The following is a 57,671-nucleotide window of genomic DNA, read 5'->3' on the forward strand; positions in this document are numbered from 1 at the left end:
CGGAGGATACTTGGCCCGAGCCAACGATCCGCCTCCAGGAAACACCGTGATCTGGCGCGGACTATCGCGGCTGAACGACATCGAACTTGGAGCCGCAATCGAGGCAACAATTATGGGTAATTGAAAGATCCGATAAGGGCTTACAAAGGCCGAACCTTTCGTCGCACACGACGGAAATCGTCGCGCTATTATCGCTTGCCCGGCCTGACGTCCTCGCCGATTTTCGCGAGGGCAAGGCAAAGAGCGTCTAGGCGCTTTTCGTGTGATGAAGTGTCGATTGCTGCGTTCCGGCCTCTGCCAGCAAGCTGCGTCATTTGATTGGGCGGAGTGGCCGGCTACGTAATGCCTTCGTCGGGCTTGCGATCTCCCCTTGCATTTCGCCAACTGCGTACTCGGTCGTGTCGTCAATCGAGCGTAACGAGCCGAACGGCCTTTCCAGCATGCGACGGACCCGTACCGGCGCGGGGCCGATGTGGAAGCGAATTGCCTGCTGCTCCAGTGTACGTTCCGACCGCGTCGAGCGGTTCCGCCAACGCAAATAGTCGAGCCAGGTAGGACAGTGATAACGCTCGGTCCACAATTCCGGATCGGCGATGTCTCGCGCGATCGACCAGCCGTAGGCGCCGTTGCGTTGCCGAGACAATTGCACGTCTTGCATCACATTGTGGAACGCCCTGGCATTCTCCTGTGCAACCCGGTATTCGATCTCGACGACGAGCGGGCCACTGCGTCCGGTCAAGGCGAGCCGTACCTCGGGATCGGCGAGCGGCTCAGGGTCATCACCCCGCGCGCCGATGCGGGGCATAGGCAGCCAACGGCCGATGAGGGGGGAGGCGAGCATCAGGGCGGCCGACACCAGTAGCGCGGTTTCGACCCCCACCGCGTCGGTCAGACGGCCCCACCCCCAACTGCCGACGGCAATCCCACCAGAGCTCGCCGCCTGATAGGCTGCAAGCGAGCGTCCGGCCACCCAGCGCGGCGCTGACAGCTGCACCCCAATATTGAATACCGCCCACATCATCATCCACGCAGCACCAGCCAGGACGAGTGCCGATGCGGTCAATACCGGTTCGCGGCTGAGCGCAGCCGCGGCCATCGTCGCGCCCATGGACAGCGCACAAGCGCGGATCGCGGCCTCGCCGCTCAACCGCTTGCGCAGTTCGGTGATATTCAGTGCGCCGACCACCGCACCAAAACCAAAAGCGCCGAGCATGATACCGTAGGTCTGCGCGTCGCCATGCAGGAGATCGCGCGCCACCAGCGGCATCAGAGCGGTGATCGCACCGCCAGTGATGCCGGTCACGAGGCTGCGGGCCAGCACAATCTTGATCGAGGGCGAATTGCTGATATAGCGTATGCCAGACAACATCGCGCGGCTCAATCCTTCAGGCGGCAGGCGTGAGGGCGCGCTGATGCGTTTCCAAAGAAACAACGCGATAATCAGCGGCAGATACAGCAACGTGTTGAGCGCGAATGCGGCCACTGCTCCCGCGGTTGCTACCACGACTCCGCCGATTGCCGGACCTACGCTCCGCGCAATGTTGTAGCTGATGCCGTTCAGCGCGATCGCAGCAGGCAGCTGTGCTTCCAGCGGAACCTGTTCATTAACCGACGATTGCCAAGCCGGTCCCATTAGTGCCATGCCACTGCCGACAACGAGGCATAGCATGAGCAAGAGGTTGGGCGTGGCCAACCCAAGCCAGGCGACTACCGTCAACCCGGTTGCTCCGGCGAGCGCCAATCCAAGCGAAGCCAGCGCCACGATGCGGCGGTCATACATATCCGCGATCGCCCCGGCCGGCATCGAAATCAGCATCACTGGCAGTAAGAGCGCGGTCTGCACCAGCGCGACCTTGTCAGCCGACGATGTCATCTGGGTCATGGCCCAGGCCGCACCAACGCCTTGAATCAAGATACCGACGTTGGACAGGAGGCTCGCAAGCCAGATGCGCCTGAAGGTCGCGTGCCGCAGCGGCGCCGTGATGCCGTCGGCACTACGCGTCCGCACTTTTTGTGAATCGGTCATATCGGTTCGTGGTGATCTACCATGATTTGATCTTGGCAAGGATCACAAGGATGTTCCTGGCGCGATATCGCGTTCAGTGCCTGGCCGTAAAATGAAATGCTTCGATCGTGATCGCGGCCCGGCATGACTTGCGGCCTGCCTCACACCTGTTCGCTCCAGCGCGCTACTTGCATGGTCCTGTTGATAGATTGTGTTCGCTGGCAGATGTAAACTTTGTACGAAGCGGACAAATGCGCGCGGAATCTCCAGGCGCAACAGTTTGCGTCGCCAGAAGCATACCTGGCTCTCACTGCGAGGGAGCCCGCGACTCCATCTCGCAGGACTCCTCGATGCCTCAGATAGCTCCGAGCGGTGATTGACGGAGATGGTTGTCGCTTGCCAGGTCGTTTCGTGTCAGTATGGAGCATTGGACGTCATCGGAGACAGTGTCAGGTTCTGGATCGAGCGTTTGAGCGCGCATTTTTCGCGCAGCACGCGCGACAAGGTTTCCAGCCGCAATGCCGCTATGGCCGCCGGCGTGGAAGCGGTGACGCGCTGCAAGGCAGATCGTAGGCACACCCCATACGGTTTTAAGATGCGACGAATTTTGCTCCGACCGCACGCATGGAAACTCTTCTGAGGCCTCTGCATCGTACGAAACGATCAAATCTGGGACCAGGACGACACGCGCTGTCGAAAAGCTGGGTTGTTCGTACCTCACGTACGGTCTTTGTCGGGGCGTCCTTTACTGCGCAGGTTCTAAAGAAAACACGACCGAACCGTGACAACAAGTTCTATATGAAACATTGGCGATGACGGACGAGCGCTGCCCGCTGGGACGTTGCAGGCGAGAGAATGGGTGCCTCAAAGAGCTGATTGTGCGGCTATCTGATATTGTCTTGCGCGACGTCGTATAGCGCGTGGAAGACCTGAACTCCCGTGAGTTTGTGGCACAGCGTGGTTTGGCGCTTCAAAGCAAGTGGGCAGGCTCCGCCCAGTGTCCGTGGGGGCGGGTCCACTTGCTGGGCATGGCACAAGAAAAGCACCCAGGAGACCATAACCGACCACGCACCCGCTGTCGTCCACGACCAGACTGCTCCAGAAGTGTGGCTCGCAAGCGGGCGGTCAACACGCGGTTGATGTTTTAACCTCTTTTGGTGCGTCCCAAGGAGCGAGCCTTGGTCAAAAATGCGATTCTGGTGCGGCTGCCCTTGCGAGACCTTGCGGCAATAGGGGAGCTCCTTGAGCCGATCACCCTGCAAAAAGGCATGACTCTGCATGAGCCGAATATGCATGTCGAGCACGTCTACTTCATGGAGTCGGGTCTGGCTTCACTGAGAATTGTCACGGCAGGAAGCATGCTGGAAACGGCACTCGTAGGATATCGGGGGGTGGTCGGCGCTTCGTTCTTATGGGGAGGGCACCTTGCGACGCATCAATCGGTCGTACTCTTTGCCGGAAGCGCACGGCGGATCCGTGTCGGGGATTTGCGTCGAATAATAAAGCTGCGTCCAGAGATCCGAGTGCATCTCTTTAAGTACATCCAGGCGCTGACGTTTCAGTGCGTTCAGACGGGATTGTGTGGAGTTCGACACGATCGCGAACAGCGGCTTTCCTCCTGGCTTTGTTTGGCGAGTGATGCTGTTGACGCCCGTATGCTGCCGGTCACCTATGACTATCTTTCTAATGCCTTCGGATTGCGCGGTGCCGGGGGCGCAGAGACACTGGTCCGATTCGAAGAACACGGTCTGATTCGCAAGATGCGCGGCGCTTTGCACATTGATGATCGCAAGTCCCTCGAGCAAAAGGCTTGCTGCTGCTATAAGCTTGTGTCGGCCGCTTATGCCTCTTCAACTCATTGTATTGAAACGAGTGGAGTCTTTGGGGCAGTCTCGCAGTCAGTCTCCAAGAGAGGCCCGTCGCGATGATTAGCGCCAAGACGCTGAGTCTATTGTAAGGCAAGCTGCACCCGATTTCGCGACGTCTTATGGCTGGGTTGTTGCCCGGGTTTACGACGACCGCATTTGGACTGGCGCAGGATCTTGCGCCTGGTCATAACTCAAGACCTGATCGGGGTGGTCAATCCTCGGGTGAGGGCGCGAATGCGACGCTCGGGTAGGAAACCAGGCTGTTTGTCCTTTGCGTGCAGAGTTCGGCCGAGCGCAGCCGAAGGGAGCAAGGTATTTATTGCCAGCATGTCGGACGGACATGGCAGGCTGCTGTTGATCAGCGGAGACGACAGGTGAACAGTGGAGGAACGGTGCTGCAAGCACGAGATTGTGCGCCTCAAAACACGTTTCGTGAAGGGATCTGAGATAACCAACGTGACAAGGCGACAGGGACTGAAAGTGAAAGGAATTGCAGCGCCAGAATACCAAGCCGGGGGGGGGGGGCGGCCAGAAATGACATTTGTCATGAGATCATCTGCTTTTCTGCGGTTTTGGCCAAACAAGACTGGGGCGACCTCCATCGAGTACGGTCTGATCGCGGTGGCGGTTTCCGTTCCGCTTATCCTTGCACTCAACGGTGTTCGTACAAATCATAACGCTGATTGCAGTGCTGCGCCTGCGCGCAGCTTTTCGACTGGCCAGTTCAACAAGATGGATCTCGCACGCGAACCCGACACAGGTAAGCAACAGAACTTCGAGAAGGCCTCCGCTGGATCCTTGGGCCGATGATATGAAGTCGATGGAACAGGAGACGCGATCGTCGTGTGAGCTCGATAAAAATCTCGTCCCATGTCATTGGAAGAGGCCCCTTCGCTGCCGACTCTCCAGCTCGTCCTCGTAAGTGGCTGGTTCATAGCCTGCGCGGCATTTTGGAAGCTGGAGCAGTGATGTCCCGATTCGAAAGGCTCGCCATCTTTATCGACGGTCCCAACCTCCATGCTACCTCCAAGGCGCTTGGTTTCGAGATCGACTACAAGCGTCTGCTTGAGGAGTATCGGAGGGAGGGCCGGTTGCTGCGGGCATTCTACTACACGGCGATTGCGGAGGATCAGGAGTATTCGTCGATCCGGCCGCTCATCGACTGGTTGGACTATAATGGCTATACCGTCGTCACCAAGGCAACCAAGGAATTCCTTGACGCCAGCGGTCGGCGTAAGGTGAAGGGAAACATGAACATTGCGCTTGCGGTCGATGCCATGGAGCTCGCGGAGCATATCGACCAGATGATCCTATTCTCTGGTGACGGCGACTTGCGTTCATTGGTGGAGGCCGTGCAGCGGCGCGGCGTCACTGTCACCGTCATCTCGACCGATGCGATCCAGCCGCCGATGATCGCAGACGAGCTTCGGCGGCAGGCAGACGACTTTATTGAACTAGCACAGCTGAAGCCGAAATTGGGCCGCCATCCGACCGAACGGCTCGGGCCTGCGACGGGTGCTGGCAAGCGAGAGTCAGCCAGCGCGGAATAGCGAATAAGGTGATGCGAGGACAACAAGTGCCCATGATGCCCGGCAGCCCGTCGGCGCCATCCGACAGCACGACCATCACATGATGACTTGCCCCCGTCAGTGCGTCTCGTACCTGTCATGCTGTTGTAGACGCTGATGCCATCCTCTCTCGCAACAGTCGGCTCCAACAGCGCTTGTTGCTGCTTGTAACACGTGTGCTCTCGGCAGCGCGACGTCCGGCGTCCTCAGCTGGGTCTGACAATGGCTTCGGCCGCATCCCGCACCGGCTGACACGGTGCGCTGGACCGGTGGTTGGATTGTCGCAGTTCGCTCCCAAGCCGCATCAGGCTGCATTGCAGCCACAGCCCTTCCTGCTTCTCGTGCATGCTACGCCGAAACAATGTTTCGGCATAAGCCCGCATCCGGAATCGGTAAAGCAGTCGGTAGAAATGACTGGCCATGTCCTGCTCCCGGTCCATTTCGCCAACGCGAGACTTTCCATGCCATCATTGTCTTCACTTAGCGCGATGTATGAATGCAATTTTGGCCCGGGTCACGCCTGAAATCGGCCTTGGAACGCCTGTTTTGATGAATTTTCATCTTCTGGATCGTGGTTCACGAGATAAAGCCGCGGTGAGCAAACTTGATCTCCGCCATGGTGAGTCAAACTCGAACTAGAGTGAGAAGCTGATGGCAGATGCGGGGTTTTGACGACGAAGATCAAGTCGATCTCGTGCCGCACTTAGCGTCATTCTACGATCAAATCGCCGTCTTAGATGCCGCGAGAACTCGTGCAAGGCGCCGTAAAAGCATCTAGCGGGCTTTGAAGACTTTCAACGTCTACTAACAACCTATCCGAGTCTTCGCGTTCTGTTGTGCCGAGCGCATAGGATGCGCATAGTCGCCTGACGTTGACCCTTTCACGGCCGTTTGCGGCTCGCTTTCGGAAGACTCAAGCTGCGTGAGATCATGACGGAGCTCGTCCAACTCGCCGAGCAGCAACTTCGTGACCGTTTGTCGCTCATGGCTGATGAGATCCGCGCTGTAGAGCACGCTGAGATAGCGATCGATGTTGGCACGCGCGACGTACCCGTACATGTCGCCGGTCCCCTGTGTCCGGGACGGTCCCTAGGTGAGAGGACCGGAAGGAACATGATGGTCCGAAGCTTGTTTGCAAGTCGGTTAGACAATTATCGTTAGGTTGTCGCGCCGCAGCGCGTCATAAAGGTCCATGGTTTGATGCGCTAGGATTGATAGTGGTGTCGCGAGCGCTCGGGTGCGGAACGTGCGCTTCTGATACGATCAGATCATGGTCGCTGAGCGAACGCCCGCCGCTTGTCCGCTCTGTACAAAGTTTGCGCGCGCATGAGGAAGCACAATCTGCCACATAGCTAGATTGAGGATGGAATGGCCTGCACCGCCACTGGTTCATTCTCTCGGCGGACGTTCGGTGAGGGAGCCTGCTTGCAAGTCAAAGGTGTACGATTAGTCATGCCGTTGAGCGATCCTGGTGCGCTTGGTCGTGACGGCCAAAGCGGGATTCAGCCGAGCAGGAGGCTTGTTCGCCGGACGGCAGTCCATTACCGATGGACTTTTGGTGCTGTGCTTCTCGGCCAGCGGCGCTTCGATTTGCTTGCAAATTGTCGATGACATGACACAAGTTGAGATCCGTGCCACGAAGACTCGGACGATTGCGCGCTGCTGCGGGCGGTAGGAATTCGATCAATGAATACGCCCCTTAATGGCTATGTCGCGGCCCTGGAAGCCTTGAATGAAGACGATCGGCTCCGCGGCCTGAAGCCGCGCAAAGGGACCGATTTTGCTTCAAACGATTATCTTGCGCTGGCGAGTGCGCCCCGTATGAAGAAGGCTTTGCTAACCGCGCTCGATGCCGGAACGCCGATCGGAGCTGGTGGGTCACGGCTCCTGCGCGGAAATTGTGAGGAGCACGAAGCTCTCGAAGCGGACGCGGCGCGGTTCTTCCGAGCGGAGACCGCACTGTTCTTCGGCGGCGGTTACATCGCAAATTTTGCCGTTCTGACAACGCTGCCGCAGCAAGGCGATTTGCTTGTTCTCGACGCGCTCGTGCATGCTAGCATTCATGATGGCGCACGAGCGAGCAGAGCCGAGTTCCGGATAAGCGCCCATAATGACCCCCAGTCGATCGAAGACGCGATTGGCGACTGGCGCGCTAGGGGCGGAAAGGGACGCGTCTGGATCGTGGTGGAGAGCCTCTACAGTATGGACGGAGACTTCGCACCGCTTACAGATCTGGTCGCAATCGCCGAGCGCCACGAAGCGTTTCTGGTCGTGGATGAGGCACATGCCACAGGTGTTTACGGCGAGCAGGGACGGGGCCTTACTGGGCCCTATGAGGGGCGCGAAAATCTCTTAGTGATCCACACCTGCGGCAAGGCGCTGGGCGCGGCGGGTGCTCTTGTCACGGGTTCCGGCGTGTTGCGCGACTTCATGGTCAATCGGTGCCGCCCATTCATTTTCGCCACCGCGCCTTCACCCCTAATGGCCGTCGCGGTGCGAGAGGCAATCTTAATCCTGCAGGAGGAGCCCGAGCGGCAACGACATCTGATCGATTTGATCGACTTTGCACATCGGCAGCTCATTGTGTGCGGTCGCGCGAGTTCTTCGAACTCACAGATCATTCCTTATGTTGTGGGCGACAACGCCCGCGCGATGCGGCTCGCCTCTGCGCTACAGGCGCGCGGCTTTGATATTCGTGGGATACGGCCGCCAACGGTGCCTGTGGGAACGGCACGGTTGCGGATCTCGCTGACACTTAACGTGGGGCAAGATGATGTATCCGACATGATCGATGCGTTGGTCGAAGAGACCTGGGGCGACGTGCATTGAGGCAAGATGATCATGAGGCTGACGTCGGGATCGGCAAAGCTGCTTCAAAGGTGCTTGCCGACGCACCCGCTTCGGAATGCAAATTGACAAGGTGCGCCCACGCAGAGCTACCACCGCTCTTTGGACAACATTCTCAGGACGTCCATCCATCCTTGAGTGCCAGGCTCGACGGGGTGTAGGCGACGCGCAGAAGAGTATTCTGCGTTCCAGCCGATGATCGCAACTGTCGCGCGCGAAAATTGCCGGTTTATTGCGGATCCAAAGTATGGTCTTACAGTTTCAGCGATGCTGCGTTTTCGAGATTGCCGGTCGCTTCGTTGGCTGATGCAGGAGAGACCGTCCAATGCCGTCGCGAGCAACAGTGTTCCTCACATCAGCAGGCTGGACCGCCGTCGTGATCCTAATTCTGCTGTATGTGATCTTCAGCCCGATCTGAGTCGGTGAGCTTGACAGTACGATCTCCATCGGTTCCAAACCGGACGATCCGGCGAGGATATTTTGCTGAAATTTGTCCCGTGTCGCCGAGCCCCCGCTTAGATCCCGACATCCATCGCAGCGCATTTCTGCGGCTTCAGCCAACTGTGTTGACCAGTGCATTGACGGAAGGCATGGACCCTGTTCGGTCGCGGCAGGAATTGTGTGGGGACTGGCCGCGCGTTGCCAACATAAGTGCGTAAACTAAGAAGAGGATAAAAAGCCCGCGCATGCAAAGAGGTGTCCCGAAGCTGTATGTCAATTGTGCAGCTGTCACGTCCGGTGCATTTACCGATGGGCGGGCGAGTTTTGCGGAACTCAACCGGAGCCGTGCTAGGCAGTTCAAACGACTGCGAAAGTACAGGTCAGTTCAGCAAGTCGACCCTGCCGGTGTCGAGCCGGTACAGACCTCCGACGACCTTTAGCCTGTTCTGCTCAACTGCCGCGTTCAGAACCGGGCCCGCCGATTTAAGTTTGCCGACGTTATCGATTACGTTTTGCCGGATGGCATTGGCGAACGCATCACCGGTTTGATGGCGAGATTCCCGTACGGCAGGCGCAAGCGCAGCGACGAGGGAGGGAATATGCCCCGGTGCCGGCTTGTCGTCGCTGAGCGACTTGATTGTGGCGTCTATCGCGCCGCAGCGATCATGACCGAGTACCAAAATCAACGGCGTGTTCAGCACAGCGACGGCGTATTCCATGCTCGCGATCGTGACATCGTTGGCAAAATTGCCGGCGAGGCGGCAGACAAACAGGTCGCCAAGTCCGCTGTCGAAAGCAAGTTCAGGCGCTATGCGAGAATCCGCGCAGCTCAGGACCGCCGCATATGGATTTTGTCCATCGACTAAAACCTCACGCTCGCGCTTGAAATCGCCGCCTCGTGATGCGCCCTGGACAAATCGGTCATTACCTTCGATCAGCCGCTTGAGCGCAGCATCCGGCGAGAGCAGATTATCCGGCTTGGGCAGCCGGTTTGCTTCCTTCGCGTTAACGATGTTGTCGCCAAGCCGCATGCCAACCGCAGAAAACGCGAACAGCGATAGTAATAGCGACCGGCGCGAAGGCTTGATCATCAGCGAGCTAGACATATTAGGGGAACGGTCTGCGTGCATGTGTCGCCTCATCGCGCTGCTTTACGCCATCCAGTGGCTTCAGCCTCGGCTTCGCTGCAGAACCATCGATCACCCGCCTTCTTCGTCATATCGATTTGTCCGTAACCGAGTTGCCCGGGCATGTGATAAATGCGCTCGCCCCCGCGGCCCAGCGTGCCCTTTATCAGACAATCGGGTGAGGGCGGGTCGGATAGCAAAGCGGATCCGAGCAGGAGTTCCTGAGCGTCGATCGGTATCGAGCTCGCGCCGACAACGATGGTCCCCTTGTTGCGGCGACGCCAGTCCCAAGGAGCGATGAACGCCCCCGACCATAGGCCCGCATAGGCATTGCTCGCTACAACCTCATAGATAATGTAGGTGTGAGGATCGGATGATAGTGCCCAGCCCGAGCTTATCATCCATGCGTTCACGTCCTCGCCTGCGATGAAGCAGCTGCCGAGTGACCGTCCGTACTTATCCACCCCCGTGGTGTGACAATCCCACGTTCGTCCATTCGAATGCCTGATAAGCTCATCACGAGCAGCTATGCCGCAAGCCCATTTCTGGCCGTGGGCGTCGAGGCAGATCTGATCCGTCTCTGGCGCCTCGATACCCGAAAGCCGAATTTTGGTTTGCTCGATCTCAATCGTATTGCCATCGATGATGCGTGGAGGGCCGCTGAGTTTTGCTGCGCAAGCCGGAGATGTGATGATAGCGAACAATGCGGTTATCATCGCGCGACGTTTCATCCCGACAGCCTTTCGCTCTTGGTCCATGCGCTCAAAAACACCTGCAATCCGGCGTCGCCGCATTCGACTGCTTGATCGCACCATGTCGGTTACTTGGTCTGTGCTGCATCATTCGATGTTTGGTTGGTGGAAGCTCGATTGTGGTTGCCAACCTACGGCCTGACGTAACGTGAGATTCAAGCGATTTCTTGTGTGAGTTGCGATAGGCTTCCGGCCTCGACCGTCTCTCTCAGTAGACGCACACTGCACCGTGCTTAAGATCATCGGGCACAGCGTCGAACTCGGTGCATTAAAAAACAACCGAATGCTCCCGAGAGAAATCAATCAAAGTAAATGAACATGGCTTGCAACGCGTTTGCGAGCGCCATCGTACAGCGCACGATCCGTCGATGTAGATTCGTCGATGCGCCAGACATCGGGCCCGACCGTTAGACAGTGATCGAGGGAGCGGCTGGGTTCATGGTACGTGGCGGACGAGGTTGCTAAGCGACTTCTGAAGCTGGCACCGGTTGGTCTCGACTATCCTTTCTTCTCCGATAGCGGCTCAACCAGCCAACCAGCGTGGAAGTGGCTTAAAGATGGCCTCGGCTATTGGCATTTGTTGGCAAGGCGTGACGACATTAGGTTCAAAACTTTGGATAAACTCCAAGACGCGTGAGTTTCGTCTTGAGCTTATCTAGTATCTGCGTGCGATCCAGCCGTCGCGGATCGGAGTTTTCCGAGAGCCGCTCGTCGGCCGCGGGCGTCAGCGCCGCGAATTCGGGCCAAGGCAGGGAGTTCGGGGTAATCGTACGGACGTTGCCAGCGGTCTATCCTTTATGGACCAGCTCGAGATCGGTTCGCGGAAAGTCGTCACCCTTGTGCAGCAGTGGCGCGCGATAGGTCTTGGCGCAGGCATAGGCGAAACAGTTGTCAAGATTGAGCTGAGCCGGATGTCGCCCCTTTCCGAACCGATCGAATGCCATAGCGGCGGTCGATATCATTTCGTCGGCAATCGCGCACACGCGGATGGATCCGGCGTCGAGAAATTCTCGCACTGCCGCCTCCGCTTCCGGCGCACCCCATGCGTTGACGCGCATGAGAGCACAGATCGTTTCGTAGACTGCGATGGGTGAGGTGAACGGCGCCTTGGCGTCCGCAATTGCCATGACGAGCTCAGCCGCGTCTGGCTCGCGTAGCAAGATTGCGACCAGGGCTGAGGCATCGATCATCATCAGGCCTCACTGGACAGATCGTCGAAAAACGCCTTATCGGCGGTCAGGCCGGTTTTGGGAGCGCGGGCGATGCGGTCGAGCAGCGGTTGCACCCGCTCCCAGAGCGGCGTCTTCAGACGTTCACGCTGAATTTCATGTTCGCAAGCCTCGCGAATGCAATCGAGGATCGGCTTGCCTTTGAGGGCGGCAAGTTCACGAATGATCCGGTCAGTGTCGCGGTCTTTAATGTTGTAGGCCATGGGTACCTCTGCTCGGGTATATAGGTATCCATATTCGGGTACCCCAGCAATGGGGGCGTGCTCTTAACTCAATGATATTACGTCATATTTGTCGAATATGGATCGCGAGAGAGACGAGCCGCCAAATTGCAGCAGCTCACACGCGAGATTACCGACCGCAAACAACGCGAGGCCGCACTCGCCGTCGCGAGGCTCGCAATCAGGTCGATCAGTTCACCGAGAGTCTGCGGGCCATTTTGGCCGACCTTAAGCGTACCCGACGGACGGTCATGGAACCGAAGACCGTGGGCACCAGGCTGGAGGCCTTTTTCGAGGAGTTCGTCGACCAGCTGCTGCTGAAGGATTTAGTCCATCCTCACCGTCACCCATCCTTACCGTTTCCGCGACGCGATCGTGGATCTTGCTCGCAGAATTCCTGCACGTCCGAGACGATGCAGGTGCTCGCCGAGGAATACGCCGCAGCAAGCATGGCGTCCGATCTCGAAGAGGGCCGGATGGCTGCGGCTGACGACTTGTTGGCCATCGAAAGCATCTTCGAGCAGATCGCGAGATGTTCGATCGGATCGAGACCTTTCGCAGACAGCTCGAGGCACGTGTTCGAAACACCATCAGGTACGCGGAGCGCGGAGCACAGGGACTCGTCGGTCGCGCCGGCGACCTGGTGTGGCGGCTTGACGCCCTGCTCCGCGAAGGCGGGCACAAAGAGGCAACCGTCGAATGGACCATTGAGCCCCTGCGGTCGCCTTGGCCTGAACACCATCAGGCGCCGGCTAGACAGTTGCGCCGTCCTGTCGAGGCAAGAGAACTCGCCGGGCCGCCGTCGGATCCGCTCTACGAACTGCGGAAGCGGCTTCGCCTCGGGTACATCGCCCGCATCGCGCCGCGGCCCGAGGACGTCAAAAGTTTCCTCGAGCGGCAGGTGCCTTCCGTTCGCCACCAAGGAGGCGCGCTTCATGGAGATCGGCACCGTTGACGATTTTCTCGCCTTCGATTGCGCCCGACGTTATGCGCTAACCGGCGACGTGCCGGCGCAGATCGCGGCTGGCTTCGATGCGGAGCCAAGCCTTGACACGCCTCCGCACGATAGCGAGTGGCTCAGATGCGCGAACTTCGTGTATCGGGTACGCCGGCGAAAGGCAGAGCGATCCACGCTTGGAGAATTTGACAACATCGAGCGCTCCGTCGGCGCGGAGAAGGCGGCCGGCCTTCGGAAGGCGTTTCACTTCTTGCTGCGACGACGATTCGTGTTCGTGGCGATCCTCGCACCGGGACGGTCTACAACACGATGATGGATGGCCGCTTCCGCGACGTGGTCGATGGCTTCTTCGACAGTTACGGTTATCGCGTCCATCGCGATCCGGAGGCGCAGTGGGGAGCCGTGAACTGCCGATCTCTTGTTACGGGCTTGAAGTCGACGGCCGACTCAAAGCCGAATTTGTAACGAGAGACGGCGCCCGGGCGGGTGGGGAAGAGCTAAAGAAGCATGCTTCAGATCGGGATTTACGACGCGCAAACGAATGCGCGTGAGGAAATCTCGATCTTCCGTCCCAATTCTGCGGTCGATAAATCGCAGCATGGCTGCAGAGCTCCTCGCCGGGGATACTCGCGAAAGGGGCCCGCCGCCATGAAGTATGCCGGCGTCGCTATCACTGCCCCGTTCCCGGGTACCCTTTTAACCGGTCTCGTCGCTGCACTCGCTCCCGCGTGCCGCCTTCGGCGTCACGCTCCTACGGGTGCCATTGTCCGTTGAAGCGATGCGCTGCGCGCACGCCTGGTCAGAGCAGGGGCCGCAAGCATCGCTGGGCCAACTCCCCCGAAGAATGGATCTAGAGCTGGCCGCGTCGCAGGTTGGCGTCCGCTCGCTGCATGTGAGCGGGGAGGGCTAAGCCGGCTCTCGTAAGCTGGCACGTGGTCGCCTGGTCATGGCATCGATTGCTTCGCGGAATGGGCCGAGAGCAACGGTGCTACCCTATGACGAGCTGCGAGGGGCTCGCGGTTTGTCGCAAAAGCGTAACAGGTCAAGTCAGCGCTTCCGAACGCGTGTGCTTTGCTGCTCCTCGGAGGCGCTCAGCGTCAAGGAGCTGCGCCGCGATCTTGCTTTGTGCGACCATCGGCCGAGGCCTTTCGCGTCCTCTCTATTGCTTCCCGTTCACTTGGCTCTATCCGATCGAACCAGGAGCCTGGAGGAAAGGCCGCGATGCGCTTGGCGAAGAAAGATTGCGGCTCCCAATCTTGTCCCTCGCTCTTCTCGAAAGCGATGACGCCGTTGTGGGTAAAATAATGGGGCCCCGGGATCTTACAGTTCACCAAAAGCAGAACGCGCCACAGATCCCCCTTCTCGGCCGACTTGTCATTCGGTTTCGACACGTAATCAACTACAACGGGTTCAATGATATGGCAGCGGCCGTGCCGCAGAAGATTGCCGAGCTTGCCTTGCGCAGTCGTCACGAAATTGAAGTTGGCCGGATCATGCAGAAAGTGAAGATTTGCGTCCCTTTCGCCATCTGTGACTTCACTGGCGATCAACGAGAGCGCCAAGGCACGCCAGCCCAACTCAATCGGCTTTGCATATGTCGACGCAAGTTTAATCGTCCCGTCGGTCGCGATCTTCCAAGTGATAGCGTACTGTTCGTCTGATCTATTGTCCGGGTGCCTGGTCCATGAAAAATAGACATACTCTGTTCGGTCAATTCCTTCGGCGACTCCCCATGATCGAGGCACAAAGTGAGCCACCTTCGAGACCATGGAGATGATTTGTTCTATAGTCTCACCATCTTGCGCTCGCCACGTTGACTTGACCCTTTCGACAAGCGCGTGGTCGTTGGCGCGAACATTGTTGCTCGTCGCCGCCAGCCCGGCCAGGCAGATCAGCGACCGACCGATACAGAACCAAAGCACGCGTCTTCCAGACATTTTCTTCATTGCTTCCGGCCCATCTGGTTATCATCCACACGTCAATTCCAAAGCGGGGACGTTCTCCTCAACGTGCTATGCGCGATCGCAAGAAGTTAGCGGCAACGTGACGCGGGCGCCTGCCGATGTCCCGCACGAGCAGGCGCCGTCCCTCGATGTCACGCGCCGCTAACTTCAGTGGTCAGCCAAAGCCTCAATTTGCAATGCTGGACCCGCCCAGGAGGAGAAGCCTGGACATGCCAAGGGCTTGCATTCTTCGTGCCAGGCAATAACCGGCAGTTCGCGCCAGATTTGTGCCGTCTTTGTCGACTTACCGACCTGCGCACGTTCTAATGTTACCATTCAGCCTATTCGCCACGACGTCCGAGAATGATTCTTATCACGCACTGAATCTTCGACAGTGCGGGCGAATGCCTTGCTGCCGGAGTCTTGACGACAATTGGGAGCAGGTATGCCGCCATCGATCCGTGTGATCCGGGGGCGTCGCCGCTACTACGAATGTCGAGGGCGCCCAAGCCTGTTGTGCTTGGCACTTTGCGGCCTACATCAACGCGGAGCCGCCCTTCAGCGGCGAGCGATTTGGAATCGACGTTAAGGAACTTCACGGATCAAGCAGGCGGACGAGACGTAGCATTCTCCGCTCGCGCGATGTTATGGGCCGTCGTCTACCTGCTCGTCATTGCAGTCAACATTAGAGGAACTGCGCTTCCACGCAGCCGTGTCGACCGGCAAGAGAAAAGTCTCAGGTCTTACTAGCTTCGGCTTGAATTACTCAACGCTTTCGAGAGCATCTGTCTGACGGGGTGGCTCATAAAAGGCCTTGCCATCCAGCCGAACAGACCGACAGTAAAGACGGCAGCAGCAAAGACGCCGAGGGCGCTCCAAACAGCAATTTTCATTGCGAGGCTCTCTTGTGGTTGTGGTGATTCAATGTGCTTGCTTTGGCCAGTATCACTAAAACATCAGCGTAACGCCTACCAGGATTGGCTGGTCGTACATCGACATGCTCGCTGAGCACGCTGCTGGATTTAGCGCATACCTCTTGCGCCTATTCGACACTGATCCATGGTTATTGGTGGAGAAGGGAGGAGGCATCGAAGCGTGCTCGATGAATCGTTCGAAAGCCGGGCCGCATGAAAACGTCCCGCTCGGCGTGGTACTGCCGCGTCGTCTCTTCAATAGATCTGACACGCCGCCCGACGCCACGCGCCTTCGAGATGGCCATTTCGATATCTTATGATTGGAGAGTGGCGTCCACGTCGCGATCAAGAGTGGCCTTGGAGCGTCGTTCGCGTAAGAGGCCGCAGCACCAATTTGAGAGGTTGACGGCCGAGTTCTCTTGCCGATAATCCAAGTCGTCGAGGTTCTCCGGTTTCCATTTGATCCGGAGCTAAGAGGGAAGCCGGTGCCAATGCCGGCGCTGCCCCCGCAACTGTGAGCGGCGAGCCACTGTCCAACAAAGTCACTGAAGCCCGCGCGGCTTCGGGAAGGCCGGACAGCAGCAATGACCCGCGAGCCAGGAGACCTGCCCCGACAATATGTTCATCCACGGGCGGGGTGTCCCGGTGGTGCGCCAAGCAGCCGTCGCTCGGGCGACTTCTCCTGCCTGCGTCCGCCACGGCCTTTGCCCCCAACACGGGGTTAGCGCTATGTCTCTTCTCTCACTTCCGGTTGCCACGCTCGGAACGCCGCGCATCGGTCCAAGGCGCGAGCTCAAATTTGCACTCGAAAGCTATTGGGCCGGAAGAACCAGCGAACAGCAGTTGCTCGAGGATGCGGCCGGCCTACGTGCCGCGAACTGGGCGCGCCAGAAGTCCCTCGGTGTCACCGTCATTCCGTCGAACGACTTCTCGCTGTACGATCAGGTGCTCGACACCAGTGTTATGGTCGGCGCCATCCCGGAAGTCTACGCCTCGAAAGCCGAGCCCGTTTCCCTCAAGACGTATTTCGCCATGGCACGCGGTTCACAATACGACAGCCGGGGTGCGAGTTGCGGCCACGGATCTCGCGGCGATGGCGCACCCGCGCAGGAGATGACCAAGTGGTTCGACACCAACTACCATTACATGGTCCCGGAATTTCACCGCGGACAGACTTTCAGGCTGTCCTCTCGCAAGCCTATCGAGGAGTATGAGGAAGCCAAGGCCATTGGCTTTCAGACTCGCCCTGTCCTGATCGGCCCGGTCACATTCCTAAAGCTAGGCAAGAGTGCTGATCCTGCGTTCCAGCCACTGTCACTATTGGATGACCTGCTACAGGTTTATATCGAGGTTCTGCAGGAATTGGCCAAACGTGGGGCAAATTGGGTTCAGTTCGACGAGCCCTGCCTGGTTCTTGATCTGGATGAGGAATCAAGAAAATCCTTGCTACATGCCTATGACCGGCTCGCCAAGGAAGGGCCGGCCATCAAGATCATGGTCGCCAGCTATTTCGGTGGCCTCGGCGACAATCTTCCCACCGCCTTGCGCCTGCCTGTCGCCGGGCTGCACGTCGACCTGGTTCGGTCGCCAGCGTTATTGGACCAGATCATAACCGCCAAGCGAAGTGATCTTGTCGTGTCACTCGGCGCGATAGACGGCCGCAATGTGTGGCGAACGAATTTGTCGGCACTGCGCCAGCGGCTCGATCCCGCTATCGCGAAGCTCAGCAAGGATCGCATACAAATCGCTCCCTCCTGTTCGCTGCTTCACGTGCCGGTCGATGTTGAACTCGAGACGGAGCTCGCTTCAGACGTCAAGAGTTGGCTTGCATTCTCGGTTCAGAAGATTCGCGAGCTTGCGACCTTGGCGCGGGCTCTTGCAGGCGATCAGAATGTTGCCGGCGCTCTTGCGGAATCGGAGCGCGCCACCACCAATCGTGGGACTTCGCCAAAGATCCAAGATGCCGGTGTCGCCGTCCGGATGAGAGCGATTAACCGGACCACGCGCCGGCGCGCCAGTCCATTTGCCAGTCGTGCCGAGATCCAGCGCAAGCGCTTCAAACTACCGGCGTTTCCTACCACGACGATCGGTTCGTTTCCGCAGACTGCGAAGGTCCGCAATGCCCGCGCAGCACACGCGCGAGGCGCGATGAGCGACGGACAATACGACGAGTTCCTCAAGGAAGAGACTGCCCGTGCCGTACGTTGGCAGGAGGACATTGGCCTGGACGTGCTCGTGCACGGCGAGTTTGAGCGCAATGACATGGTGCAGTACTTCGGCGAACAACTCGCCGGCTTCGCATTTACCAAAAACGGCTGGGTACAATCCTATGGTTCGCGCTGTGTCCGGCCGCCGATCTTGTTTGGCGATGTCTCACGGCCGAAACCGATCACCGTGGGGTGGTGGCGGTACGCGCAATCGCTAACCGAGAAGCCGATGAAGGCGATGTTGACCGGACCAGTGACGATCTTGAACTGGTCGTTTGTTCGCGATGATATTCCCCGAGGCGAGGTCTGTCGTCAAATTGCGCTCGCTATCCGAGACGAAGTCGGCGATCTCGAAAATGCTGGTGCGGCCATGATCCAGATCGACGAGGCTGCACTGCGCGAAGGATTGCCGCCGCGTCGATCGGAGTGGACGGCTTATCTCGAGTGGGCCGGGGATTGCTTCCGCATCTGCTCATCGGGCGTCGCCGATCAAACCCAGATCCATACCCACATGTGCTACTCGGAATTCAACGACATCATCGATGCGATTGCTGCAATGGACGCGGACGTCATCTCGATCGAGACTTCGCGCTCGAAGATGGAACTGCTCGACGCGTTCCGGAACTACAAATATCCGAATCAAATCGGGCCGGGCGTGTACGATATCCATTCTCCGCGCGTGCCCGAGTCGAGCGAGATGAAAGAGCTCGTGGCTTTAGCTCGAAAGCGGCTGCAGGATTCGCAACTCTGGGTCAATCCGGACTGCGGCCTGAAGACGCGCAAATGGGAGGAGGTTCGCCCCGCGCTGGTCAACATGGTCTCCGCGGCCCGCGAACTACGCGCCGCATCGGCTCCAGCCGACCGTTGATCTGGGACTGGTCTTGGTCGAGAATTCGACCGCCTGTCAACGATTTGCGGGCTCGATAATCGTGAGAGATCCTGGTGAAAAAAGGCCCGGCCGCCTTTAGCGGCCGGGCGGAAGTATGTCCGGGAGGAGCGACGCTGCTAGGCAACGTGCCGACCTCCATCAGCGGAAGGAGGACAGCCGATGGTCCGATTACGGCGAGGACATCCGCCGAAATCTGACCCTAGTTGAGGCGCAAGTTCAGCGTAGCTCAATCATGCCCTGATATGCGGCCCATATACCTGGGATTAGAAAGTCGTTCGTGAAGAACGTTTCTGAGCACCGTTTACGCGAGGCGTTGCGATAGACGGCGACAGCGTGTCCAGAGCAGGACGCGTAAAAGTTCCGTGAACCAGTGGCGGTAAGTTGTAGCCGGCGGCGGCGAGCACGGCGTTGATGCGGTCGCCATCGCGGCCCTTGAGATGGTTGCGGCGCATTCGGTGGTCGTCCTTGAGATGGCCGATCACAGGCTCGACGGCGGCGCGGCGCTGCATCTCGCGGCGGATGGCGTTGGTGACGCGGCGAACCTGGCCGCTGATCCAGACCTTGAACCGGTTTGGATAGTTGTGGCCGCGATAGCCCTTATCGCCGTGGATGCGGCGCGCTGGACCCCTGTGAGCTTTTCGAGATCGGCGATGACGGGACCGAGCGTGTGGCCGTCATAGGGATTGCCGTGCAGGGCCTTGGCATGCAGCACGAACTGCCCGCCTTTGGGCGCTGTGGCAGGCGTGGCAATCGAGACTTTGCAGCCAAACTCGTAAGGTGCCCGGGCCGTGCCTTTGCCGATGCACTCCACCTCGGGGGCGTGCAACGAGTAGACCTTGGGACCGCGCTGACGCTGCTCTTGATGGCGAACCCGGCGGGCGAGATCGAGCCGCGGACCAAAGCGATCCTCGCGCGCAGGGTCGCCCTCGATCTTGCGTCTGATGTCACGGATGATGCGGCCAAGCCGGGTGCGCAGGAATTTGAGTTCTCGCCGGGCGCGCTTGAACTGGTGGGCATGCGTGTAGCGTCCCACCATGACGGCGGCGCGCTTGACCACGCGCAGATAGCTCTGGCGCAGTTCGATACCCTCGCGTTTGGCCAAATCGACCAGCTTCTCGATCGCCCGGTGCATGAGCCGCGCATCGCTCGGATGCGCGATCGCCTTGTCCCGGACGGTGGTGTCCACAACGACCCGCTCGAGATCTTTGGTCTCGATCGCCCCAGTTCGATGCGCCACCGAGAGGCTTTCTTGCAACAGCGCGGCGATCTGCTCCTCACCCAGCCGCTGGCGCCAGCGGGTCAGCGACGAGCGATCGAACGGCAACTCGTGCCGGAACACCACCTCGCCGCAGAAATACTGAAAATACGGGTTCTCGACCCACCTGTCGCACAGTGCCTCGTCAGACAGATTGTGCATGTGCTTGAGGATGAACAGTCCGGCTACCAATCGTGTCGGCAACGGTGGCTGCCCCGCAGGCGACAGACCGAACTGAAGCGTCCCGCCAGGAAGTCCCAATCGATCTCCGCCGAACAGACGCACCAGCGGATGGCGAAGGTTGATGATCTTCTCCAGAGATGGACGAAACAGATCGTCCTGACGATCGTCGCGCGGACGGCTCATGGGTTCTCCCCAACAGCGAATCTCGCCGTCAAAGGAATCACGAAGCCGCCAAATCCGGAATCCAAAACCGCAAGAAAACCAAGATCTACCCACGGCTTTCTTGCAAAATCGAATACTTGCTCACGCCAAATCACAGCGATAGATCGTCGCTTCCTAATTCGTCACGGGCGACGGAAGAGATCGATAAGATCGGTACCTTACCGTCTATCGTCGGCGCAACGCTACGCAGTCTCGGACTTTCGAGTCTCGATGGGATCGACCCGAAAACCCGAATTGCCGTAAGCTTCTCGTCAGACTGGCTGACTATCAATCTCCGCTCGGCCGACCGGCTCATGCTCGGTTAAATCATCTTCGCTGAAAGGAATACCAAGTCCATGTACAATCGAATCAACGACTCATCCAGTTTTCCATGGGCGGCCTATCACGACAATGATGAGACGGCACAGCCCGGGGGGCGAAGCTTCGAGGACGCTCTTTCTGGAATGCACATAACAGATCCGGGCTCTTATGCGAGTTCTTCCGGCAGCGGTTCACGCTCCTACGTTCTCGCCTCCGAGCCACCTGTGGTGGAGCTCTCTCGAAACGAATTCATCGAAAAGGTAGAGGATTATTATGGCGACGAAATTCAGGATATCGCCAGTAACCCGCAGAGATATTCGGGTCCGATCGCAAACAAGGCCGCACGGACTGCACAAGTTGCCTATGATCACGGGAGAAAAGGTTCAAAAGATGCGAGGTATTTCAGCTACCAGCTAGGGGAGAAAAGTGTCGGACTTCTGCGCACGGAAAGTGGGGCTCCCGTCAAAGATGTGTTCAAGGATAGGCGCGCGCGCGCCAAATTTGAAAGGCTGTTCCCTGGACGGAAGGAAATTACCTCGACGGTCGATTTTCGGGTCGTTCATCCCCTGGTGGATAATGCAGGGGACATTTTGCTAGAGCATCAACTTCGGTTGGATGGCGACAGCCCGCTGCTGCTATCCCATCCGATAAACGAGGCGGCAAGGGGCCGGGCCGCGACGCTCGGTTTTGTTGATGTGAGCGACTCCCTGATGGTGCTTGACCCTAGACAGTCCGACAAGTGGACGAACAATAGCGCGGGTGAATGGCAGCGAGCAGACAAGCCTACGCTTTATCTTGCGAAGGCTGAGGAGAGCGATGGCAGGTATGCCGAAAGATCGGCACGTGCAGCAAATAGGACGCCTGATTGGGAGGACGACTACGACTTCATGTAGCCCAGGAAAATCGGCAGCGAGAGAGGGCGTTGAGGCCCGCTCTCTCCTGACGACAAATTGTTCGTAAGACAGTATGGTGGGCCCCGGCGGCGCGTATTATCAGGGGAGAAAGGTTCCACTCAGAGAGTTGTCGATTGATCTGGTAGGTGCCGAATAGCCTAGCCTCGACGCAGGCCAGATCAAAGGTAGCAAGATGAAGCTGGCCATGGCGGTCGGTGACAGCCGTCACTATGTCGTCGACTGCGTCATGCCTCGCCATTTTATCCAGACCGCCGCCAAGGCAGGAATTGGCGCGGGACTCGTGACCAGATCAAGGCTCGTCTGCACAGATTGGAGGGCGCGTGATGCCAAAAATCGATATGCGACCAGCTAATCGGAGCCAAGAGGCATTTCTGCCCCTGGCCACTGTGGACCAGCGGGATGACCATGGTCCGCCTCTTCGTCGCTGTTACGGGTCGGCAGGTTGTGCACAAGCGCGATATCGACAAGCAATCGCGCCAGCACGAGGGATTCCGGTTGTCGCGTGACGAAAGCAGATTGTCGTTCGTGAAGAACGTTTCTGAGCACCGTTTTACGCGAGGCGTTGCGATAGACGGCGACAGCGTATCCAGAGCAGGACGCGTAAAAGTTCCGTGAACCAGTGGTGGAGCAGGCTGAAGTTGTAGCCGGCGGCGGCGAGCACGGCGTTGATGCGGTTGCCATCGCGGCCCTTGAGATGGTTGCGGCGCATTCGGTGGTCGCCCTTGAGATGGCCGATCACAGGCTCGACGGCGGCGCGGCGCCGCATCTCGCGGCGGATGGCGTTGCTGCTCTTGATGGCGAACCCGGTGGGCGAGATCGAGCCACGGACCAAAGCGATCCTCACGCGCAGGGTCGCCCTCGATCTTGCAATGAGCGGCTTGCTATTGGTCTGGCGTCAGGTAGTCATTGCTCTAGTCAAGTTTTTGTTCCAACCTCTGCTGGAAACCTTGTGCGGCTCGACGCAGAGGGACCGCGAACAGGGATGCCAATCAGTTGTGCTCTTCAGCGTGGCGACTGGTCGCGATCCAAAGCATAAGCCAGTTACGCGATGTCGCGCTCGGATCTGAAACGGCTCGGCTCGGCTTAGTCGGTTTAGACCGCCAGACTATGGGTAGCTCCGGTCCGAGTAAGGTGAGCGTCGAAGATCGATGCGACGCTGCGGGCCAGGAACTCTGCGCCACCGGCTACGGAAAGCCGGCCATCATCCATCACCACGACGCCGTCGGCGATAAGGCCGTCGAGACGAGAACGATCGACGACGGCTAAGCTTGGGTCCCGGCCATAACGACGGGATGTCTCGCAAAGATCGACTGTTAAATCGCACATGATTCGTTCGATGATCTCGGCGTGGAAGCGATCGTCGTCAGTCAGTAAATAGCCCTTTGCGATGGCGAGCCGATCCTCGCTGATGCGAGCGAGGTAGTCCTTCGTTTGGACGGCGTTCGCGACAAAGCCCTGTTGCATACGGCCGATGGCGCTGGCGCCCAGACCAATCAGGGTGTCCGCGCTATCGTCAGTATAGCCCTGGAAATTGCGCCTCAGCCTGCCTTGCTGCCTCGCCAGGGCGAGATTGTCGTCCGGTAGGGCGAAGTGATCGATTCCGACGCGGACATATCCCGCATCAACCAAAGCTTCCGTGATCGTTTCGGATTGGACGTGGCGCGCGACGCTGTCGGGGAGGGTGGATGCATCGATCCTACGTTGATGCTTCTTGAAGGAAGGAATGTGCGCGTAGCCAAAGGCCGAAAACCGGTCCGGATGAAGCTCGAGGCATCTGGTGACCGTATCCAGGCACGAAGCGACCGTCTGCCGGGGCAGGCCATAGAGCAGGTCGAAATTGATACGGTCGACACCGGCGCGGCGCAACCGATCGACCGAGGTCGCGGTCTGTCCGAAGCTCTGCAGACGGTTGATGCCCTGCTGAACAACTGGATCGAAGCTCTGGACTCCAAGGCTCGCCCGGTTGACCCCGCAATAGCCCAGCGCCTCGGCCATCGGCTCGCTCAACATGCGTGGATCGATCTCTACGGCAATCTCGGCATCAGGCAGGACCGCGAATGAATGGCGCAACGAACCTACCAGATCAGCGAACGTTTCAGGCGTCATGATCGTCGGGGTGCCGCCCCCGAAGTGGATATGAGAGATCGGTTGCCGTCGGCCAAGGGTTTCTGCAACGAGGTAAGCTTCGGTCCGTAGTCCCGCTGCATAGATCGAGATCGGCTCCTGGCGCTTCGTGACAGACGTGTGGCAGCCACAATACCAGCACATGCGTCGACAAAACGGCACGTGCACGTAGATCGAGGCTGATTGCTGGGCGCCCAACGACTTGAGCCACGTTTGATAGTCGGATTCGCAAATCGAAGCTGAGAAATGGGGAGCCGTCGGATAGCTGGTGTAGCGCGGCAGCCGGTGCTGCCCGTAGGCTTGTGCCAAGTCCGGTCGCATTCGGAATGCCTTTCTTCCCTCTCCAACCGATTACCGGACACGCGGCGGATAGGCTTTGCGCTGGCTCAAAATATCCGCGTTGTTGATGGCCATAGCGGCCCTAAAGCCAAAATTGGTAGGGCATGCCCGCAATGTGCGTATCGCACTTTGGACCGCGATAAAGGTCCTGCCCTGTTCCGGGCAAGAAGAGGTCCAGCAGTGCCGCAATGATCGATCGCAGTCGGTCGGCGAACGTAAGGGGCGCTCATATCAAAAGTAATTATTAGCGGGGCGCTGGTCGAGCCGTCCTGCCAATTGCCCCGCGACGCTCACGTTACGGGACCTGCCGGACCCCGGCCGTGCTGTTTGCGAAGGGACGGGCTGCAAGCGATCATCGAGCGCGGATGTCGCACTGGCCGCGCGCAGCGTACGCGCCAGAAGGATTGTCATCTTCATTTCAACGAGATGAGCATGACCTCCACGGCCCGGCGTGAAGGGCCAGTGATCATTTACGGTCCATCGGCTTTGGCGCCATCTGGCGCTTACCTGCCATTGCGGACGAAAACGCCACCGAACTCCGTTCGGCTTCAGCTTCTTGCTCTAATTGCAGAATATGCGCTCTTAGTGCATCGGAAGCCGCTTCCGCCGTCTCGCTGAATAGCAGATCCCCATGATCAGTGCGGGCGGAAGCGATTTCCATCCAATCCTCAGCCGATAGAGCCTTGACGGCGGCGGGGAAGAAATCTCGTTCTTCCCACATCATGTGGTGCCGCTCCCGCAATATAAAGTCGCGTACGATGTTGCCGACGTCTTGCCGAAGGATTTCACGATCCGCGAGGATAGCATCGATAGCTTGAGCGAAATGGTGCAGGCGGTCGATGACTTCCTGGTGTTCATGCGCGAGATCGCCGATGATTGCAGCCGCATCCGGATCGCGAGTTCTAAGCTTGGAGAAAATCAAATCTTCCTGAGGATGATGGTACACCTCCGGGTAAACCTCGAAGTAGCTGATAATCGCGCGAATGACCTCATAGTCTGGACGAGCCCCATGCTCAAAAATCTCCAATTCACGCTGGAGGGCGACCAGAAGTAGGTCAATATTGCGATGCTCTCGAAGCAAAAGATCGATGCTCATTGCGGTGCTCCAGGGAGGAACAATGTAAGCAAGCGATCCTGCCATCTGTGCGCGATCGCCCAAGCCGATGTTCGGGTGTCTTTCACGTGCTGCGATCTGTCGGCGCTGTTCGGTGCACGGAAGTCCGCGCATTTCACAGCGCTTCTTGAGCTTAGCCCAAGTTCTGCGCAACGCGGCTCGGCAATTTGTCGTTACGTAGCTCGATTCGGCGCAAGGTCGGCAAGGCAATCACGCCATTCTGCTCGAGTTGAGTGAGGGTGCGCGAGACCGTTTCGATCGTCAAGCCAAGGTAGTCGGCAACATCCTGCCGTGACATCGGCAGTTCGATCGCAGCGTTCTTCGTAGTACGGCGAGACATATCGAGCAGAAATGCCACGACCCGCTGTTCAGCGCTGCTGATCAAAAGCATCAGATGCTCCTGAAAGCGGCGGAGCTCAAGCGCCATCGCGTCCCAGAGCTGCCTTGTGAGCTCGCTCTCTTGGCTGGCGCGAACGATGAGGGCGCTGCGCTTCACCATCAAAAGGTGCGTCTCACAGACCGCCTCCGCCGAAGCGATATGGCTGTCTCCGGCCTCAAAGCCGAAGATGTCACCGGGCAGATAAAACGCACCAATCTGACGACGTCCATCTTCCATAATCTTGTAGGTTCGTACAGCACCCGATACCACCTGGTATAGGTATTCGGCTGCTTCGTCCTCGCCATAGATCTCACTATTGCGAGCGAACCGCATCGGGGTCGCAACCATACCAAACGGTCCATAGGTACGAGATTGCCTGCACAGGACGCTGCTCGGATGATGGCTGATCTGGTGAATACTCGCGGCCTGAGCGTACATGGTGGACTCGATCTTCGAAACGTCGATAGAACGTAGACTGGCCGCTTCTAATGAATTGGAAAATTTGGATGTTTCCCCTAAGTAGAACCCACTAAGTATTTATACGTAGGCCGCGAGAAGGATTCTCGATGGGGGCGACGCAGCCTTTCGGTAGCTCGAATGCGGCTCAAAGCCGACCAGCCGCGTTTGAATGAGGAAGCTGCATGGTGGCTTGTCGGCCGTTCGGCTTGAAGTTGAGCTCGGGGATCCTCGGGGGGGCGGTGACCAGATTGTCCCGCTTCTCTAGACCGGTAGCGTACGTGCAATGTTCGAAAACCGCGGCGCATGTTCAGCAGTTTCGCCTTGCCTCGTTGATCAGGCGACGGCGGGCGCGTGAAACAGACGACGCCCCTGTTCTCCGGATCGGCGGGTGATGGTGATGGGTGCCTTGTCCTGCGCTAATCGACGACGTTCGGAGCGCATCCGGCGGCATTATCGCATCTACGATCTCACCTTCAGTGCGACATCAAAACCGGAATGACGTTTGCACGAAGCAGATCTCTCGAAATGCCGCCGAGCAGCCTTTCCTGCAGCCGGGAGCGGCCGTTTCCGCCCATCACCAGCAGATCGAGGTTTTCGTCCGCCACAAGCGACAGGAGGACCCGGTGCACCGACCGGGATGCCGGGAGCGACACGATCTTTGCAGGGAGGCCCGATCTTGCAAGATGCTGTCCAAAATGGTCGGCGGAACTGTCTGCCGGGACCCTGTGCGCAGCAGTCATCGCGATGATGGTCAGCGCGTCCGCTTCGCGCAGCAACGGCATCGCGTCGTGCGCCGCGCGGGCTGCAAGGCGGCTGCCGTCCCAGCAAATCCCGATTCGTTTGGCCGAAAAAGCGCCGTGGATGACGCTTGGCAGATACAGAACTGGCTTGCCGGCCTGGAGCAGGATCTCCTTGGGAATAACGTTGTCATAGCTCTCGTAGCCGCTCTGGGGCTGCGTGACGATAGTCATGTCGTGCACTCGCGCGCTGGCGCAGATGCTTCGACGCGCCTCCGCTGGAACCGCACTGAGCGCGCGGCTCGCATAAGAAATGCCGGCGCTCCTTGCCCGCAGATCAAAGACACGAAGTGCCGCTTCGGCTTTCTCTAACGCACGCGCCTGCTCGATTTCAAAGACCGAAGTGACGGCCACCCCGCTGAGTGCGGCGAGCGGAATCATGGTCCTCTCATAACCGATCGCCACAACGTCAAGATGCGCGCCCGTGCTTAGTGCGAAGGAAATCGAACCGTTCACCGTAGCCCGCACCGGAAGCTCCGTGGGAAGATGGACCAATATGTTCCCGAACATTGCCGTTCTCCGGGCATGAAAGGATTGCTGCCCATCGGAGCACAAATCTGGGCCGGACAATTGATCTGCTTCATAAGGTCGCCGATTTGGTTAGGCAGGATCAAACCGGCCACGGACAGTTCGCGCAGAGTCCGATGCCAAGTAGAACCAGCATGGCATGTGCTGCATCGGTCGTGTCAACCGCGAATCTTGCACGATTCGTGCACAGCGATTTTTGCTGCACAAATCAGCGGGATTGGGACTGGCCGGAGATCACGGATGCCGTCGATTCCTCGCCGGAGAATCAATCAGCGGTATGTGAGGACATTGTCGCAGACGGGGGCCAGTGCGACGTGCGCGTGCATCGTTCGCTGGGCTCGTCTTGATTTTCGCCATTGCCGGTCTGTGGTCCTGGCCTGTTCTCAAGGCTCCGCTGGGTAATGCGTTTCCAAGGCGCTCCACCCTCACGCGATTGAAGATCGTTCCTGGACGAATTCTCTAAGATCAACCACTATGCGTCGCCTGGACCACGCGGCTCGCGCCCCTGCTAGAATCCTGCGGCGATGGCAATCCGCATCAATTCGGACATGCTGCGTGCATTGGTCTTGGCCATCAGGTTGGCGCGATAAACCTCGACCGTCCGGGGGCTGATGCCAAGATCATGGGCGATTACCTTGTTGATCTTGCCGGCTAATAGTCCCTGCAGGACGTCACGTTCGCGCGACGAGAGGTCCGCAAGGCGCCCTTCTGCCTGCAGTTTCGCTGCGTCATCGTCTGGCTTCGTTGGCCGCGCTTCCAAAGCAGCGTTGATGGCACGCAACAGCACCTCGTCCTCGAACGGCTTCTCGATGAAATCGACCGCACCCGCTTTCATCGCTTCGACTGCGAGCGATACATCACCATGACCGGTTATCAGGACGACCGGACAGTCGAGGCAATCAGCCTTCAGCTTGCGGACCAGTTCGAGGCCGCTCATTCCTGGCATGCGGATGTCTGATACAACGCAGTCGACCGGACCGCTTGCAATATCATTGAGAAACTCGGTCGCGGTCTCGTAGGTTGCTACCCAGAAACCACTAATATCGAGCAGAAACGCCAGCGAATCCCGCATCGCGGCGTCATCGTCGATCACAAGAATGCGCCGCTCAGTCATGCTTCTTCACCGATGTCAGCAAATGGCAGCGTGAATTGAAAGATCGTGCCGCCACCCGGATTGGCTTCCGCCACGATGTGGCCGCCATGGGATTCCACGATTGTCCGGCAGATTGATAGTCCAACACCCATGCCGTGTTCCTTCGTCGTGACAAAGGGCTGGAACAGGCGGTCGGCGACATCAGGGCTAATGCCGGAACCCGTATCAGCAACGGTAAACCTGGCGAGACCATCGACCTTGCTGACTCCGACGGTCAATTCGCGGCGCGGACAGCAAGCCATCGCCTCGATCGCGTTGCGTATCAGGTTCAGCGCGACTTGCTGGATCTGGATCTTGTCTACGATCATTGACGGCAGATCGCGGTCGCTGCGCATCGTCACCCGCACGCCTTGCTCCTTGGCGCCGAGCAGGGCCAGCGCCACAGCCTCTTCAAGCAGCGTGAGCGGATTTTCCACAGAATGCTGCGTCTCGCCTTTGGCAACGAACTCCCGCAGGCGCTTGATGATATCGCCGGCGCGCAGAGCCTGTTGGACAGCGCGTTCGAGTGCATCACCAATGCGATTGGCGTTCGGCTTGTCTGACGCCATTAGAGCCTTTGCGCCGCGCATGTAGTTTGTGATGGCGGAGAGTGGCTGGTTGATTTCATGGGCAATAGATGATGCCATCTCACCCATGGCGGTCAGCCGCGACACATGGACGAGTTCAGACTGCAGCTCCTGCAGCCGCCGTTCCTGCGCCCGCCGTTCGGTTAGGTCTCGGATGAAGCCGGTGAAGAAGCGTTCGCCGCGCACTTTGGCCTCGCCGACGGCAAGCTCCATCGGAAAGGTCGAGCCGTCGCTCCGCTCGCCGACCACGATGCGACCGATGCCAATGATGAGCCGCTCGCCGGTGGCCAGATAACGTTCAATGTAGCGGTCATGCTCGGCCCGGTAGGGCTGCGGCATCAACTTGGATACAGTCTTTCCAACCACTTCGTCCGGCAACCAGCCAAATAAACGCACTGCCGCGGCGCTGAACGAGCGAATGATACCCTTCTCGTCAATGACGATCATGGCTTCAGGTACGGTGTCCAGGATCGACTGCAGATGGGCTTGCCGATACCGCGCTTGTTCCGATTCCTGCCGCAGCCGGTCGCCCATGAAGCCAAGCATGGGACCTAGTACCGAAAATGCGGCAATATCGATCATGTTTGCGGAAACGGTGATGAGGCTTTTCCCAAGAAATGCCGCGCTGATGACGAGGCAGAGCAGGGTCGCGAAGCTCGCCGGTCCGCGGCCGCCGGCGAAAGCGGCAAAAACGATCGCCGGAAGGTAGATGATCGTAAATGAGCGGTCATCGAGATACGGATTGAGCGCCGCGCGGAGCATGAGGGCGAGCGCGACGGCTGCCGCGGCAGTGCCATAGCGATACCAGATGTGGTCGGACATACTTGCCGGCAGACCCTCTCATTCGATCGATTCTACATCGTTTGGCCGCGGGAGGGCCACCGGAGGCAGGCGCGCGTCAGTTCGCGCCGATATATTGTGCAGGATAGCCAACGCTATTTGAACCAAATGCGCCAGTGCGTGGGCTGCACAGCGACGTGTTCTCCTGTCTTCGCCTTGATCCAGCCACCGAAGATGCGGCGGCAAGGGAAGACCAGCCGATGAATGATATTACCCTCGATCACGCCAATCTCAAGGTCCCGATCGAAGGGCGCCGTGTCGATCCGCTCCCACGTCACGTTGCCGTTAGATCCTGGACGGTGTTCATCGCCGCCGACTGACAAATTCAAGCAACCTTTCAGACAGTACGAACCACATCGCTTGTCCGCCCCGCGATCTGGTTCAGCCCAATATTGCGCAGGCGGCGCGCGGTCTCGATCGCGGCAGTCGCCGCCTCGGGTCTGTCGGCGGAGGCATCGTCGAACCCATCGTGCTGGATCATGACCCTCTCGCCGACCCAAATATCGGGATTGATGCTACGAAGCACCTTGCCACCTTCGGTCGAACCGGTCCGGACCTGCTCAAGCCTTCTCCGGTTGGTCATGATCGGGTTTTTGCCGAAACTGAACTGGACCGCGGCCCACAATTGGGCTCTTCGCCGAGCAAGTTTCGCCGTGGCCTGTCATGTCGAACATCCTTTGTTGATGGGACGTCTCCTTGCTACGGCGTCGGTCGTGGGACGGGGGGCTAGCTGCGCTCGGCCCCGAGCGTCGGGCCGGTCCGCGGGTCGATGAAGTGGACACCATCGCAGGCGGCGCAGGTTACCGGGTGCAGGTCGTTGGCGCCTGGCTCGACTGCGTCGTTCGGCAGCAGTCCTTGAATCCGGTCGCCCCTATTTGGGCACGAAAAGATGATGGGGCGCCAAGCCTGTCTGTGAGCCATATGTCTGACCTTGACTGGAGATCGTTTCTATCGGTAGGCCGCCGCTGGAGTATTGACGCAGGTCAAAAAAAAGCGATGCGTCTAGAACGAGTGGCGGCGTACCGCTCGCCGCGAGCGGGACAGGGGGCCAAACATGTTCCAGTTCGGGCGATCCCTCGTGTCGCGCCTTGATCCCGACAAACCCCGGATGCGGCCGGGTTGATGGGAGTCAAAATACGGGCGGGGCAATCATGCGAATGTTGAAGCGCACCGGACGCGCATCGGACCATGACAACAAGTGTCATCAATGATGCGAGAGGCGCAAAGGAGACTCTTAGTGACTGCTCGCCTTGCATTGTCGGTGGCCTTGCCGGCGCTGATCGCAGCCATAGGCTTTGGCGCGGAAGCCCTGAACCTTGGCCTTATCGAAACCTTGGCTGCGGCGAGCCTGGTCATCGGCTTTGCCATTGCGGCGGCAGGGTGGGTCGTCAGACGCGAGATATTGGCGGTTCGCCCCATTTGCTCACGATCACGGGGACCCAGGTCTGGCTGACGATATCGCCGGGTCGCCAGCACTCGTCAGAACAGTCTCTGTCACGGTAAGTGACCGATTACTTTGGATGCTGCTTGAGACAAATCAAATACTCTCCGCGCGCTAATGGCAGAATAGGCAGGGATAAGCAAACCCACCGCAAGAGGGTAGCCATGCCTTCATTTAACGTTCGCTTCATTAAGACCGTCTGTGACGATACCGGCCACGAGCATCGTGCCTGTCAGGCAGCGTTCAAGGTCGATGCCGCATCGCTGAGTGCTGCTGCACAGCAGGCAGAGAGCGACTTCTGCAAGCAAAAAGGTGTCCGCGATTGGACCATTTTCGCAGATGCGATGGAGCTTCGAGCCCCGCCTGCGTTGCCCCCGGCATGGGGCGGCTAGCCTGAGTTCGGCTAGCGCAGGTCCTTGCGGATTTCATGGCGATCGTCAATCCGTGAGTTCAAGCGCGATCTTGTAAAACACCGCGCCGAGCATCGATTCGAAAGAGCTCGCGATGCTGTCACCAATGCGGCAGGCGCTGTTGCCCGCAACACGAAATGGGCCTCGCCGCAGTCTCGCCGGCCCCCCGGGGCAGGGCGATCCGGATCGAACGATTTGCTCTTACATTTGATGCAGGTCAAAAACAAACCTGCCTCCAGCAGCTATGGCTGCTTCGAGGGACATGACACATGGTCAGCCAACCTGCACATATCGGTCGTCCTTGGCGGTTTAGGAATTTGCTCAGCCGATTGCGAGCGAGCCTGTCTCGGACGTCCGAGCTGGCTTGCTTGAGCCCGCAGGACATCGATGCGATCGCGCGCGAGCTTAATCTGTCTACATCCGCTTTTCGAACCCTGGCGCAAAGTCCGGGCTCTCCCGAACTCTTGAGCAAGCGCCTCGCACTTGCCGGTTTTTCCGAGCATGCGCTTGCCGCCCGCCATGGCGACGTCCTGCGCGATCTGCAGCGAGTATGCGGCCTATGTCAGGCCAAAGCCCGTTGCGCCGCCAACCTCCAAACAGGGAAGTATCGAAATCCGCTGAAAGACTGCCCTAACGAACAAACCCTGCGCGCGCTCGGTCGTGAGGTCGATGACGGCCTCCCGCAGCGCTCTTGCGATTGATGAACCCAATCGCTTAGCTCGCCGGAAACAGTTCCCGAAGCATCCCCGCTTTCAAAGAAGGCCAAGCCATGACAAGCCCATCCTTTGCCTCGAAATCCACGACGATGGGTGAAGCAGGCCTGATGTCGGTATTTGCAGTTTCTGCCTACGTCTTCTTTTTCGCCGGAGCGATGGGGCATGATTCTGCGTTTACCTTCCACGCATTGCTGGCTTCCGCCGCCAGTCTGACCGCCGCGGGCGTCATCCTCAATCGCTACTATGAACGGCCGGCGCAATTACCGCCGGCGCAGATCAATGGCCGAGCGAACTACAATCTCGGTCCGATCAAATTCGCCTCGGTGCTTGCGATGTTCTGGGGCATTGCGGGCTTTTCCATCGGTCTGCTGATCGCCTCGCAACTTGCCTGGCCTGCACTGAACTTTGATCTGCCTTGGGCGAGCTTTGGTCGGCTCCGGCCGTTGCACACATCGGCTGTGATCTTTGCGTTCGGCGGAAACGTGCTCATCGCGACCTCGTTCTACGTCGTGCAGAAGACCTGCCGCACCCGCCTGGCTGGCGATCTTGCGCCATGGTTTGTGGTCGTTGGCTATAATTTCTTCATTCTGATCGCAGGCACTGGCTATCTGTTCGGTGTCACCCAGTCGAAGGAATATGCCGAGCCGGAGTGGTACGCCGATCTCTGGCTCACCATCGTCTGGATCACTTATCTCATTGTGTTCGTGGCGACGCTGTTGAAACGGAAGGAGCCGCATATCTTCGTCGCCAACTGGTTCTATCTCGCCTTTATCGTCACCATTGCGGTGCTCCACCTTGGCAACAATCCCGCATTACCGGTATCGGTGTTCGGTTCGAAATCCTACATTGCCTGGGGCGGCGTGCAGGATGCCATGTTTCAGTGGTGGTACGGCCATAACGCGGTCGGCTTCTTCCTGACCGCCGGCTTCCTGGCGATCATGTACTACTTCATTCCGAAAAGAGCCGAACGGCCGGTCTATTCTTACCGTCTCTCGATCATCCACTTCTGGGCGCTGATCTTCCTCTACATCTGGGCCGGACCGCACCATCTACACTACACCGCCCTGCCGGACTGGACGCAGACGCTGGGCATGACATTCTCGATCATGCTGTGGATGCCCTCATGGGGCGGCATGATCAACGGCCTGATGACGCTCTCGGGCGCCTGGGACAAGCTCCGCACCGACCCGGTACTTCGTATGCTCGTGGTCTCGGTTGCCTTTTACGGCATGGCGACATTTGAAGGTCCCACCATGGCAATCAAGGTCGTCAACTCGCTCAGTCATTACACGGATTGGACGGTCGGCCATGTGCACTCGGGCGCGTTGGGCTGGGTTGGCTTCATATCATTCGGCGCGCTGTATTGTCTGATTCCCTGGCTTTGGAATCGCCAGCTGTATAGCCTCAAGCTCGTCAACTGGCACTTCTGGATCGCCACGATCGGCATCGTGCTCTACATCTCCGCAATGTGGGTGTCCGGCATCCTGCAGGGGCTGATGTGGCGCGCCTATACCTCGCTCGGCTTCCTCGAATACTCGTTCATCGAGTCGGTCGAGGCCATGCATCCCTTTTACATCATCCGTGCCGCGGGTGGCGCACTGTTCCTGATCGGTGCGCTGATCATGGCCGCCAATCTCTGGATGACGGTGAATGCACAGGAAGCCGATCAAGTCCAGGACGCTAGAGCGCTCCAGGTCGCGGAATAGGTCATCGCATGTCGCTCTGGAACCGACACAAGATCTTTGAGAAGAACTCGATCATCTTGATCGCGGGCATCCTTGCCGTGATAGCGATCGGTGGCTTGGTCGAGATCACGCCGTTGTTCTACCTTAAGAGCACAATCGAGGCGGTGGACGGCGTGCGGCCGTATACGCCGCTCGAGCTCGCCGGCCGCAACATCTACGTACGCGAGGGATGCTATGTCTGCCACTCGCAGATGATCAGGCCATTACGCGACGAGGTCGAGCGCTACGGGCATTACTCGCTGGCCGCTGAGAGCATGTATGACCATCCGTTTCAATGGGGCTCGAAGCGGACCGGCCCGGACCTCGCACGTGTTGGCGGGAAATATTCCGATGAATGGCACGTCACGCATTTGACCAATCCGCGCGCCATCGTGCCGCAATCGGTGATGCCGGGCTACCCGTCGCTGGCGAACACCGAGGTCGACCTGACCGACGTGGTCGCACATCTGCGCACCAATCGGGCGATCGGCGTCCCCTATAGCGAGGACCAGATCAAGAACGCTGTCGTCGACCTGAAGACGCAGCTCGATCCTGACAGCGCGAACGTCGAATCGTTCCAGAAGCGCTATCCGAAGGCCGCTGTGCGCAATTTCGACGGCAGGGCCGGCAATCCGACTGAACTCGATGCGCTCGTCGCCTACCTGCAGATGCTCGGCACGTTGATCGATTTCAAGCTCTACGACGAAAAAGCCAATCTGCGCTGAAGGATCCTCTGATGAAAGCCGTTATTTCCATCGAGAACCTGGCATCGAGCTTCGTGGTGACGGTCTGGACGCCGCTGTTCGTCGGCATCTTCATGGCCATCGTCGTTTACGCGCTGTGGCCTCGCAACAAGAAGCGTTTTGATTCTGCGGCGCGCATGCCGCTGCGCCGGGACTGACAGATCATGACCGAGCACAACGACATCGACCACATCTCCGGCCGCTCCACGACGGGGCACGAATGGGATGGTATAAAGGAACTCAACACGCCGCTGCCGCGCTGGTGGATTCTGAGCTTCTACGCCACGATCCTTTGGGCGATGGGCTACTGGGTCGTTTATCCGGCATGGCCGCTCCTCTCAAGCTACACGACAGGCGTGTTTGATTATTCGACCCGCGCCAGCGTCGTCAACGACCTTGCAGGTCTTGAGAAGCTGCGCGGCGAGAAGATGGCCGTGCTGGGCAAAGCGTCTCTTACCGAGATCGAGAAGGATCCGGCCCTGCTGGGGTTGGCCCGCGCGCGCGGCAGGACGGTGTTCGCGGACAATTGTGCGCCATGCCATGGGAGCGGTGGCGCGGGTGCCAAGGGATATCCGAATCTCAATGACGATGATTGGTTATGGGGCGGATCGCTCGACCAGATCCTGCAGACCATCCAGTTCGGCGCACGTTCCGGGCATGCCCAGGCGCATGAGGGACAAATGCTGGCCTTTGGCCGCGACGGCATCCTCACGAAAACCGAGATTGTCACCGTAGCAAACTACGTGCGATCGCTGTCAGGCCTGACCACGGCAGCCGAGTTCGATGCTGCGGCCGGCACCAAGATCTTTGCCGAGAATTGCGCGGTCTGTCATGGCGAGAACGCCAAAGGCAATCAGGCACTCGGCGCACCGAATCTGACTGACCGGATTTGGCTGTACGGTTCGGACGAGGACACGCTGGTCGAGACTATCAGCTATGGCCGCGCCGGCATCATGCCGGCTTGGAGCGGGCGGCTCGATCCCATTACAGTCAGGGCGCTTGCCGTCTATGTCCATTCGCTCGGCGGCGGACAATAGGCGAGATGCGCCGCAAAACCTGCGCGCCGGTGACCCAGGATCAACGCGAGCCATCCGCGCCCGATGTAAGGTCGGTCATGAAGCCCGCCGTAAACAAGACCGTTTCGCTCGATGAGCCGGTGATCGACGAGGATGGACCCCTCTATGCAGCCCATAGGAAGGTCTATCCGCAGAGCGTCCGCGGTACTTTCCGTACGATCAAATGGCGGCTGATGGTCGTGTGTCTGGGCATCTACTATCTGCTGCCCTTCGTGCGTTGGCATCGTGGCCTCGGCGCTCCCGACCAGGCGGTGTTGCTCGATTTTCCAAACCGGCGGTTCTACTTCTTCTTTATCGAACTGTGGCCGCAAGAGCTCTATTACTTCACCGGTTTGCTCGTGCTTGCTGCCATGGTGCTGTTCTTGATGAACGCGCTCGGCGGGCGGATTTGGTGCGGTTATCTCTGCCCGCAGACGGTCTGGACCGACCTGTTCTATGCGGTCGAGCGCTGGGTCGAGGGCGACCGTCGCGAGCGGCTGAAGGCCGCCGCACGCCAAATGACAGCAGGGCGCGCGGCAAAGTGCGTGGCGAAGCACGCAATCTGGTTGATGATTGCCTGGTGGACGGGTGGCGCCTGGGTGCTCTACTTCGCCGACGCGCCGACCTTGGTGCACGATCTGGCAACGTTCCAAGCGCCCGCAATCGCCTATATCTGGATTGGGATCCTGACCGCTTCGACATATCTGCTGGCTGGCTACATGCGCGAGCAGGTTTGCGTTTATATGTGCCCGTGGCCGCGCATCCAGGCCGCGCTCACCGACGAATGGGCCCTCAATGTCACCTACAAATGCGACCGCGGCGAGCAGCGCTGCTCATTGAAGAAATCATTCGATCTGCGCGCACGCGGCGAAAGGGTCGGAGACTGCATCGATTGTAATCAATGCGCGGCGGTCTGTCCGACCGGGATCGATATACGAAATGGCGCCCAGCTGGGCTGCATCCAGTGCGGGCTGTGCATCGATGCCTGCAATGCCGTCATGAAGAAGATCGGGCGCAAAACCGGCCTGATCGGTTACGACAACGACATCAATATCCGCCGGCGGATGGACGGCAAGCCGGAGCTGTTCAAGCCGGTACGCCCGCGCACGCTCGTTTATGCCTTTTTGATCACGGTCATCTGCGCGGTGATGGTCTATGAGTTGTTATCCAGAACGCTACTTGATCTCAGCGTTCTGCATGATCGTAATCCCATGGCTGTCAGGCTCAGCGATGGATCGATTCGCAACGCCTACACCGTGCGTTTGCTCAACAGGCGCGACTTCGATCGGGTGATCGCGATCGACATCGATGGGCCGCCCAAGACGTCCGTCCACGTCGTCGGCGCCGATTCGGTGACCGTGGATCGGCCGATGATCGTCCTGGCTCGCGATACGACGACAGAACTGCGTGTGCTGTTGACAGCGCCGGTTGACGGCATGGCAGAACGCTCGATGCCGGTGAGGTTTCGGGTCACCGACCTTGGCCTCGGCGAGGTCGCCTCCGCATCGGATCATTTCGTTCTCCCCTGACGATCACTGACGGGATGTGACCATGACCGCATCAAATCAAGTCACGCGGCCCATTACCGGGCGCTTCGTCCTGATCGCGATTCTCGCGTTCTTTTCGGTCGTGATTGGCGCCAATCTGGTCATGATGCGTTTTGCCATCATGACGCTGCCGGGGACGGAGGTTGACAGCGCCTATCGTGCGAGCCTTGCCTATCAGCGCGAGATCATCGCGGCACGGCAGCAGAACGAGCGAAACTGGCAGGTGCAAGTATATATCCACCGGCAGTCGGATGGTGAAGCTGAGCTTGCGATCGAGGCGCGCGACCGCCTAGGTGCGCCTCTCGCCGGAATGAATTTCGTGGCCCGCCTGGAGCGCCCGGTCGACCGCCGGGCCGATCGGGCGATTGATGTCTCGCAGGCCAATGCTGGTATCTACCGCGGCAGCGCCTCGGGCGTCGCTGTCGGGCAGTGGGATCTCGTGATCGAGGGCGACGATGACGGCCGCCGCATGTTTCTTTCGAAGAACCGCATCGTCCTGAATTGAGAGCGTGTGCACATGCAGTCCGACATCGATTTTTCTCACTTTCTGAAGAGGACAGGCTCGGGCCGCCTCCAGCTCGACCTTGCGGTGGAGGGGATCAGTTGCGCGGGCTGCATGGGCAAGATCGAGCGCGATCTGTCGAGCATCCCAGATGTGACCTCGGCACGCGTGAACCTCACCGACAATCGGCTCGCGCTCGAGTGGAACGCCGGAGCCCTCGATCCAGCACTATTTGTCAAGCGGCTCGCCGATTTAGGCTATAGGGCATATCCGTTCCAGCGGGACAATGCGGAGACGCTGGAGGCGGAGCGGGCGCAGGACTTGCTGCGGCGGCTGGGCGTCGCCGCCTTTGCCGCGATGAACGTGATGATGCTGTCGATCCCGGTCTGGTCCGGAAATGTCTCGGACATGCTGCCGGAACAGCGCGACTTCTTTCATTGGCTCTCCGCGCTGATCGTCCTGCCGGCCGCGGCTTATTGTGCGCAACCATTCTTCTCTTCCGCTTTTGCCGTGCTGCGGGCGCGCGGAACCAATATGGACGTTCCGATCAGCATCGGCATTCTGCTCGCCCTGGCGACGTCGGTGATCGAGACCATCGCTCATGCCGAGCACGCCTATTTCGATGCGGCGATCATGTTGATCGCCTTTCTGCTCGCAGGTCGCTATCTCGACCAGAACATGAGGCGGCGCACCCGCGCCTTCGCCAGCAACCTTGCAGCACTCAAGGCGGAGACTGCGGCGAAGTTCATTAGCCCGACCGAGATCAGAACCGTTCCGGTGGCGGCGATCAAACCGGGGGACATCGTGCTGGTGCGCCCCGGCGAATGCTGTACAGTCGACGGCAACGTGATCGAGGGAAGCTCCGAGGTCGATCAAAGCCTTATTACCGGCGAGACTTTGCCGGCGATCGCGACGCCCGGCAGCGCGGTGTTCGCCGGCACATTGGTACGGTCCGGCACCCTGCGCGTCCGTGCGGCGGCGGCCTCGGACGGCACACTGCTTGCTGAGATTTCCAGGCTGCTCGATCATGCCCTGCAAGCGCGCTCGCGCTATCTGCGCCTCGCCGAGCGCGCGTCGCGGCTCTATGCGCCGATCGTTCACATCACGGCCTTCCTGACCATGCTGGGTTGGCTTGCCTCTGGCGCCACCTTTCATGATTCGGTGGTCACGGCGATCGCAGTCTTGATCATCACCTGCCCCTGCGCGCTGGGTCTGGCTATCCCCGCAGTGCAGACGGTGGCCGCCGGCGCACTGTTCCGTTCCGGCGTGCTGCTCAATGCCGGGGATGCAATCGAGCGTATCGCCGAGGTGGATCGGGTGATCTTCGACAAAACCGGGACGCTGACGCTGCCTGAACTCGATGTCGCCAATCTCGCCGGCATTCCCGAGGATGTCGTCAAATTGGCGGGCCGGCTAGCGCTGTCGAGCCGCCATCCGGTCGCCGCCGCCCTGGCACGTGCTGCCGGCACAAACGAGCCGCTGGCCGATATCGAAGAGGAGCCGGGACGGGGCGTCCGCGGTTACTATGAGGGCGCGCCGATCCGGCTGGGCCGCCCCTCGTTCTGCGGCGCTGACAGCCTCGCTGACGAGATCCTGTGCCATGATCCCGAGGCCTCAGTCGTCGCGTTCAGCCGCGGCGAGGCGAGGCATATCTTTGCCATCAGGCAAAGGATGCGGCCGGACGCGGTCGCGGTTGTCACAAGCCTCGCACGCCTTGGCATCATGGTGGAGATCGTTTCCGGGGATCGCGAGCCGGCTGTTCGGCGGGCGGCCGAGGCGCTTGGCATTCAAGAGTGGCGGGCCAACGTCTCGCCGACGGACAAGGTCGCCCGGGTCGAAGATCTGACGAGCAGGGGATACAAGGTGTTGATGGTCGGCGATGGCTTGAACGACGCGCCCGCGCTCGCAGCAGCCCATGCCTCGATGTCGCCTGTCACCGCCACCCATATGAGCCAGGCGATCGCTGATGCGGTCTTCCTCGGTGAGCGTCTCGGGCCGGTGATGATGGCGGTCATTGCCTCGCGCGGGGCGCTGCGGCTGATGCAGCAGAATCTCTGTCTTGCTGTCGTCTACAACGTCCTGGCCGTGCCCGTTGCGATCGCCGGCTTGGTGACGCCGCTGATTGCCGCCGCGGCGATGTCATGCTCGTCGGTACTGGTCATGCTTAACGCGTTGCGGGCGCGAAGGGGCGAGGCCCTCTGATGGAAGTCCTGATCTATCTGGTTCCGCTCGCTCTTTCACTCGGCTTCCTCGGCCTGCTTGGCTTTCTGTGGTCGCTGAAGAGCGGCCAGTATGACGATCTCGACGGCGCGGCCTGGCGCGCCATCGCCGATGAGGAGCCCGATCGGCCCCGGTGCCGGTCCAAATAGTGCCAATGGACCAGCGCATTTGTGGAAGCGGGCGTCGACGCGAGTACTAGCTCGCCCGTCCAGGCGGTCTACCGCCGCAACTGTGGGACAGGCGAAAGTCGGACGGCTAGCAGCCTGTTGATGGCGGCAACGCGCCGTGATCAGCCACGGTTGCTTAGTAGCCCGCTCGCTATCGATGACCATAGTATGAGAGCGCGACGGTGTCTGCCGGATTCAATGCCTGATTCCTCTGAGCTGGATACAAATCTCGACCCTACCTGAAGCTCTCTGACTAATCGCAATTCGCTTTCTCATGGTGTTTCAAAGACTTGTAACAACCTGCTGGGTTCCAACGACGATGTGTCAATTAGGAGACTGGATTCGCCAATTCGTGGCCAAATTTCTCGATACGAAAACCTCCACGAAACCAACAACTGGGAAGGCGCTGTAGCCATTGCTTCAGAACACATGACAGAGCCTTGCACCTTTGCGCGAGGTCTATGCTTGCCTCCTTTTTACGGTCGTCGCTGTGAAAAAACTATGTTAGAAGCCGCTCCTCTCAAAAGGAGCATTCATTGTGAAAAAAGCAACCAAGAAACGCGTTAAGCGGCGCGAGTGGACTAAGGCAGATATCAAAGAACTCAAGGTCCATTCAAAGGCTCGGACCCCGGTCACAAAAATATCAAAAATGACCAAACGCTCTGTCGGTGCGCTACGCCAGAAGGCCTTACATCTCGGAATCGGACTGGGACATCAGCGGTAGCTAATTGGGCTGCGCTGTTGATTGCTACAGTAGGGCGGCTCCCGGGCCGCCCTTATTGGCTGTTGGATTGTGTCGCAACAGGTGGTTCGGCCCAACCGTTGATCAACCAACTTCGAGCCCGGGTAATTTCCTATCGATTTCAGCGCCGCGATTGATGCTGCTGTCCGAGAACGTAGCATTGTCGGACCTTTATAAAGTGTGGTGATCGAATCCAGCGAGCTCAGTGAGTACAGTCTGCATTCCTGGTCCGACGAACGACTGGTCTGCTCCTCGGCGTGTACCTGCCAGAGGACTGGCCGCTTGGTTCTGCAGCCGATCAGCTTTGATGAGGTCCCGGAGTCCTCAGCTGGCTGATCAGAGGAGAGCTTCCCACCTACGACGTTACGGTCGGTTACCTCGACAAGGAGCTTCTCCAACACAAGGCAGAGCGTGTGTGTCCGCGATCGGCGGCGCGTCAAAGATCTTCGTAGGTTCGAGCGACGATCAATTTCCAGATGAAGATGGGCTTCTCACGCCACGGTCTGGTTGGAGCTTGGCGATGGCGGAGCGGCCTCGAGCGTCCGGCATCTTCGATGAGATTTTTGGAACGCGCTTTGTGGCTATATCTCGGCAAAATTAGTGACTCGCTAAGTCACATGAGCCTGCAGATCTACGCCAGCTCTGCGCGATTTGCTTAAGCGCGAGATTCAGCTCCCGCAACATCGAGGTCTGTACGACGGACGGCCCGAAACCGCTCGAGAATGTTCAGCTTTCGTCAGGGGCGGCTCGCAACCAGCTCGTTGTTACTGCGATGGCCCCCTGGCTGACCACAGTTGAGAAGGTCGTCATTATGGCCTGAAAGTGGATTCTGCAAAAATTGGGACGTGGCGCAGTCATGGGCCCACGGGTTAGCCGATGGAAACAACCTTGCGAGTGGGGCGTTCCTCGAAGATCATTTGGGCGCAAAAGTGCGCCGCCCAGCATGCTGGTGAGCTCGAGCTTCGGAACGATACGGCGCGCTCAGCAACAATAAAAACAGCGCTCGGTTGGCCTGATATCTGGCGGCCGAGCGGCTGCGCCCTGAGCCGGCCATCATCTGCTTGCCCTCGTCGGTATGCACGGACCACAACCACCTTCGTCCGCGGTGCTTCAAGGAACACTCGAAGACTGGAAGCGTAGACATGGCTACGTGGCATCATTTCTGACGGACGTGCGTTTGGTCTTCGGAAGGCCACAACCGCTCTCGCGGTAGACCTTCTCCAGACGACGCCTGATTGCGGCCAGCTTGGCAATGAACTCGCTTGATCCGTTAACCCCGAATTCATCAGAAGCGAACTCATCCAGTGCTTCCTGCGGTGCCAAAGATGCCAGACGTTTACGAGTTTTGGCTGTCAGCGTCATCTGCACGACCCGAGCGTCGCTTGCGCAGTGCTTACGCCGCAGGAATCCATTTTTCTCGAGCAGCTTTGAATGGGTCGTGACGAAGGAAGGATCGACGTGCATCAACTTTGACACCATGTTGACGGGGACACCATTCTCTTTCCCTAAATAGGCCACGGCCATCAGGATCATCCACTGCGGCCCGGTGATGCCAAGGACGTCGGCTCGAAATCTCGCAAGCTCTTCGAGACATGCACTGATCGATCTGATCTCCCAGACGAACGGCCGGATCGTCTCCAGTTCGTCGGTAGAGATACTGCCAAGCGCGTTTGCTGGGCCAAGCAAATCCGGCGGCATCGAAGCTCTGGTTCCATCCTTTACCAGCTTCCCTTAGCGCGAATGAGAAGTGACGACAACTTCGTAAGAGCAGCCAAATCAAATACTTGGTACGGTACGGACGAAAGGGGAGTGTGCCAATCATGAGCTGGCCGGAGCAGTTGCGGCAACACCGCGCTCATTGTCTTGACGAACCAGGGGCATCCACGGGCGGCTTTGTCGAGGTCGATCCCACACGCCGGTAAGATTGATGCCCCTAGCAACGAGACGTCCATGGTCTGCTTCATTGGCTACTCGCCGGCTTGCTCACTCCTTTGCCGTATCATCGAGCTGTCAAAGTCTCGAGCGAGGAACGTTAGAACATCTGCGCCGCGTGTCGCGAAATCTCGACGCGTCGCTTTCCGTCTGATTAAAGGATACGACTTGCTCTTTCCACGCGGTCGGACTGCAATGTCCAGCACCGCGAGCTGTTGGGCGCAGACCATCAGCGGCGATGAGATCGGGCCGATTGTGCAGAAAGCAATCGATAAGCGACAAGGCAAGTTCAACAACGAGGTCCGCCGGTGGGCTATCATCGAAGCCAATGCAAATTGCATCCGAAGCCGAGACGCTACGTGTTGACGCTCGGTTGCCGGGGGCTAGTGTCGTCGCTTCACGCATTTCACCAGCAGTGTTGTGTGGGGGTTACCCGATAGACCGCAGTATAGTCTTGTCATCCGATTCCATATTGGCAGCTTGCCTTCGTATAGTTGAGCTGGCTTTTGGTCGCAACTAGCCTTGCGAGTACTCGCAAACTGCCGATTGCAATTGCCAAAAAAGCTTGCGCGAATTCATCGATTCGACAGATTCAGACCATGAATTGCAGGCGCCTCCCTCCTGGTATGGCAAAGTGTCGCGAGCGATCGGCCGATGGGAAATTGCTCGGCCGCCGTCGTCCTCGAGCGAACAAGTGTGTGGTCCGGGGTTCGCTTTCCTCGAGCACATCGGGAGCGATATCGTGAGCCAGGATGCAAACCGCGGGGCCACGGTCTGCTTTCTGCTCGGCCTTCCACGATCCGGAACGACGCTGTTGGCGCATTTGCTCCAACAGCATCCGGAAATTACAGCTCCACCAGAGCCTTGGCTCATGCTGGCTCTTGAGGCGTTTGGCAGGGTGGACCATCGTCACCCGGCCGGAAGATCTCTGATCGAAACGGCAACTTCCGAGTTCTTGGGCCGGATCGATCGCGCTGCGGTCAGCCGTGCCTTTGCGGATGCGGCGTACGGTGCGTATCTGTCCTCGGCGGGCAAGCGCATCATCGTGGACAAGACACCACGCTACTGGATGGTGCTCGACTATTTGGATCTTCTTTATCCTGAAGCGCCGCATATTCTTCTGATGCGCAATCCCTACGCCATTGCCGCATCCCTGAAGTCGACTTGGGGAATCCCCCTTCAGGCGCAAAGGTCCCATTCGGTCAGCGTGTCCTCGCTTGCTGATCTCATGCTCCGCCTGCCTGACGTTATTGCCTCTTCGCTTGCTGATCTGGTTCTCGGCCTGCCCAAACTCGCTGCGCACCGCGATCGCCGGCAGACGATGGTGGTGCAGTACGAACGTCTGGCGGCGTGTCCGGAGGGGGAAATTCAGCGTCTCATCGCTGGCCTTGGCTGTGATCCAAAAGACACTGCAGCTACGTCGACGGCTCGGGCCGATTATCTTCACTCCAGCAGCTTTGGAGATCGGAAAATCCTTGAAAGAAGGACCGTCGATGAGAAGTCTGTCGACGCGTGGCAAGTCCAATTGGGTATCGAAGAGATGCAAACGATAACCGATCTGATCGGCGTCGAGCTGATGATACAGCTCGGATATGGAGCGGAATTGCGGCACGCACAACAAGCCGGAGTGGTTGATAAAGGGCGCGAGGTCACCGAGCTCTATCGTCAGATATTTCGAATGTGGTGGGATCTGCGCCTCAGCAGGGAACGGGCATGGTCGAACATTCCAGCCAACCCCGGTAAGCCGACCCCTGGGATTCGGCAGCCAATCGAGAACTCTTGCTCCACAGCAAATGCGTCCACAGGGCACGATGCGCAGCATCTATCCGGAACCGACTTCGACCAAAGTCAGGAGCTGACGAGTTCGATGGCGGCCCAGTTGCGCATGGCACTCTTGGCCTCGGAATCGGATCGAGGTGCCCAGCAAGAGGCCGTTCGGCATCGCGACGCCGTTATCGAGGCGCTGCGGGACGAGATTGTGCGGCTCAAGGAGGGACGCAGCAATCATGAGCGATGACCCTCCCAGGATTATGGTCAGAATGTGCTGCCTGCCTTATCGAGCTCGTTGTCTAGCTGGCAAGCGGAAGTAAGTCCACCGGCTCGCGTGTCCAGCCGCGCTTCGCTCGGATGCTGGCAGGCGCCGACGAAGGATTGCGCGCTATCCGCTGTTTGACCCGGTGGACGCCGATGCGCTATGGCAGGCGCCGATCGCTGCAACGCCTGTCGGGCCTATCGCAAGGCAAACGCGGTACTGAACGAACTAGCGATCCCGCATCGTAGAAGACACATGCTGCCGAAACATCTGCGCCGTCTCGAGGCTGAATCGATCGAAATCATGCGTGACGTGGTCGCCGAGTTCAAAAAGCCGGTCATGCTTTACTCGATCGGAAAAGACTCGAGCGTGATGCTGCACATTGCGATCAAGGCCTTCTATCCCGCAAAGCTGCCTTTTCCCCTGCTTCACGTCGACACGACCTGGAAGTTTCGCGAGATGATTAGCTTCCGGGACGCGACAGCCAAGCGCCTCGGCCTCGACCTGATCGTCCATGTGAACGAGGAGGGCATCGAGCGCGGGATCAATCCGATCGATTCCGGCTCCGCGCTTCATACCCAGGTGATGAAGACCGACGCCCTGAAGCAGGCGCTGGACCTTCACGAATTTGATGCTGCCTTTGGCGGCGCGCGCCGTGATGAGGAAAAGAGCCGCGCAAAAGAGCGGATTCTCTCCTTCCGTTCGGCCGGGCACGTATGGGACCCCCGCAACCAGCGGCCGGAGCTCTGGAACCTGTTCAACACGCGGATTCGCCTGGGCGAAACCATGCGCGTTTTTGCAATGTCGAACTGGACTGAGCTCGACGTGTGGGAATACATCATGTGCGAGAAGATTCCGGTCGTCCCACTCTATTTCGCAAAGCAAAGACCGATCGTGCGTCGAAATGGCGCAACGATCATGATCGACGACAAGCGATTGCCGCTTCTGTCTGGCGAGACGCCGCAAATGCGGATGATCCGTTTCCGCACGCTAGGATGCTATCCGTTGAGCGGGGCTATCGAATCCGACGCAACGACGATCGAAGACATCGTCGCAGAGATGCAGACTGCGACGGTGTCGGAGCGTCAGGGGCGCCTGATTGATGTCGATGAAGCCGCTTCGATGGAGAAGAAGAAGCGGGAAGGCTACTTTTGATGCTTGCCAAACCGATAACGGAATCTGTCCAGGCCAAGCCAATGGATCAGCTGCGATTCATCACGTGCGGTTCGGTGGACGATGGGAAGTCGACGCTGATCGGCCGGCTGCTGCATGACAGCAAGATGATCTACAAGGATCAGCTGACGGTGCTGGAACGGGACAGCGCCAAGCACGGCACGACCGGCCGTGAGATCGATTTCGCGCTGCTCGTCGACGGGCTTGAGGCCGAACGAGAGCAGGGCATCACGATCGATGTGGCCTATCGTTTCTTTGCGACGGAACGGCGCTCGTTCATGGTGGCCGATACGCCCGGCCACGAGCAGTATACTCGCAACATGGCAACGGGCGCCTCGAATGCCCAGCTCGCTATCATCCTCATCGATGCCCGCAAGGGGGTGCTGGTCCAAACCAAGCGCCACTCGTTCATCTGTTCGCTCCTTGGTATTCGCCATCTCGTCCTGGCGGTGAACAAGATCGACCTCGTCAACTACAGCAAAGCGACCTTTGATCGGATCGTCGCCGACTATGTTGCCTTTGCCAGCGATCTTGGGTTCGACTCGATCGTTCCGATCCCGATCTCTGCCAGGCACGGCGACAATGTCGTCAACCGATCCGGCAACACTCGCTGGTACCATGGTCCCTGCCTGCTCGGCCAGTTGGAGAGTATTGATATCCAGTCCGACAGCTCCGGGCATGCCTTCCGTTTTCCGGTGCAGTGGGTGAACCGGCCGGACCTGGATTTCCGCGGTTACGCCGGATCCGTGGCTTCCGGAAGCATCTCGGTGGGAGACGACATCGTCGTCGCAGCGTCTGGACGGACCACACGGGTCAGGCGGATTGTGACGCAGGGCGGTGATCTGTCCTGCGCCGAAGCCGGCGATGCAATCACGATTACCGTTGAAGACGAAATCGATATCAGCCGCGGCGATCTCCTGGCACGTCCGGCCGAGCGGCCGGAGCTCGCCGACCAATTCGCCGCTCATCTGATCTGGATGGATGAGGACCAGCTCGTGGTGGGGCGCCATTACATTCTGCGCATCGGATCGCAGACCACAGCAGGTAGCATTACTGCGATCAATCATCGGATCGACGTCAATACACGAAAGCACCTGGCAGCCGGGACGCTTGGCCTTAACGAGATCGGTTTTTGCAATATCTCAACCGCCTTGCCTGCGGCGTTCGATCCTTACGAGGTCAATCGCAAGACCGGATCATTTATCGCCATCGATCGTTATACCAACCGTACGGTCGCGGCCGGAATGATCGCACGTCCATTGCGGCGGGCTGGCAATATCGTTTGGCAACCCGTTGCGGTGGGACGCAAGGAGCGGGCCGACCTCAAGAACCAGAAGCCTTGCATCATTTGGTTCACCGGCCTGTCAGGCGCGGGAAAATCGACGATTGCCAACATCGTCGATCAAAAGCTGTTTGCAATGTTCCGCCATGCAATGCTGTTGGATGGGGACAACCTGCGGCACGGATTAAACGCGGACCTCGGCTTCTCCGAGGTCGATCGAATGGAAAACATTCGGCGCGCCGGGGAAGTTGCCAAGTTGATGGCGGACAGTGGCTTGATCGTAATTTGTTCGTTCATCTCGCCCCACAGGGCCGAACGAGACATGGTGCGCAGTCTGGTCAGCAAGGAGGAGTTTGTCGAAGTCTTTGTCGATACGCCAATCGAAGAATGCGCGCGGCGCGATCCCAAAGGTCTTTATTCGAAGGCGAAGTCCGGTAAGATCAAGAACTTCACCGGCATCGATGCGTCCTACGAAGCGCCGATAAGACCCGAAATTCATCTCAGGACCGTGGAGCAAACACCCGAGCAAATGGCCCAGGCCGTGATCGATGTTTTGATGGCTCGCGCAATTCTTGGCGGTTAGTGTTCGTCAAACCTGTCACCTCGGATCGCATCATCGATAGCAGGAAATGCCTCTCATTAACCCGCTGGCCGGGCCACGGCGACTCGGGTTAAGCACAGGCGTCAATCAGACTCATGCTCCAAAGGAACAAAATGGTCGCGTCCACACGTCGATTGCCCTCTTCTGGTTATGTGCTCGAAATCGACGGTCAATTGAAAACCGAATTCGCGACCAGAGACGGAGCCTTTGCAGGAGCGCAGGAGCTCAAGAAGCGACGTCCCATGCTTCAAGTCAGAATCTACGACGCCAGAACAAAGGCCAGAGAGGAAGTCCGACTTCCAATAGCCTGAGTTCTCGCTTGACGCCATTTCCCGCGCGCCCGGCCGGCGCCACGCCAAGGGTCTCGTAACCGAGCTGCCGGCGTCTCGGCCATCCAGCTTTGATCCCTTGCGCACGACGAGGGGAAATTCGTTCCTCCGGGTCTCGCCGCATCCGGCGGGCCACAATTGTTTCCCAGTACATTGACCTGGAAGCAGGAGCAGCCCGTCCCGGCTCTCGGCGCCAGGTCTGCCCTCGGGGCGCTGTCTACAGTTTTGGCCGTAGCCCTCGCGTGCGCACGAGCTTCAAAGGTCCGTCCGCGCGGCTGGCTGTGAACATGTCTGCACGGAGCGGGCCGGCAGGGAACGATGGGAAATCCGCGGGAAAGGCTGGCGACGCCGGTCGCGCCCCCACCTAATTCATGCCGGACCGCTCACCTCCTCAATGAGCCTGCAGCTTGATGGCTTCAGTTCTCGCGGGAAGACCCGACCCAAGGCCGCTTCCCAAAGGGCAAGGCTATCGCTGGCGCGGTTTCTGGCATTTCGACGCTCTGTATCGAGCATAATCGACACTGGCCTCGAGCTGGACCTTGAGGACGTGGCAGACCGGATCGAGAGTGCGCTCGACATCTGGCAGATCTGGCAGAAGAGCCAACGCGCACAGAACGGCTCGAAGGAGCTATCCGTCGAACTCGAGCGCCTCATGGCACAGGGCACGATCGTTTAGCCGCGACGCCGTTGAGCTCCTCCGCGGTTGAGCATTCGAGCTCTCTGCGGCTCACCGCTGGGCGGCGGCACTCCGGATCAGCCGTCAACCACAGTTACCTACCGCCGTGATGATTGAGTGCCGGGACGATCCTGACGTCAGACTATGAAAACCCCGAGCTAGCTTGCTGCCGATCACTTCGCTCAGCCGCCTGAGTCGGCTTATCGCTCCTAGTGAAGGTGCACGTCAGAAAAAACTCACGCGAGAAGATTTCGGGAGAGGGTTGAAACGCACCTAACGTCAAGTTGTACGATCTGAAAATAAGCGGCAAAGGTCGTCAACGTCCCGAATTATCCAACGAGTGGCAGTATGCGAATGTCTCAAGTGTCAGGCTCACGCAGGATCAGGCTCATCAGCAACGGCGCGCATCATGTCCATCACGCGCGGATTGATATCCGCACGCGATGGCCTGACGTGCACGATGGTTCCGAACCTCGACGTTCGCCTGAATACACAGGTTGGGCGTAAGCCGATCGACGCCTAGCTGGCAATGCGACGGCGCTCAAATCCTTGCATGCATGATGTGATGGGCCGCTGCGAAGCTCGCCTGCGCCTATGGTGTTTCTCCCAGCAGCAGATGAACCGAGAAAACCTGCGCCCAAGGGGGTGAGGGCGCATCATCGCGATTCAGATCCATCGACGAATACGGTTTAAGGGGAATTGGTGTGACTAGACAACGTTCGCTGCTGACGCCTGGTCCATTGTCGCTGTCGCTGGCGGTCAGGAGCCAGATGCAGCTCGACCTCGCATCGCGCGATTGCGAATTCAAGGAAGTGACCGCCCGAATGAGGCGGCTGATGCTCAACCTGCTGGGACGTGTCGAGGACTATTCGGTGGTCCCTATTCAGGGAGGCGGCTCCTTTGCAATGGAAGCTGCGCTCTCTTCATTCGTGTCCAGGGACGACAAGCCGCTCGTTTGCATAAACGGCATCTATGGCGAGCGCATTTTCAAGATTCTGCGGCTGTGGGGCGTCGAAGCGCTGAAGCTTGTCAAGCGAGCTACCGAGCCCCTGGACCCCCAGGAAGTTGCCGAGCAGCTGAGCCGAAATCCCGGCGTTACTCACCTATGTCTCGTGCATTGCGAGACGACGACCGGAATCGTCAATCCGATTGACGCGATCATAGAGGAGGCGAGGCGGCGTGGTGTCAAGACGATCGTCGACGGCATGAGCTCTTTTGGCGCGATTGACATCGACCTAAGCCGTGGCGGGCCGGACATCCTGGTGACGTCGAGCAATAAGTGTATCGAGGGGCCGCCAGGAGTAGCTTTTGTCATCGCGTCTCGCGAGCTGCTCAAAAAAGCGGTTCAAGAACCAAGGTCATTTGTGCTCGACGTGAGAGATCAATGGCTCTCGCTCGAGCGCACCGGTGAGTGGCGGTCGACCCCACCGACCCACATCGTTCAGGCAACAACGAAGGCCTTGGAGATTCTGCAGGGGGAAGGCATTGATGCCAGGCGCCGCAGGTATGAGAAGGTCAGAGACAATCTCGTCCAAGAACTCGAAGGGGTAGTGTCTCCGCTACTGTCCGCCGACTTGCAGTCGCCGGTCTGCGTCGCGTTCAGCGCGCCGTCCGGAATCGCGGATCAGGCAGGATTCGATGGGCTATATCGTCACTTGGCGGCCCACAACCTTTACATCTACTCGAAGCTGCATCTTGCGACGCGGAGTTTTCGGGTCGGCTGCATTGGCGAGATTCAGCCCAGTTGGATCGAGCAGTTGGGGTGCGCCTTTCGTACATATTTTCGGTCCGGTCCGGCTTCATCCGTGGGGACGGCATCAACCCGCCAGGCCTGCGAGCGTGGCGTCGAGATGTCATCGTCCTTCGCAAGGGTCTCGCAGCTCCCATTCTCTGCCGAAACTGCTGTTCTGCACGCGGGCTATCGACGCGATCCGGTGACGAAAGCTGTCGCAGTGCCGATCTATCAGAACACGGCTTATGAACTCGATGGCGACCTGAATCACATTGCGGACGTCTATAACGTCAAGGCTGATGGATTCACCTATACGAGGATCATCAATCCGACGACCCGCGCGTTGGAAAGAAGGTACGCTGCGGTCGACATGGGGAGCGACTCGCTCGCCGTCGCATCAGGTCAGGCGGCAACCTTCCTTGCCATCGTCAACCTGTCAAGCGGCGAAGTGGGGGACAATATCGTCGCCTCTCCGTATCTCTATGGCAACACGTGGAATCTGCTCCATAACACGCTGAAGCGTCTTGGTATCAGCGTCAGGACGGCAGACCCGCGAAGGCCCGAGACCTTCGAAGATGCCATCGATGATCGCACGATCTGCCTGTTCGGAGAGGTGATTTCAAATCCTTGCCTGATTCCCCTTCCGGTCAAACTGCTGGCTGAGATCGGCCGAAAGCACGGCGTTCCGTTGGTGGTGGATAATACGACGACCCCGCTGGTATGTCGGCCGTCAGATCTCGGTGCTGCGATTACGACCTACTCCGCTACGAAATACATATGCGGGCATGGCACGACGCTGGGCGGTCTGATCGTTGACAACGGCAAGTTCAGCTACCGGGGCGCCTCGCGCTTTCCCTTGTTCAACAGTCCTGACGAGGCGCATGGCGGGATCATCTGGCGCAACGCGCTGCAAGATGTCGACGATCTCGGAAAAAGCGAGGTTCTTCTGAAGGCTCGCATGACCTGGTTGCGCGATACTGGCGCGGCCATTGCCCCTTTTGCGAGCTTTCAGCTGATCCAAGGCCTTGAAACGCTGCCCCTTCGAATGAAACAGCACTGCGCAAACGCCAGGATCGTGGCCGACGTGCTTAAGGCGCATCCAAAAGTGCGCCGCGTCTTCTACCCGGGGCTGTTCGAAGGAGCCGATCAGGAAACTGTCGACCAGACACTCAATCCCGCATACGGACACGGCGCGATGGTCATGTTCGAGGTTGAGGACGAGCAGGCCGGGCGGAAATTCATCCAGAATGTCGACCTGATGTATCACGTTTCGAATGTCGGGGATGCCCGTACGCTCGTGACGCACCCTGTTTCGACCACCCACACCACTGTTCCGCGGGAGAAGCGCGAAGCCGCCGGCATTTTTGGCGGCTCGATCCGACTTTGCGTGGGCATCGAAGATGTCGACGACATCGTGCGCGATCTGGACAGGGCGCTTTCCGCAATCTGACAACTTGTAAGGCGATCAGGAAGAGGTTCTCATGAATCAGGCAGACGCTTGGAAACTGAGGTCGTCACGTTACGAGGCGGTTCAGTTCAGCCGGGAAATCAATAAGCAACTGTCCGAGCTGAGGCCGGACAATGTGATGGGAGCGATCTACATCGCCAAGGATTACGCTGTAATCGCCGCTTGCACACTCGCGGCCGTCTGCGTCTCTTGGTGGCTGTACCCGCTCGCCGTGCTTCTGATCGGCGCCTACCAGCGCGGCCTGACGACGATCGCTCATGATGCGGCTCACCGTACGCTCGCGAAGAACACGACCTGGAACTACGTCCTCGGCATTCTGTTCGCGGCCTATCCCCTGTTCCAGCGCCACTGGGCCTACCGGATCTCGCACGTCTATCTGCATCATCCGTATCTCGGTGACCCGGAGAAGGATCCCGACCTGAAGTTCTTCATGGCCAATGGTGTTTACGACGTCCTGCCTCCCGAGCGGTACGCCTTCAATATCATCTGGAAGCCGATATTTGGTGGTGCGACACTGGCCTATCTGAAGTATCTCTGGACCAACCGGTTTTCGATCACAGATTCCGAGGACCAGAGCCGGTCAAGCATACTTGTCGACAAGTATGGCTTTTACCTCTTCTGGATCGGCATGCTGGCCGGATCATATGCGCTTGGGCTGCTCCACATCGTGATCCTGTTTTGGATCGTCCCCTATCTCACAACGTTTCAGGTTCTTGGCTGGTTTGTCGAGCTCGCCGAGCACTCGCCGATGTGCGAGACCGAAACGAAGAACGTCTATCTAACCAGGAATCGGAAAGGAAATTTCCTGGAGCGGGCCATCCTTGGACAAAACCTGGACGAGTATCACCTCGAGCATCACCTCTCGCCGGGTATCCCATTCTGGCTGTTGCACAAGGCCCAGAAGATCCGGATGCAGGATCCGGGTTACGCAAAGGTTGCTGCGAGCTGGGGAGGGCTCTTCGTCAAGGGGCCGCAAGGTCAACCCAGTGTCATAACTCAGTTGAAGGAGCGAAATCGACGCTTGTATGAGCAATCGCTTGCCGATGCCCATGCGAAGGGGCACGTGGCGTGACATTGCAACGCTCAGACAACGCTCGTGCCGTGGTCGGCGTCACCTCGAACCGTCTTTTGGTCGATGGTGTGCATCGCGACTGGCTGCGGCAGAAATACCTCAAAGCCCTGCTTCATCATGCGGGCGTGGCATGCGTCATATTGCCGACGATCGACGCGGAAGATGCTAGGCTAGAGGTCGGCCTGGCGATCATGGGCGCGCTCGACGGTCTGGTTCTGACAGGGGATGAATCGAATATTGACCCTGCCGTCTTGAAGGCGCCTGCATCCCTTCCGCCGGCTGACCAGCAGGACGTTGATGGCGGAATCCGTGACCGCCCGCGGGACAGGCTCTCTGCGGTAGCCATTGGGAGCGCCATCGCGCTCGGAATGCCGATCTTGGGCATCTGCCGCGGGCTTCAGGAGCTCAACGTCTATTTCGGCGGCACTCTGCATCCATCGCTTGCCGAGTGGAGACTGGGAAGTGGCCTGATGCATGCCGAGAAACCAGATCGCCCAAGAGACCGTCAGTACGATGCCGCGCACAGCGTGAGGATATCTCCTGAGGGCGCGCTCTTTCCGATCGCGCGCGCCAACGAAGCACAAGTGAACTCCCTGCATAATCAAGGCATAGAGCTGCTTGCCGCCGCGCTGAGGCGCGAGGCATGGGCGGCTGACGGACTGGTCGAAGCGGCTTCGGTCATCGGCGCGCCGACGTTGCAGATCGGTGTGCAATGGCACCCCGAATGGCACGCCTCAACCGATCTCCTGAGCCAGCGACTGTTCACGGCTTTTGGAGAGGCGTGTGTTGCGTACTGCCAAGCAAAGAAACATTAGAGGCGGATTGTGACGTTTCAAACCAAGCGCGGTCCGCCCAGGTCGAAGGACGAGTCTCTCGGAACTGATGCACAAGCGTGCTTCGGGGGGAGGGCTGCGCCGCGCCGGCGGCAGGGGACGGGCGGAAGATTGACAGGACGCTTCGCTTTGGGAGTTCTCTTTGTGGCGCTCTATGTCGTCCTGAGCGCGGCGGGCGAAGTTTATGCGGCATCGTATTTTCAGCGAGCAGATGCGTTTGTCGCTCTCCTTGTGTCCTTTGCCGCGGTGTGTCTGACATTCAATCTGCTGGCAGGTCGCGAGAGAGGAACGGCACGAGTTGCGAAGTCGGCGCTCCTGGTTTTTGTGTCGCTCAATGTCGTGACCGCGATCAGTTGGATCGGGCTGTTTATCGGCCTGAAATACGCCGAACCTGCGATCGTCGTCGCCTTCATGGTGGCGCTAGGACCCGCTGCGACGGTGTGGTTAAACGCGCTCATCAGGCGGCAGGGCGTCCCTCCAACGTCCGATATCGTCGTGAGCCTTACGATCGCGATAATTGGAAGCTACATGATCTGGATCTCGGCAACCGGCAACGCCGGCGTGGAGTGGGGAGCCCGATCGTCCTTCGGCATCGTCCTGGCCATCGTGGCCGGCCTATCGCTCGCCCTTACAAATATACTCGTCAAGCTGTTATTCGACCGCGGATTTTCAGGTCGACAGGTGTTGGCGCATCGTTTTTACGGAACGATCATTGTTCTGCTGGGACTGGTCGACCATTCCTCCATCGTGCTCGAGATCTCGCAGCATTGGCTTGCGATCGCAACGATTGGGCTATCCACGATCATCGTCCCATTGCTCTTGTTCCAGGAGGGTATTCGCCGCGTCGAGCCCTTCACGGTCAACATGGTCCTGTCCACCGCTCCTGTCATCACGTTTCTGTTCCAGTACTTCGATTCTCGTATCGTGCCTTCGCCACATACGTTCGTTGGAAATGTTCTCATTACGGCTGTCGCCGTCGGCAACGTCTATTTGCAATACCGGAGATCCACATGAACGAGCGAAATTGTGTAATCGTCGACGCATATTCGACCGGCCGATTTTTGCCGGAAGAGTTCAAGCGGTATGGAATTTCAACAGTCCATGTGATGTCGGCTGCGCAGATTCCGTCCATCTTCCAATCGCATTTCAATGCGGATCTGTATGATGAAGTCATTCGTCCACCCGAGCGCATGGGGTACGACGAGATCGTTGAGTATCATCTTCGGGCTCTCCAAGGCAGGGAGCTGGAGTTCGTCATAGCAGGGTGCGAGACAGGAGTTGAGCTGGCCGATTCCATCTCGGAGCGGCTGGGCTTGCCTTCAAATGGCACCGCCCTTTCAGCCGCCCGGCGCGACAAATCGCGCCTGTCCGAAGCGTTGGCCTCAGCAGGCGTACGATCGATCAGACAAGTCGTGTCCGACAATGCTGGAGAGATCGCAAGCTGGAAGCGTCAAAAGAGCTTCGATGAGATTGTGATCAAGCCGCTGAACAGCACAGGCACCGAAGACGTGTTCTTTTGCTCGACGGATGCGGATGTGCAGCGCGCTGTAGCCGCCATCGTGGGGAAGACGAACCGTGTCGGAACGCTCAATCAATTGGCGCTTGGACAGGAGAAAATAAACGGCCAGCAATATACCGTAAATGCCGTCTCGATCGACGGCGAGCCCTTCGTCACGGAGGCCTGGACCTATGACACTGTTCCCATTGAGGGCGCGTCGTCGGTCTGCTCACTCGAGCGGCTATTGGGCGGCAAGGAGCCAATCGTCCAAGAACTATCCGACTACCTTGGACGTGCGCTGCGGGCGCTTCGGATCGCCGACGGACCTGCTCATGCCGAGATCATCGTCGATGATCGGGGACCGGTTCTGGTCGACTTCGGAGCGAGGCTGCAAGGAACCATGTCGGCAAAAGCTCGGACGATGGCTTTGGGCCATAACCATTTGACGCTCACGGCGTGGCGCTACGCAGATCCCAAAGGCTTTGGCGGGTATATGAGGCGACGCGGTGTCTACAAGCGGCAGGCTCACGCACTGTGCGTCTCGCTGATTTCCGACAGGGGCGGTGTTGTTGCCGGCTATCCCGGACTCGATGCGATCCGCAAGCTGCCGAGCTTCGCGGATGCCATTGCATTCGTTCCGATAGGTCAAAACTTGGTTCCGACGATCGACTTGGCCTCGACGCCAGGCATTGTGTATCTCGTGAACAACGACCTGATACAGCTTGAGAAAGACTATCGCCAACTGCGTGCGATGCGAATGGACCAGGTGTTCGAGTTGGTGGCGAGGGAGCCCAACCAATGACTGACACCCGCGACAGTTGCACGAATTCCGCCGCCGCGGCGATGATCGGTGTGAGCGACTTCGATGGCATCCTTCGGGGCAAACACGTTCTGGGTGAAGATCTTTCCGCCGGGGATAAAGTCATCAAGTTCTCCGAAGCGGTGCTCGCGTGGGATTGTTCGGACCGGGTCATTCCGGCGGGCTTCACGCAAGGGCCGCAGTCAGTATTCGGGGACGCCGATCTGCGCGTTCTGTCAGACACCGGCCGTTCGGTGTCTTATACCGGCGATCAATATTTCTATCTGGCCGAGTTTGCGGGCGGACATGAGAGCGTCTGCCCGCGCGGTATTCTGCGTAAAGTCCTACGAAGGGTTGCCGACCGCGGATACAGCTGCAGCGCCGGGTTCGAATTTGAGTTCATGCTGTTCAAGGAGAACGCCGACACAATTGAAGACAAGCCGTTCGGCCAATGGGCTCCTTTGACGCGGGGCCCATTCGGCTACTCGATTGCGCGGTCTGTCGCGCACAGGGAGCTGTTCGGTGAGATCCTGGCGCTTTGTGAGAAGTCCAGAATACCTCTCAGCGGGCTGCACTTTGAAACGGGACCAGGCGTGATTGAAGCGTCACTTCGTCATTGTGATGCCCTGGAAGCGGCCGATCGAGCAATCATATTCAAGTCGATGATTAAAGCCTGGGCGCAGACGCGAGGCATGATGGCTACATTCATGGCCAAGGTTTCCGAGAAATGGCCAGGCCAGTCCGGCCATATTCACGTCTCGATGTCCTCAGATGGTCAGAATGTGTTTTACGATAGTGTGGCGTTCCGCAACGTCTCTAAGCTTATGGAGCAATT

The 57,671-nt window shown here is 58.7% G+C and carries 46 protein-coding genes, 2 pseudogenes and 1 riboswitch (1 of these 49 running past the window's edge); of the genes and pseudogenes, 28 read left to right on the plus strand and 20 right to left on the minus strand.

Features of this window, described 5'->3' with window-relative positions; translation table 11 throughout:
• Nucleotides 1-310 precede the first annotated feature (310 nt).
• Nucleotides 311-2,026, minus strand: a complete 1,716-nt coding sequence (locus AC1VNY_RS14455; protein WP_482405633.1) for an MFS transporter — start codon at nt 2,024-2,026, stop codon at nt 311-313.
• Between the two features lie 393 nt (nt 2,027-2,419).
• The gene (locus tag AC1VNY_RS14460) at nt 2,420-2,566 is read right to left on the minus strand and encodes a hypothetical protein (RefSeq protein ID WP_482405634.1); all 147 of its coding nucleotides are present in this window, start codon (nt 2,564-2,566) and stop codon (nt 2,420-2,422) included.
• Between the two features lie 617 nt (nt 2,567-3,183).
• Between AC1VNY_RS14460 and AC1VNY_RS14465 the strand changes: the two genes are divergently transcribed.
• The 3 genes from AC1VNY_RS14465 to AC1VNY_RS14475 all read left to right on the plus strand — a co-directional run bounded on the left by AC1VNY_RS14465 (nt 3,184) and on the right by AC1VNY_RS14475 (nt 5,423).
• Nucleotides 3,184-3,933, plus strand: coding sequence for a Crp/Fnr family transcriptional regulator (locus AC1VNY_RS14465; protein WP_482405635.1), 750 nt, complete (start codon nt 3,184-3,186; stop codon nt 3,931-3,933).
• Nucleotides 3,934-4,407: 474 nt separating this feature from the next.
• Entirely contained in the window at nt 4,408-4,683 is a 276-nt protein-coding gene (locus AC1VNY_RS14470) for a Flp family type IVb pilin (RefSeq protein WP_482405636.1), read from the plus strand.
• Between the two features lie 158 nt (nt 4,684-4,841).
• Nucleotides 4,842-5,423, plus strand: a complete 582-nt coding sequence (locus tag AC1VNY_RS14475; protein WP_482405637.1) for a LabA-like NYN domain-containing protein — start codon at nt 4,842-4,844, stop codon at nt 5,421-5,423.
• Between the two features lie 224 nt (nt 5,424-5,647).
• Here the strand turns inward: AC1VNY_RS14475 and AC1VNY_RS14480 are convergent, their stop codons facing one another.
• Both AC1VNY_RS14480 and AC1VNY_RS14485 read right to left on the minus strand, forming a co-directional pair.
• Nucleotides 5,648-5,863: a hypothetical protein gene (locus AC1VNY_RS14480; protein WP_482405638.1), complete on the minus strand. Its 216-nt coding sequence runs from the start codon at nt 5,861-5,863 to the stop codon at nt 5,648-5,650.
• Between the two features lie 382 nt (nt 5,864-6,245).
• Complete coding sequence (locus AC1VNY_RS14485) at nt 6,246-6,500, minus strand: hypothetical protein (protein WP_482405639.1); 255 nt, start codon at nt 6,498-6,500, stop codon at nt 6,246-6,248.
• A gap of 627 nt (nt 6,501-7,127) precedes the next feature.
• On the opposite strand from AC1VNY_RS14485, the gene AC1VNY_RS14490 reads away from it, so the two are divergent.
• Entirely contained in the window at nt 7,128-8,270 is a 1,143-nt protein-coding gene (locus AC1VNY_RS14490; RefSeq protein WP_482405640.1) for an 8-amino-7-oxononanoate synthase, read from the plus strand.
• An 839-nt stretch (nt 8,271-9,109) separates the two neighbouring features.
• Here the strand turns inward: AC1VNY_RS14490 and AC1VNY_RS14495 are convergent.
• The 4 genes from AC1VNY_RS14495 to AC1VNY_RS14510 form a co-directional block, all read right to left on the minus strand.
• Nucleotides 9,110-9,859, minus strand: coding sequence for a carbonic anhydrase (locus tag AC1VNY_RS14495; RefSeq protein ID WP_482405641.1), 750 nt, complete (start codon nt 9,857-9,859; stop codon nt 9,110-9,112).
• A gap of 8 nt (nt 9,860-9,867) precedes the next feature.
• Entirely contained in the window at nt 9,868-10,587 is a 720-nt protein-coding gene (locus tag AC1VNY_RS14500) for a thermonuclease family protein (protein WP_482405642.1), read from the minus strand.
• An 809-nt stretch (nt 10,588-11,396) separates the two neighbouring features.
• The gene (locus AC1VNY_RS14505; RefSeq protein ID WP_482405643.1) at nt 11,397-11,801 is read right to left on the minus strand and encodes a type II toxin-antitoxin system VapC family toxin; all 405 of its coding nucleotides are present in this window, start codon (nt 11,799-11,801) and stop codon (nt 11,397-11,399) included.
• Nucleotides 11,801-12,040: a type II toxin-antitoxin system VapB family antitoxin gene (locus AC1VNY_RS14510; RefSeq protein WP_482405644.1), complete on the minus strand. Its 240-nt coding sequence runs from the start codon at nt 12,038-12,040 to the stop codon at nt 11,801-11,803. Before AC1VNY_RS14510 ends, AC1VNY_RS14505 begins: the two co-directional genes overlap by 1 nt.
• 71 nt (nt 12,041-12,111) lie before the next feature.
• Between AC1VNY_RS14510 and AC1VNY_RS14515 the strand changes: the two are divergent.
• Nucleotides 12,112-13,013: pseudogene (locus AC1VNY_RS14515) on the plus strand (Wadjet anti-phage system protein JetA family protein).
• A complete protein-coding gene (locus tag AC1VNY_RS14520; protein ID WP_482405645.1) occupies nt 12,994-13,329 on the plus strand; it encodes a hypothetical protein in 336 nt (111 codons plus the stop codon). Before AC1VNY_RS14515 ends, AC1VNY_RS14520 begins: the two are co-directional and overlap by 20 nt.
• Before the next feature lie 784 nt (nt 13,330-14,113).
• Here the strand turns inward: AC1VNY_RS14520 and AC1VNY_RS14525 are convergent.
• Nucleotides 14,114-14,962, minus strand: a complete 849-nt coding sequence (locus AC1VNY_RS14525) for a nodulate formation efficiency C protein (RefSeq protein ID WP_482405646.1) — start codon at nt 14,960-14,962, stop codon at nt 14,114-14,116.
• 1,335 nt (nt 14,963-16,297) lie between these two features.
• A riboswitch (cobalamin riboswitch) is annotated at nt 16,298-16,500 on the plus strand.
• A 102-nt stretch (nt 16,501-16,602) separates the two neighbouring features.
• Here AC1VNY_RS14525 and metE point away from each other — a divergent pair.
• On the plus strand, nt 16,603-18,948 hold the full coding sequence (gene metE / locus AC1VNY_RS14530) for a 5-methyltetrahydropteroyltriglutamate--homocysteine S-methyltransferase (protein WP_482405647.1): 2,346 nt from the start codon (nt 16,603-16,605) through the stop codon (nt 18,946-18,948).
• Nucleotides 18,949-19,232: 284 nt separating this feature from the next.
• On the opposite strand, the gene AC1VNY_RS14535 is transcribed toward metE, so the two are convergent.
• Both AC1VNY_RS14535 and AC1VNY_RS14540 read right to left on the minus strand, forming a co-directional pair.
• Entirely contained in the window at nt 19,233-19,478 is a 246-nt protein-coding gene (locus AC1VNY_RS14535) for a transposase (RefSeq protein ID WP_482405648.1), read from the minus strand.
• Complete coding sequence (locus AC1VNY_RS14540; protein WP_482405649.1) at nt 19,448-20,590, minus strand: IS5 family transposase; 1,143 nt, start codon at nt 20,588-20,590, stop codon at nt 19,448-19,450. The genes AC1VNY_RS14535 and AC1VNY_RS14540 overlap by 31 nt, the downstream gene beginning before the upstream one ends.
• A 374-nt stretch (nt 20,591-20,964) precedes the next feature.
• On the opposite strand from AC1VNY_RS14540, the gene AC1VNY_RS14545 reads away from it, so the two are divergent.
• Complete coding sequence (locus AC1VNY_RS14545) at nt 20,965-21,822, plus strand: Effector protein NopP (RefSeq protein WP_482405650.1); 858 nt, start codon at nt 20,965-20,967, stop codon at nt 21,820-21,822.
• Nucleotides 21,823-22,393: 571 nt separating this feature from the next.
• On the opposite strand, the pseudogene AC1VNY_RS14550 reads toward AC1VNY_RS14545, so the two are convergent.
• From AC1VNY_RS14550 to AC1VNY_RS14585, 8 genes and pseudogenes are all read right to left on the minus strand, one after another.
• Nucleotides 22,394-22,627, minus strand: a pseudogene (locus AC1VNY_RS14550) (transposase); the annotation flags it as partial.
• A 308-nt stretch (nt 22,628-22,935) separates the two neighbouring features.
• Nucleotides 22,936-24,288 carry an oxygen-independent coproporphyrinogen III oxidase gene (gene hemN, locus AC1VNY_RS14555; protein ID WP_482405651.1) on the minus strand — a complete coding sequence of 451 codons (1,353 nt, stop codon included), beginning with the start codon at nt 24,286-24,288 and terminating at the stop codon, nt 22,936-22,938.
• Nucleotides 24,289-24,772: 484 nt separating this feature from the next.
• Nucleotides 24,773-25,402 carry a hemerythrin domain-containing protein gene (locus tag AC1VNY_RS14560; RefSeq protein WP_482405652.1) on the minus strand — a complete coding sequence of 210 codons (630 nt, stop codon included), beginning with the start codon at nt 25,400-25,402 and terminating at the stop codon, nt 24,773-24,775.
• A gap of 151 nt (nt 25,403-25,553) precedes the next feature.
• A complete protein-coding gene (locus tag AC1VNY_RS14565) occupies nt 25,554-26,237 on the minus strand; it encodes a helix-turn-helix domain-containing protein (protein WP_482405653.1) in 684 nt (227 codons plus the stop codon).
• Between the two features lie 494 nt (nt 26,238-26,731).
• Complete coding sequence (locus tag AC1VNY_RS14570) at nt 26,732-27,436, minus strand: universal stress protein (protein WP_482405654.1); 705 nt, start codon at nt 27,434-27,436, stop codon at nt 26,732-26,734.
• 655 nt (nt 27,437-28,091) lie between these two features.
• Entirely contained in the window at nt 28,092-28,697 is a 606-nt protein-coding gene (gene fixJ, locus AC1VNY_RS14575) for a response regulator FixJ (RefSeq protein ID WP_482405655.1), read from the minus strand.
• Complete coding sequence (locus AC1VNY_RS14580) at nt 28,694-30,124, minus strand: PAS domain S-box protein (RefSeq protein WP_482405656.1); 1,431 nt, start codon at nt 30,122-30,124, stop codon at nt 28,694-28,696. Before AC1VNY_RS14580 ends, fixJ begins: the two co-directional genes overlap by 4 nt.
• A 355-nt stretch (nt 30,125-30,479) precedes the next feature.
• The gene (locus AC1VNY_RS14585; RefSeq protein ID WP_482405657.1) at nt 30,480-30,767 is read right to left on the minus strand and encodes a hypothetical protein; all 288 of its coding nucleotides are present in this window, start codon (nt 30,765-30,767) and stop codon (nt 30,480-30,482) included.
• A 980-nt stretch (nt 30,768-31,747) separates the two neighbouring features.
• Between AC1VNY_RS14585 and AC1VNY_RS14590 the strand changes: the two genes are divergently transcribed.
• From AC1VNY_RS14590 to ccoS, 10 genes are all read left to right on the plus strand, one after another.
• Entirely contained in the window at nt 31,748-31,975 is a 228-nt protein-coding gene (locus AC1VNY_RS14590; RefSeq protein WP_194456149.1) for a hypothetical protein, read from the plus strand.
• Between the two features lie 386 nt (nt 31,976-32,361).
• Nucleotides 32,362-32,694 carry a hypothetical protein gene (locus AC1VNY_RS14595; protein ID WP_482405658.1) on the plus strand — a complete coding sequence of 111 codons (333 nt, stop codon included), beginning with the start codon at nt 32,362-32,364 and terminating at the stop codon, nt 32,692-32,694.
• A 68-nt stretch (nt 32,695-32,762) separates the two neighbouring features.
• Nucleotides 32,763-34,415 carry a cytochrome-c oxidase, cbb3-type subunit I gene (ccoN, locus tag AC1VNY_RS14600; protein ID WP_482405659.1) on the plus strand — a complete coding sequence of 551 codons (1,653 nt, stop codon included), beginning with the start codon at nt 32,763-32,765 and terminating at the stop codon, nt 34,413-34,415.
• 8 nt (nt 34,416-34,423) lie between these two features.
• Nucleotides 34,424-35,158 (plus strand): cytochrome-c oxidase, cbb3-type subunit II, encoded by a 735-nt coding sequence (gene ccoO / locus AC1VNY_RS14605; protein WP_482405660.1) that lies wholly within the window; start codon nt 34,424-34,426, stop codon nt 35,156-35,158.
• Nucleotides 35,159-35,169: 11 nt separating this feature from the next.
• Entirely contained in the window at nt 35,170-35,334 is a 165-nt protein-coding gene (locus tag AC1VNY_RS14610) for a cbb3-type cytochrome c oxidase subunit 3 (protein ID WP_482405661.1), read from the plus strand.
• A gap of 6 nt (nt 35,335-35,340) precedes the next feature.
• Complete coding sequence (gene ccoP / locus AC1VNY_RS14615; protein WP_482405662.1) at nt 35,341-36,213, plus strand: cytochrome-c oxidase, cbb3-type subunit III; 873 nt, start codon at nt 35,341-35,343, stop codon at nt 36,211-36,213.
• A gap of 77 nt (nt 36,214-36,290) precedes the next feature.
• A complete protein-coding gene (ccoG, locus tag AC1VNY_RS14620) occupies nt 36,291-37,760 on the plus strand; it encodes a cytochrome c oxidase accessory protein CcoG (protein WP_482405715.1) in 1,470 nt (489 codons plus the stop codon).
• A 22-nt stretch (nt 37,761-37,782) separates the two neighbouring features.
• Complete coding sequence (locus tag AC1VNY_RS14625; protein ID WP_482405716.1) at nt 37,783-38,283, plus strand: FixH family protein; 501 nt, start codon at nt 37,783-37,785, stop codon at nt 38,281-38,283.
• A 12-nt stretch (nt 38,284-38,295) separates the two neighbouring features.
• Nucleotides 38,296-40,482, plus strand: a complete 2,187-nt coding sequence (locus tag AC1VNY_RS14630) for a heavy metal translocating P-type ATPase (RefSeq protein ID WP_482405663.1) — start codon at nt 38,296-38,298, stop codon at nt 40,480-40,482.
• Entirely contained in the window at nt 40,482-40,649 is a 168-nt protein-coding gene (gene ccoS, locus AC1VNY_RS14635; protein WP_482405664.1) for a cbb3-type cytochrome oxidase assembly protein CcoS, read from the plus strand. The genes AC1VNY_RS14630 and ccoS overlap by 1 nt, the downstream gene beginning before the upstream one ends.
• A 1,906-nt stretch (nt 40,650-42,555) precedes the next feature.
• Here the strand turns inward: ccoS and AC1VNY_RS14640 are convergent.
• A complete protein-coding gene (locus AC1VNY_RS14640) occupies nt 42,556-43,107 on the minus strand; it encodes a MarR family winged helix-turn-helix transcriptional regulator (protein WP_482405665.1) in 552 nt (183 codons plus the stop codon).
• Between the two features lie 976 nt (nt 43,108-44,083).
• Between AC1VNY_RS14640 and noeE the strand changes: the two genes are divergently transcribed.
• The 10 genes from noeE to AC1VNY_RS14690 form a co-directional block, all read left to right on the plus strand.
• Nucleotides 44,084-45,358 (plus strand): nodulation protein NoeE, encoded by a 1,275-nt coding sequence (gene noeE, locus AC1VNY_RS14645; protein ID WP_482405666.1) that lies wholly within the window; start codon nt 44,084-44,086, stop codon nt 45,356-45,358.
• A 270-nt stretch (nt 45,359-45,628) separates the two neighbouring features.
• Nucleotides 45,629-46,528, plus strand: a complete 900-nt coding sequence (cysD, locus tag AC1VNY_RS14650) for a sulfate adenylyltransferase subunit CysD (protein ID WP_482405717.1) — start codon at nt 45,629-45,631, stop codon at nt 46,526-46,528.
• Nucleotides 46,528-48,411 carry a sulfate adenylyltransferase subunit CysN gene (gene cysN / locus AC1VNY_RS14655; protein ID WP_482405667.1) on the plus strand — a complete coding sequence of 628 codons (1,884 nt, stop codon included), beginning with the start codon at nt 46,528-46,530 and terminating at the stop codon, nt 48,409-48,411. Before cysD ends, cysN begins: the two co-directional genes overlap by 1 nt.
• A gap of 741 nt (nt 48,412-49,152) precedes the next feature.
• Nucleotides 49,153-49,434 (plus strand): hypothetical protein, encoded by a 282-nt coding sequence (locus AC1VNY_RS14660; protein WP_482405668.1) that lies wholly within the window; start codon nt 49,153-49,155, stop codon nt 49,432-49,434.
• A gap of 770 nt (nt 49,435-50,204) precedes the next feature.
• On the plus strand, nt 50,205-52,616 hold the full coding sequence (locus tag AC1VNY_RS14665) for a 2-aminoethylphosphonate--pyruvate transaminase (protein ID WP_482405669.1): 2,412 nt from the start codon (nt 50,205-50,207) through the stop codon (nt 52,614-52,616).
• 31 nt (nt 52,617-52,647) lie between these two features.
• Complete coding sequence (gene rtxC / locus AC1VNY_RS14670) at nt 52,648-53,706, plus strand: dhydrorhizobitoxine desaturase (protein WP_482405670.1); 1,059 nt, start codon at nt 52,648-52,650, stop codon at nt 53,704-53,706.
• Nucleotides 53,703-54,521, plus strand: a complete 819-nt coding sequence (locus AC1VNY_RS14675) for a gamma-glutamyl-gamma-aminobutyrate hydrolase family protein (RefSeq protein ID WP_482405671.1) — start codon at nt 53,703-53,705, stop codon at nt 54,519-54,521. Before rtxC ends, AC1VNY_RS14675 begins: the two co-directional genes overlap by 4 nt.
• A gap of 162 nt (nt 54,522-54,683) precedes the next feature.
• Nucleotides 54,684-55,553 carry an EamA family transporter gene (locus AC1VNY_RS14680; protein ID WP_482405672.1) on the plus strand — a complete coding sequence of 290 codons (870 nt, stop codon included), beginning with the start codon at nt 54,684-54,686 and terminating at the stop codon, nt 55,551-55,553.
• A complete protein-coding gene (locus tag AC1VNY_RS14685) occupies nt 55,550-56,839 on the plus strand; it encodes an ATP-grasp domain-containing protein (RefSeq protein ID WP_482405673.1) in 1,290 nt (429 codons plus the stop codon). Before AC1VNY_RS14680 ends, AC1VNY_RS14685 begins: the two co-directional genes overlap by 4 nt.
• Nucleotides 56,836-57,671, plus strand: partial view of a glutamine synthetase family protein gene (locus AC1VNY_RS14690; RefSeq protein WP_482405674.1) — the 5' portion only. Its footprint extends 499 nt past the window's final position; 836 of the gene's 1,335 nt are visible here — the first part of the coding sequence; it begins with the start codon at nt 56,836-56,838; its stop codon lies off the right edge, out of view. Before AC1VNY_RS14685 ends, AC1VNY_RS14690 begins: the two co-directional genes overlap by 4 nt.

Source organism: Bradyrhizobium ferriligni, assembly GCF_056837965.1.

Coding starts and splice junctions, on each gene's coding strand:
- AC1VNY_RS14610 (WP_482405661.1), top strand. CDS start 35,170: ATGAAAGCCGTTATTTCCATCGAGAACCTGGCATCGAGCTTCGTGGTG.
- AC1VNY_RS14665 (WP_482405669.1), top strand. CDS start 50,205: ATGCAGCTCGACCTCGCATCGCGCGATTGCGAATTCAAGGAAGTGACC.
- ccoG (WP_482405715.1), top strand. CDS start 36,291: ATGAAGCCCGCCGTAAACAAGACCGTTTCGCTCGATGAGCCGGTGATC.
- AC1VNY_RS14535 (WP_482405648.1), bottom strand. CDS start 19,478: ATGCAGCGCCGCGCCGCCGTCGAGCCTGTGATCGGCCATCTCAAGGAC.
- AC1VNY_RS14640 (WP_482405665.1), bottom strand. CDS start 43,107: ATGCCGCCGGATTTGCTTGGCCCAGCAAACGCGCTTGGCAGTATCTCT.
- AC1VNY_RS14545 (WP_482405650.1), top strand. CDS start 20,965: ATGTACAATCGAATCAACGACTCATCCAGTTTTCCATGGGCGGCCTAT.
- AC1VNY_RS14480 (WP_482405638.1), bottom strand. CDS start 5,863: ATGGCCAGTCATTTCTACCGACTGCTTTACCGATTCCGGATGCGGGCT.
- AC1VNY_RS14485 (WP_482405639.1), bottom strand. CDS start 6,500: ATGTACGGGTACGTCGCGCGTGCCAACATCGATCGCTATCTCAGCGTG.
- AC1VNY_RS14580 (WP_482405656.1), bottom strand. CDS start 30,124: ATGTCCGACCACATCTGGTATCGCTATGGCACTGCCGCGGCAGCCGTC.
- AC1VNY_RS14625 (WP_482405716.1), top strand. CDS start 37,783: ATGACCGCATCAAATCAAGTCACGCGGCCCATTACCGGGCGCTTCGTC.
- AC1VNY_RS14495 (WP_482405641.1), bottom strand. CDS start 9,859: ATGCACGCAGACCGTTCCCCTAATATGTCTAGCTCGCTGATGATCAAG.
- AC1VNY_RS14560 (WP_482405652.1), bottom strand. CDS start 25,402: ATGAGCATCGATCTTTTGCTTCGAGAGCATCGCAATATTGACCTACTT.
- AC1VNY_RS14520 (WP_482405645.1), top strand. CDS start 12,994: ATGGAGATCGGCACCGTTGACGATTTTCTCGCCTTCGATTGCGCCCGA.
- AC1VNY_RS14630 (WP_482405663.1), top strand. CDS start 38,296: ATGCAGTCCGACATCGATTTTTCTCACTTTCTGAAGAGGACAGGCTCG.
- cysD (WP_482405717.1), top strand. CDS start 45,629: ATGCTGCCGAAACATCTGCGCCGTCTCGAGGCTGAATCGATCGAAATC.
- rtxC (WP_482405670.1), top strand. CDS start 52,648: ATGAATCAGGCAGACGCTTGGAAACTGAGGTCGTCACGTTACGAGGCG.
- AC1VNY_RS14685 (WP_482405673.1), top strand. CDS start 55,550: ATGAACGAGCGAAATTGTGTAATCGTCGACGCATATTCGACCGGCCGA.
- ccoP (WP_482405662.1), top strand. CDS start 35,341: ATGACCGAGCACAACGACATCGACCACATCTCCGGCCGCTCCACGACG.
- AC1VNY_RS14505 (WP_482405643.1), bottom strand. CDS start 11,801: ATGATGATCGATGCCTCAGCCCTGGTCGCAATCTTGCTACGCGAGCCA.
- ccoN (WP_482405659.1), top strand. CDS start 32,763: ATGACAAGCCCATCCTTTGCCTCGAAATCCACGACGATGGGTGAAGCA.
- AC1VNY_RS14660 (WP_482405668.1), top strand. CDS start 49,153: ATGAGCCTGCAGCTTGATGGCTTCAGTTCTCGCGGGAAGACCCGACCC.
- metE (WP_482405647.1), top strand. CDS start 16,603: ATGTCTCTTCTCTCACTTCCGGTTGCCACGCTCGGAACGCCGCGCATC.
- AC1VNY_RS14570 (WP_482405654.1), bottom strand. CDS start 27,436: ATGATTCCGCTCGCCGCACTCAGCGGGGTGGCCGTCACTTCGGTCTTT.
- AC1VNY_RS14540 (WP_482405649.1), bottom strand. CDS start 20,590: ATGAGCCGTCCGCGCGACGATCGTCAGGACGATCTGTTTCGTCCATCT.
- fixJ (WP_482405655.1), bottom strand. CDS start 28,697: ATGACTGAGCGGCGCATTCTTGTGATCGACGATGACGCCGCGATGCGG.
- AC1VNY_RS14590 (WP_194456149.1), top strand. CDS start 31,748: ATGCCTTCATTTAACGTTCGCTTCATTAAGACCGTCTGTGACGATACC.
- ccoO (WP_482405660.1), top strand. CDS start 34,424: ATGTCGCTCTGGAACCGACACAAGATCTTTGAGAAGAACTCGATCATC.
- AC1VNY_RS14470 (WP_482405636.1), top strand. CDS start 4,408: ATGACATTTGTCATGAGATCATCTGCTTTTCTGCGGTTTTGGCCAAAC.
- AC1VNY_RS14500 (WP_482405642.1), bottom strand. CDS start 10,587: ATGAAACGTCGCGCGATGATAACCGCATTGTTCGCTATCATCACATCT.
- AC1VNY_RS14475 (WP_482405637.1), top strand. CDS start 4,842: ATGTCCCGATTCGAAAGGCTCGCCATCTTTATCGACGGTCCCAACCTC.
- hemN (WP_482405651.1), bottom strand. CDS start 24,288: ATGCGACCGGACTTGGCACAAGCCTACGGGCAGCACCGGCTGCCGCGC.
- AC1VNY_RS14490 (WP_482405640.1), top strand. CDS start 7,128: ATGAATACGCCCCTTAATGGCTATGTCGCGGCCCTGGAAGCCTTGAAT.
- AC1VNY_RS14565 (WP_482405653.1), bottom strand. CDS start 26,237: ATGTACGCTCAGGCCGCGAGTATTCACCAGATCAGCCATCATCCGAGC.
- ccoS (WP_482405664.1), top strand. CDS start 40,482: ATGGAAGTCCTGATCTATCTGGTTCCGCTCGCTCTTTCACTCGGCTTC.
- AC1VNY_RS14525 (WP_482405646.1), bottom strand. CDS start 14,962: ATGAAGAAAATGTCTGGAAGACGCGTGCTTTGGTTCTGTATCGGTCGG.
- AC1VNY_RS14510 (WP_482405644.1), bottom strand. CDS start 12,040: ATGGCCTACAACATTAAAGACCGCGACACTGACCGGATCATTCGTGAA.
- cysN (WP_482405667.1), top strand. CDS start 46,528: ATGCTTGCCAAACCGATAACGGAATCTGTCCAGGCCAAGCCAATGGAT.
- AC1VNY_RS14455 (WP_482405633.1), bottom strand. CDS start 2,026: ATGACCGATTCACAAAAAGTGCGGACGCGTAGTGCCGACGGCATCACG.